Source organism: Vibrio hepatarius (assembly GCF_011806575.1).
Lineage (GTDB): Bacteria > Pseudomonadota > Gammaproteobacteria > Enterobacterales > Vibrionaceae > Vibrio > Vibrio hepatarius_A.
In genome coordinates this window covers 1-57,127 of record NZ_JAATOO010000027.1, presented here as the reverse complement: position 1 = coordinate 57,127, position 57,127 = coordinate 1, and the positions used below count along the sequence as shown (strand labels likewise).

At 47.7% G+C, this 57,127-nt stretch carries 52 protein-coding genes; 32 read left to right on the top strand and 20 right to left on the bottom strand.

All coding sequences use genetic code 11. From position 1 onward, the window contains the following. Nucleotides 1-304: 304 nt before the first annotated feature. Nucleotides 305-1,312 carry a class II fructose-bisphosphatase gene (gene glpX, locus HCZ42_RS18170; protein ID WP_167422171.1) on the bottom strand — a complete coding sequence of 336 codons (1,008 nt, stop codon included), beginning with the start codon at nt 1,310-1,312 and terminating at the stop codon, nt 305-307. A 292-nt stretch (nt 1,313-1,604) separates the two neighbouring features. Between glpX and zapB the strand changes: the two genes are divergently transcribed. After that, nucleotides 1,605-1,847: a cell division protein ZapB gene (gene zapB / locus HCZ42_RS18165; RefSeq protein WP_053410195.1), complete on the top strand. Its 243-nt coding sequence runs from the start codon at nt 1,605-1,607 to the stop codon at nt 1,845-1,847. A 77-nt stretch (nt 1,848-1,924) separates the two neighbouring features. Here the strand turns inward: zapB and metF are convergent, their stop codons facing one another. From metF to HCZ42_RS18150, 3 genes are all read right to left on the bottom strand, one after another. After that, nucleotides 1,925-2,818 carry a methylenetetrahydrofolate reductase gene (gene metF, locus HCZ42_RS18160; protein WP_053410194.1) on the bottom strand — a complete coding sequence of 298 codons (894 nt, stop codon included), beginning with the start codon at nt 2,816-2,818 and terminating at the stop codon, nt 1,925-1,927. 237 nt (nt 2,819-3,055) lie between these two features. Then, the gene (locus tag HCZ42_RS18155) at nt 3,056-5,467 is read right to left on the bottom strand and encodes a bifunctional aspartate kinase/homoserine dehydrogenase II (protein WP_167422170.1); all 2,412 of its coding nucleotides are present in this window, start codon (nt 5,465-5,467) and stop codon (nt 3,056-3,058) included. Then, nucleotides 5,467-6,633, bottom strand: a complete 1,167-nt coding sequence (locus HCZ42_RS18150) for an O-succinylhomoserine (thiol)-lyase (protein ID WP_167422169.1) — start codon at nt 6,631-6,633, stop codon at nt 5,467-5,469. The genes HCZ42_RS18155 and HCZ42_RS18150 overlap by 1 nt, the downstream gene beginning before the upstream one ends. 216 nt (nt 6,634-6,849) lie before the next feature. Here HCZ42_RS18150 and metJ point away from each other — a divergent pair, with 216 nt between their 5' ends. Further along, complete coding sequence (gene metJ, locus HCZ42_RS18145; RefSeq protein ID WP_053410191.1) at nt 6,850-7,167, top strand: met regulon transcriptional regulator MetJ; 318 nt, start codon at nt 6,850-6,852, stop codon at nt 7,165-7,167. Between the two features lie 132 nt (nt 7,168-7,299). On the opposite strand, the gene HCZ42_RS18140 is transcribed toward metJ, so the two are convergent. Both HCZ42_RS18140 and rpmE read right to left on the bottom strand, forming a co-directional pair. After that, nucleotides 7,300-8,577 (bottom strand): malic enzyme-like NAD(P)-binding protein, encoded by a 1,278-nt coding sequence (locus HCZ42_RS18140; RefSeq protein WP_167422168.1) that lies wholly within the window; start codon nt 8,575-8,577, stop codon nt 7,300-7,302. A gap of 247 nt (nt 8,578-8,824) precedes the next feature. After that, nucleotides 8,825-9,043: a 50S ribosomal protein L31 gene (gene rpmE, locus HCZ42_RS18135; RefSeq protein ID WP_053410189.1), complete on the bottom strand. Its 219-nt coding sequence runs from the start codon at nt 9,041-9,043 to the stop codon at nt 8,825-8,827. A 305-nt stretch (nt 9,044-9,348) separates the two neighbouring features. On the opposite strand from rpmE, the gene priA reads away from it, so the two are divergent. The 5 genes from priA to hslU all read left to right on the top strand — a co-directional run bounded on the left by priA (nt 9,349) and on the right by hslU (nt 15,632). Beyond that, nucleotides 9,349-11,550: a primosomal protein N' gene (gene priA / locus HCZ42_RS18130; protein WP_167422167.1), complete on the top strand. Its 2,202-nt coding sequence runs from the start codon at nt 9,349-9,351 to the stop codon at nt 11,548-11,550. A 363-nt stretch (nt 11,551-11,913) separates the two neighbouring features. Then, the gene (cytR, locus tag HCZ42_RS18125; RefSeq protein WP_167422166.1) at nt 11,914-12,921 is read left to right on the top strand and encodes a DNA-binding transcriptional regulator CytR; all 1,008 of its coding nucleotides are present in this window, start codon (nt 11,914-11,916) and stop codon (nt 12,919-12,921) included. A gap of 109 nt (nt 12,922-13,030) precedes the next feature. Continuing rightward, entirely contained in the window at nt 13,031-13,573 is a 543-nt protein-coding gene (ftsN, locus tag HCZ42_RS18120; protein ID WP_053410186.1) for a cell division protein FtsN, read from the top strand. Nucleotides 13,574-13,715: 142 nt separating this feature from the next. After that, nucleotides 13,716-14,261, top strand: coding sequence for an ATP-dependent protease subunit HslV (gene hslV, locus HCZ42_RS18115; RefSeq protein WP_053410185.1), 546 nt, complete (start codon nt 13,716-13,718; stop codon nt 14,259-14,261). Between the two features lie 39 nt (nt 14,262-14,300). Continuing rightward, a complete protein-coding gene (hslU, locus tag HCZ42_RS18110; protein WP_167422165.1) occupies nt 14,301-15,632 on the top strand; it encodes an HslU--HslV peptidase ATPase subunit in 1,332 nt (443 codons plus the stop codon). 108 nt (nt 15,633-15,740) lie between these two features. Here the strand turns inward: hslU and frdD are convergent, their stop codons facing one another. From frdD to frdA, 4 genes are read right to left on the bottom strand one after another with little or no spacing between them, the layout of a single operon-like run. Then, nucleotides 15,741-16,118 carry a fumarate reductase subunit FrdD gene (frdD, locus tag HCZ42_RS18105; protein ID WP_167422164.1) on the bottom strand — a complete coding sequence of 126 codons (378 nt, stop codon included), beginning with the start codon at nt 16,116-16,118 and terminating at the stop codon, nt 15,741-15,743. A 12-nt stretch (nt 16,119-16,130) separates the two neighbouring features. Beyond that, the gene (gene frdC, locus HCZ42_RS18100) at nt 16,131-16,514 is read right to left on the bottom strand and encodes a fumarate reductase subunit FrdC (protein WP_167422163.1); all 384 of its coding nucleotides are present in this window, start codon (nt 16,512-16,514) and stop codon (nt 16,131-16,133) included. Nucleotides 16,515-16,516: 2 nt separating this feature from the next. Beyond that, a complete protein-coding gene (locus HCZ42_RS18095) occupies nt 16,517-17,275 on the bottom strand; it encodes a succinate dehydrogenase/fumarate reductase iron-sulfur subunit (protein ID WP_167422162.1) in 759 nt (252 codons plus the stop codon). Beyond that, nucleotides 17,275-19,083 (bottom strand): fumarate reductase (quinol) flavoprotein subunit, encoded by a 1,809-nt coding sequence (gene frdA, locus HCZ42_RS18090; protein ID WP_167422161.1) that lies wholly within the window; start codon nt 19,081-19,083, stop codon nt 17,275-17,277. The genes HCZ42_RS18095 and frdA overlap by 1 nt, the downstream gene beginning before the upstream one ends. Before the next feature lie 385 nt (nt 19,084-19,468). On the opposite strand from frdA, the gene epmA reads away from it, so the two are divergent. The 5 genes from epmA (at nt 19,469) to cysE (ending at nt 23,715) form a co-directional block, all read left to right on the top strand. Further along, entirely contained in the window at nt 19,469-20,440 is a 972-nt protein-coding gene (epmA, locus tag HCZ42_RS18085) for an elongation factor P--(R)-beta-lysine ligase (RefSeq protein WP_167422160.1), read from the top strand. Nucleotides 20,441-20,585: 145 nt separating this feature from the next. Next, nucleotides 20,586-21,020, top strand: coding sequence for a rhodanese-like domain-containing protein (locus tag HCZ42_RS18080; protein WP_167422159.1), 435 nt, complete (start codon nt 20,586-20,588; stop codon nt 21,018-21,020). A 158-nt stretch (nt 21,021-21,178) separates the two neighbouring features. Continuing rightward, nucleotides 21,179-21,649 (top strand): protein-export chaperone SecB, encoded by a 471-nt coding sequence (secB, locus tag HCZ42_RS18075; protein ID WP_167422158.1) that lies wholly within the window; start codon nt 21,179-21,181, stop codon nt 21,647-21,649. Nucleotides 21,650-21,824: 175 nt separating this feature from the next. Beyond that, nucleotides 21,825-22,859: an NAD(P)H-dependent glycerol-3-phosphate dehydrogenase gene (gene gpsA / locus HCZ42_RS18070; protein ID WP_167422157.1), complete on the top strand. Its 1,035-nt coding sequence runs from the start codon at nt 21,825-21,827 to the stop codon at nt 22,857-22,859. A 34-nt stretch (nt 22,860-22,893) separates the two neighbouring features. Continuing rightward, complete coding sequence (gene cysE / locus HCZ42_RS18065; protein ID WP_053410175.1) at nt 22,894-23,715, top strand: serine O-acetyltransferase; 822 nt, start codon at nt 22,894-22,896, stop codon at nt 23,713-23,715. A 115-nt stretch (nt 23,716-23,830) separates the two neighbouring features. On the opposite strand, the gene HCZ42_RS18060 is transcribed toward cysE, so the two are convergent. From HCZ42_RS18060 to argE, 3 genes are all read right to left on the bottom strand, one after another. Further along, a complete protein-coding gene (locus HCZ42_RS18060) occupies nt 23,831-24,370 on the bottom strand; it encodes a PadR family transcriptional regulator (protein ID WP_167422156.1) in 540 nt (179 codons plus the stop codon). A gap of 425 nt (nt 24,371-24,795) precedes the next feature. After that, nucleotides 24,796-27,429 (bottom strand): phosphoenolpyruvate carboxylase, encoded by a 2,634-nt coding sequence (gene ppc, locus HCZ42_RS18055; RefSeq protein ID WP_167422155.1) that lies wholly within the window; start codon nt 27,427-27,429, stop codon nt 24,796-24,798. Nucleotides 27,430-27,671: 242 nt separating this feature from the next. Further along, the gene (gene argE / locus HCZ42_RS18050) at nt 27,672-28,808 is read right to left on the bottom strand and encodes an acetylornithine deacetylase (RefSeq protein WP_167422154.1); all 1,137 of its coding nucleotides are present in this window, start codon (nt 28,806-28,808) and stop codon (nt 27,672-27,674) included. Nucleotides 28,809-28,962: 154 nt separating this feature from the next. Between argE and argC the strand changes: the two genes are divergently transcribed. The 4 genes from argC (at nt 28,963) to argH (ending at nt 34,197) form a co-directional block, all read left to right on the top strand. Continuing rightward, the gene (gene argC / locus HCZ42_RS18045; protein WP_167422172.1) at nt 28,963-29,967 is read left to right on the top strand and encodes an N-acetyl-gamma-glutamyl-phosphate reductase; all 1,005 of its coding nucleotides are present in this window, start codon (nt 28,963-28,965) and stop codon (nt 29,965-29,967) included. Between the two features lie 22 nt (nt 29,968-29,989). Then, entirely contained in the window at nt 29,990-30,781 is a 792-nt protein-coding gene (argB, locus tag HCZ42_RS18040; RefSeq protein ID WP_167422153.1) for an acetylglutamate kinase, read from the top strand. Between the two features lie 81 nt (nt 30,782-30,862). After that, on the top strand, nt 30,863-32,074 hold the full coding sequence (locus tag HCZ42_RS18035) for an argininosuccinate synthase (RefSeq protein ID WP_167422152.1): 1,212 nt from the start codon (nt 30,863-30,865) through the stop codon (nt 32,072-32,074). 248 nt (nt 32,075-32,322) lie between these two features. Beyond that, entirely contained in the window at nt 32,323-34,197 is a 1,875-nt protein-coding gene (gene argH / locus HCZ42_RS18030; RefSeq protein ID WP_167422151.1) for an argininosuccinate lyase, read from the top strand. Nucleotides 34,198-34,357: 160 nt separating this feature from the next. Here the strand turns inward: argH and HCZ42_RS18025 are convergent, their stop codons facing one another. Next, complete coding sequence (locus HCZ42_RS18025) at nt 34,358-34,612, bottom strand: DUF3624 domain-containing protein (RefSeq protein ID WP_167422150.1); 255 nt, start codon at nt 34,610-34,612, stop codon at nt 34,358-34,360. A gap of 67 nt (nt 34,613-34,679) precedes the next feature. Between HCZ42_RS18025 and HCZ42_RS18020 the strand changes: the two genes are divergently transcribed. After that, entirely contained in the window at nt 34,680-35,027 is a 348-nt protein-coding gene (locus tag HCZ42_RS18020) for a RidA family protein (RefSeq protein WP_053396533.1), read from the top strand. Nucleotides 35,028-35,074: 47 nt separating this feature from the next. On the opposite strand, the gene HCZ42_RS18015 is transcribed toward HCZ42_RS18020, so the two are convergent. Both HCZ42_RS18015 and HCZ42_RS18010 read right to left on the bottom strand, forming a co-directional pair. Further along, a complete protein-coding gene (locus tag HCZ42_RS18015) occupies nt 35,075-36,532 on the bottom strand; it encodes a dihydrolipoyl dehydrogenase (protein ID WP_167422149.1) in 1,458 nt (485 codons plus the stop codon). A gap of 125 nt (nt 36,533-36,657) precedes the next feature. Continuing rightward, entirely contained in the window at nt 36,658-37,386 is a 729-nt protein-coding gene (locus HCZ42_RS18010; protein WP_167422148.1) for a glutathione peroxidase, read from the bottom strand. Between the two features lie 169 nt (nt 37,387-37,555). On the opposite strand from HCZ42_RS18010, the gene oxyR reads away from it, so the two are divergent. Beyond that, nucleotides 37,556-38,458 (top strand): DNA-binding transcriptional regulator OxyR, encoded by a 903-nt coding sequence (gene oxyR, locus HCZ42_RS18005; protein WP_167422147.1) that lies wholly within the window; start codon nt 37,556-37,558, stop codon nt 38,456-38,458. Nucleotides 38,459-38,510: 52 nt separating this feature from the next. Here the strand turns inward: oxyR and HCZ42_RS18000 are convergent, their stop codons facing one another. Further along, nucleotides 38,511-41,024: a penicillin-binding protein 1A gene (locus HCZ42_RS18000; RefSeq protein ID WP_167422146.1), complete on the bottom strand. Its 2,514-nt coding sequence runs from the start codon at nt 41,022-41,024 to the stop codon at nt 38,511-38,513. Between the two features lie 140 nt (nt 41,025-41,164). Here HCZ42_RS18000 and pilM point away from each other — a divergent pair, with 140 nt between their 5' ends. The 12 genes from pilM (at nt 41,165) to trpS (ending at nt 52,470) form a co-directional block, all read left to right on the top strand. Further along, entirely contained in the window at nt 41,165-42,160 is a 996-nt protein-coding gene (gene pilM / locus HCZ42_RS17995) for a type IV pilus assembly protein PilM (protein WP_167422145.1), read from the top strand. Next, nucleotides 42,150-42,737, top strand: coding sequence for a PilN domain-containing protein (locus tag HCZ42_RS17990; protein ID WP_167422144.1), 588 nt, complete (start codon nt 42,150-42,152; stop codon nt 42,735-42,737). Before pilM ends, HCZ42_RS17990 begins: the two co-directional genes overlap by 11 nt. Further along, nucleotides 42,730-43,320, top strand: coding sequence for a type 4a pilus biogenesis protein PilO (locus tag HCZ42_RS17985; RefSeq protein WP_053410161.1), 591 nt, complete (start codon nt 42,730-42,732; stop codon nt 43,318-43,320). The genes HCZ42_RS17990 and HCZ42_RS17985 overlap by 8 nt, the downstream gene beginning before the upstream one ends. After that, a complete protein-coding gene (locus HCZ42_RS17980; protein ID WP_167422143.1) occupies nt 43,310-43,825 on the top strand; it encodes a pilus assembly protein PilP in 516 nt (171 codons plus the stop codon). Before HCZ42_RS17985 ends, HCZ42_RS17980 begins: the two co-directional genes overlap by 11 nt. A 23-nt stretch (nt 43,826-43,848) precedes the next feature. After that, nucleotides 43,849-45,558, top strand: coding sequence for a type IV pilus secretin PilQ (locus HCZ42_RS17975; protein WP_167422142.1), 1,710 nt, complete (start codon nt 43,849-43,851; stop codon nt 45,556-45,558). 176 nt (nt 45,559-45,734) lie between these two features. Beyond that, nucleotides 45,735-46,253, top strand: a complete 519-nt coding sequence (gene aroK / locus HCZ42_RS17970; RefSeq protein ID WP_053410159.1) for a shikimate kinase AroK — start codon at nt 45,735-45,737, stop codon at nt 46,251-46,253. Between the two features lie 30 nt (nt 46,254-46,283). Further along, entirely contained in the window at nt 46,284-47,387 is a 1,104-nt protein-coding gene (gene aroB / locus HCZ42_RS17965) for a 3-dehydroquinate synthase (protein WP_167422141.1), read from the top strand. Nucleotides 47,388-47,483: 96 nt separating this feature from the next. Beyond that, entirely contained in the window at nt 47,484-48,959 is a 1,476-nt protein-coding gene (locus HCZ42_RS17960) for an SPOR domain-containing protein (RefSeq protein WP_167422140.1), read from the top strand. 68 nt (nt 48,960-49,027) lie between these two features. Then, complete coding sequence (locus HCZ42_RS17955; RefSeq protein ID WP_167422139.1) at nt 49,028-49,855, top strand: Dam family site-specific DNA-(adenine-N6)-methyltransferase; 828 nt, start codon at nt 49,028-49,030, stop codon at nt 49,853-49,855. Nucleotides 49,856-49,957: 102 nt separating this feature from the next. Further along, nucleotides 49,958-50,629: a ribulose-phosphate 3-epimerase gene (gene rpe / locus HCZ42_RS17950; protein WP_053410155.1), complete on the top strand. Its 672-nt coding sequence runs from the start codon at nt 49,958-49,960 to the stop codon at nt 50,627-50,629. Between the two features lie 3 nt (nt 50,630-50,632). Continuing rightward, on the top strand, nt 50,633-51,316 hold the full coding sequence (locus HCZ42_RS17945; protein ID WP_167422138.1) for a phosphoglycolate phosphatase: 684 nt from the start codon (nt 50,633-50,635) through the stop codon (nt 51,314-51,316). 116 nt (nt 51,317-51,432) lie between these two features. Further along, complete coding sequence (trpS, locus tag HCZ42_RS17940; RefSeq protein ID WP_167422137.1) at nt 51,433-52,470, top strand: tryptophan--tRNA ligase; 1,038 nt, start codon at nt 51,433-51,435, stop codon at nt 52,468-52,470. Nucleotides 52,471-52,535: 65 nt separating this feature from the next. Here trpS and trmL read toward each other — a convergent pair whose 3' ends face one another. From trmL to HCZ42_RS17925, 3 genes are all read right to left on the bottom strand, one after another. Further along, complete coding sequence (gene trmL, locus HCZ42_RS17935) at nt 52,536-53,015, bottom strand: tRNA (uridine(34)/cytosine(34)/5-carboxymethylaminomethyluridine(34)-2'-O)-methyltransferase TrmL (RefSeq protein ID WP_167422136.1); 480 nt, start codon at nt 53,013-53,015, stop codon at nt 52,536-52,538. A 111-nt stretch (nt 53,016-53,126) separates the two neighbouring features. Then, nucleotides 53,127-54,512: an envelope stress sensor histidine kinase CpxA gene (gene cpxA / locus HCZ42_RS17930; protein WP_167422135.1), complete on the bottom strand. Its 1,386-nt coding sequence runs from the start codon at nt 54,510-54,512 to the stop codon at nt 53,127-53,129. Then, on the bottom strand, nt 54,512-55,198 hold the full coding sequence (locus tag HCZ42_RS17925) for a response regulator (RefSeq protein ID WP_167422134.1): 687 nt from the start codon (nt 55,196-55,198) through the stop codon (nt 54,512-54,514). Before HCZ42_RS17925 ends, cpxA begins: the two co-directional genes overlap by 1 nt. Nucleotides 55,199-55,384: 186 nt before the next feature. Between HCZ42_RS17925 and HCZ42_RS17920 the strand changes: the two genes are divergently transcribed. Together HCZ42_RS17920 and fieF are read left to right on the top strand one after the other, a co-directional pair. Further along, on the top strand, nt 55,385-55,894 hold the full coding sequence (locus HCZ42_RS17920; RefSeq protein ID WP_167422133.1) for a CpxP family protein: 510 nt from the start codon (nt 55,385-55,387) through the stop codon (nt 55,892-55,894). A 111-nt stretch (nt 55,895-56,005) separates the two neighbouring features. Further along, nucleotides 56,006-56,914 (top strand): CDF family cation-efflux transporter FieF, encoded by a 909-nt coding sequence (gene fieF, locus HCZ42_RS17915; protein ID WP_167422132.1) that lies wholly within the window; start codon nt 56,006-56,008, stop codon nt 56,912-56,914. Nucleotides 56,915-57,127: the final 213 nt, after the last annotated feature.

The following is a 57,127-nucleotide window of genomic DNA, read 5'->3' as shown; positions in this document are numbered from 1 at the left end:
TCGTTTCTATCAGGTTATTTTGGTCTTCGACCAACGAGTCCCGGTTGTCCGCAACTCCGGCCGTCCGCCATTTATTCGAAACCCAGTCTTATGACTGGGTTTTTTCGTTAATAAATATCTGCATTTTCCTTATGTCGAGAAAGAGTTCGGCTGAACATAAGTCCGAAAGCCCAAGCCTGACGACTTGGGCTTTTGTATATCCGCTATTCTACGCAGCGCATCGCTCCATTACCTTAGTTATCACTTCAGTTTTATGTACAAAAAAGGCCAGCATATTTGCTGACCTTAAAATAGAGTACTGATACTAAAGGATGTTTTCTCTCACTTCAGGATCTTTACGGTCTAGATAATGAATAGATTTAATTCTACGGATGGTACGGCAACGACCGCGGATAAGTAGTGTTTCTGTTGTTGCGATATTACCTTGACGAGAAATACCTTCTAATAAATCACCTTTAGTGATGCCTGTGGCTGAGAAGATAACGTTGTCGCTGCGTGCCATGTCTTCCATTTTGAGTACTAGGTTGGCTTCAACACCCATTTCAGCGCAGCGTTTAAGCTCTGCAGCACCGTAGATACGATTTTCTTCAGTATCGCCCTTTACTTCGTGACGAGGAAGTAGACGACCATGCATGTCACCATCAAGTGCGCGGATAACCGCTGCTGATACTACGCCTTCAGGGGCGCCACCAATGCAGTACATCACGTCTACTTCGCTATCTGGCATACAAGTCAGAATAGAAGCTGCTACGTCACCATCAGGTACGGCAAATACACGTACACCCATTGACTGCATTTCAGCAATAACCTGGTCATGACGAGGTTTAGCGAGTGTGATTACGACCAAGCTATCCAAAGATTTGTTCAGCGCTTTGGCGATATTCTCTAGGTTTTCTTTTAATGGCTTATTGAGGTCAATACAGCCTTTTGCCCCAGGACCAACAACCAGTTTTTCCATATACATATCAGGCGCTTTTAAGAAGCTGCCTTTTTCACCTGCCGCGAGTACCGCCAGCGCGTTGGATTGTCCCATTGCCGTCATGCGAGTGCCTTCAATTGGATCGACAGCGATATCCACTGCGTCACCACCTAGACCAACACTTTCACCGATATAAAGCATAGGAGCATCATCAATTTCGCCTTCACCGATCACGATCTCGCCGCTGATGTCGGTTTTGTTGAGTAGGGTGCGCATGACTTCTACTGCAGCACCGTCGGCCGCATTTTTATCGCCTCTGCCAAGCCATTTATAGCCTGCTAACGCAGCACCTTCTGTGACTCGTGAAAATGCCATTGCTAAATCGCGTTTCATGATGACTCCAAAGTAAGGGATTAAGAAAACGGCAGGATTCTAACATAATGGAAGGGAAACGTTTGCTATTTTAGCCAATCTGACTTGAACTCGATCAAAACAGTGTTCAAATATGCTCATTTGGTACGTAGTACTGAATTACGTCAGAAGTTTGTTAATCTGTGATGTTTTTTTGACCGAATGGTGCAAAATATCGAATATAGGGCGTGTTTATCATTCCCTGGCTGAGTAGAATGAGGGTATTGAGTGGAGAGCCCTTCACATTAATCGAATAATCTAAAGGTAGGCCCAGATGTCTTTTGAAGTACTAGAACAGCTAGAAGCAAAAATCCAAACTGCAGTTGACACTATCTCTCTTCTACAAATGGAAGTGGAAGAACTAAAAGAAGAGAAAGACAAACTAGCTGCAGAAGCAAGTGAACTTCGCTCTCACCGTGAAGAGCTTGAGCAGAAAGCACAGCAAATGCAGCAAGAGCATGCTGCATGGCAAGACCGCATCCGTAACCTACTAGGTAAGATGGATGAAGTAGAGTAAGTCTTACTCTATATCGAATAGTAAAAAGGTTGGCATATGCCAACCTTTTTCGTTTTCAGGAAGAGAGAATTATAAATTTAAGCAACAGTCGGGCGAACGCCTAAGGTGTGGCACAGTGCGTATGTCATCTCTGCACGGTTTAGTGTGTAAAAATGGAAGTCTTTAACACCTTCACGGCATAGAACACGAATCATGTCGATCGCTTGGCTCGCACCAACGAGTTGGCGTGTTGTTGGGTCATCGTCTAGGCCTTCAAACTGTTTTGCCATCCAGCTAGGTACTCGTACGTTGTTTTGCGCGGCAAAGCGTGACGCTTGTTTAAAGTTAGAAACTGGAAGAATGCCCGGAACGATTTCTACATCGATTCCTGCTGCCACACAACGGTCACGAAAACGTAGGTAGCTTTCAACGTCAAAGAAGAACTGTGTGATCGCACGGTTAGCACCAGCGTCCACTTTGCGTTTTAGATTTAATAAATCCGCTTGAGCACTTTTTGCTTCAGGGTGAACTTCCGGGAAAGCTGCGACAGAGATATCAAAGTCATGGCGTGACTTCAGTAGCTCTACAAGATCAGAGGCATACATATCAGGCTTGCCACCACCCGGTGGAATATCACCACGCAGAGCGACGATGTTTTCGATGCCGTTACGCCAGTAGTCGTCAGCGATTTGAATTAATTCATCGCGGTTAGCGTCAATACAAGTTAAGTGAGGAGCAGCAATCAGACCTGTTTCCGCTTTGATCTCTTTGATAATCGAGTGAGTGCGGTCACGCTCACCAGAGTTTGCACCGTAAGTAACAGAGACAAATTTTGGCTTTAGCGTTTTAAGACGGTGTACCGAGTTCCACAGAGTTTCTTCCATCTTTTCGCTACTCGGCGGAAAGAACTCAAAAGAAACATTAATGTTGTCCGAAAAATCAGCGATATTCTGGTTTAAGGCGTCGATATGGCCTGCGTGTGTGTATCCCATCTTACTCTCTCCCTGTGGGAACTCAGCCCACAAACTTCATAATCCTTGAATTGACGTTTAGACGTCTATATGTCCACAGAATGAATTGAATATGATTTAATGTCAACACTGTGATTATGAATTTTTCTCAAGTTTAGTATGAGATAGATTGAAGATCAGGTTGAAGGGCAGAGAAAAGAAAAAGGCTTAACACGAGAACTATTGTACTAAGCCTTAATTATCAGTTGCTTGAAGAGATTACAAGAAGCTAGAAAGTAAGTTTAAGTCAGATTGGATTGCACCTGATGTGACTTCTCGTCCAGCGCCAGGTCCGCGAATCACCAACGGGTTGTCTTTATACCATTTACTCTCTATCGCAAAGATGTTGTCGCACGGTAGTAAGTTGGCCAATGCATGTTCTTTGCTAAGAGCCTCTACGCCAACGGTGGCTTTACCATCTTTTTCGAGGCGAGCCACATAACGTAGTACTTTATCTTCTCGTTGGGCTTTCGCTAAACGCTCTGCCAGCAACTCACTGAGTAATTCGCTTTTATCTAAGAAGTCATCCAGTGATAACTCAGCCAGTTCTTCTGGTACAAGACTTTCGACTTTGACTGATTCAGGTTCAAGCTCGAGTCCTGCTTCACGGGCAAGGATCACCAGCTTACGCATCACGTCTGAACCATCTAAGTCGTTGCGTGGGTCTGGCTCGGTCAAACCTTGTTGCCAAGCCAAGTCGATCAGTTCGGCAAACGGGACAGAACCGTCGTACTGCTGGAACAACCAAGAGAGCGTTCCAGAGAAGATTCCTGATAGGGCTTGGATCTCGTCACCGCTTTCACGTAAGTCTCTTACCGTGTGGTTGATTGGTAAGCCTGCGCCAACCGTCGCGTTGTACAGCCAGTAGCGATTAATTTTTGCAAACGCGTCTTGGACTTTGTGGTAGTAGCTACTTGGCGCGGCCCCCGCAACCTTGTTGGCTGAGATTAAGTGCATGCCTTGTTCAGCGATCTCAAGATATTTACCGGCTAACTCTTTGCTTGCTGTGACGTCGAGTACGACTACGTCGTCATAGCCCTGTACAGCGCCTAGCTTGCGAATCCATTCACTGGACTGGTAAGACACAGACTCTTCGTCAAAATGGGCGCTGACGCTCGCTGGGTCGATTCCTTGTGGGTTAAACCAGTAGGTTTGGCTATCGATGACAGCAATCAACTCGAAATTCATACCACGACGCTTTTCAAGTTCTGCTTTTTGCTCGGCAAACAACGTTAACCAGCTTGAGCCAATGTTACCCTTACCGCACAGTGCAATTCCCACTCGTTTCTGTGCTTGGAACAACTGGCTGTGGATCGCTTGCACCAGCGGTGTGGTATCGGTTGTACGCAGCACAGCCACTAAGCTAAGGCCTGAATTGGACTCGGAAATAAATTCAACCGGCGCGGATTTGAGTTTTTGGTAGAAACCATAACAGTGATTCGCGTTTTTCGTGACACCCGCACCAACGGCCGCGACCAGCGAATAACCTTCTTGCAGTTTAATTTCCGCTTCGATGGCCGCGTCTTGTAAGTATTCTAGAGCGCCGCCTGCGATCTCAGCAGTGTAAGCCAAACGTAAGCTGTGTTTGTCTTTTTGCACCTCGTAGGTAAGCGGCTCCAGTTGCACGCGCTTTAAGTTGGCCAGCACTTCGCTTTCTAGGCGTTGGAAATCATGTCCTGAAGCGAAGTTCAGTTTGATGATCAGCACTTCATCGAGTGAAGAGATGATCTTGGCACCTCGACCAGAAGCTAAGACGCGCTCGATTCGACTTGAACCTGATTCTGGCTCGTAGCTGCAGCGTAAGTGCAAATCCATGGCGCTTTGAGCGACAGGTTGCAATGTGCGGCTATGGAGTACTGGCGCTGCCAGACGAGCGAGTTCACTCGCTTCATCCAGTCTTAGTAGTGGCAAGAGGCAAGCATCAGTCACAAATCGTGGGTCGGCACTGAAAACGCCCGCAACGTCACTCCAAATGGTCACTCGTGATACTTCGGCTAATGCGCCGATCACGGTGGCTGAGTAATCCGAACCGTTTCGGCCAAGTAAGACGGTTTGACCTAGATAGTTTTGCGCCATAAAGCCCGTAATCACTAGTCGGTGATGAGCATGCTGCGCAAGAATTTCTTTGAGTAATGGGTAAGATGCACCGCGGTCAACTTCAGGTTGAGTTCCGCTTTCGGCGCGCAGGAAAGCTCTCGCATCTTGGGCGACGGCTGCTTGTCCTTCCTGATTGAGTAACGCTGCCAGGAGGCGAGACGACCACGTCTCACCATGACCGAGTACTGCCGCTTTTTCCGCTTCGCTGAGTGGCGCGGTTAACTCGCCCAAAGTCGAAAATTCGTCTTTTAATGTCGCGATCAGCGATGCTTGCTCTTCACCTTGAATCAACTCTTCAACTAGTGAAGTTTGGAATTGACGCAGCGAATTCAATGCGTCATGCGCCAAGCGTCCGTCTTTGTTTAATCCGTCGAGAAACTCCAGCAAGCGGTTGGTCGTTTTACCTGCCGCAGAGACAACGATCAGGTCTTCGTTCCCAGAATACTCTTTGAGAATTTTCGCCACGCGGCGATAGCACTCAGGATCGGCTAAGCTACTGCCACCAAATTTGTGCAACTGACGTGAAGCAGTCATTAAAATGCCTCCTTCGCTTTATTAAAGGCTTGTTCCAGGTCCGCAATCAGGTCTTCGCTGTCTTCTAGGCCGACAGACAATCGTAACAGCTGTTGAGTTACGCCTGCTTCTGCTAGCGCTTGCTCTCCCATCGCACGGTGCGTCATTGAGGCTGGGTGACAGATCAAGCTCTCAACACCCCCTAAAGATTCAGCAAGAGAAAACAGTTCCAGTTCACCAACAAAGAATTTTAGTTGCTCAAAGCTACCTGCAAACTCGAAGCTCAACATCGAGCCAAAGCCCGACTGCTGCTTTTTGGCGATCTCGTGGCCTGGGTGGCTCGGTAAACTAGGGTGATAGATGGTGCCCACCAGCTCTTGCTCGTTCAGGTATGTGAGGATGTGTTGCGAGCTTTCCTCGTGCACTTTCATGCGTGCGCCTAGAGTGCGAATGCCTCTCAACGTCATGTAACTATCAAATGGCGTGCCCGTCGCACCGATACAGTTACCCCACCAAGCTAACTCTTCTGCATGTTCAGCCGTTTTAGTTATAACGACTCCGCCAATTACATCCGAGTGACCATTGATATACTTAGTGGTTGAGTGGATAACGAAGTCGGCGCCCAGCTCTAAAGGCTTTTGGAACACGGGTGTCAAAAAGGTATTGTCTACCGCGACTAATGCGCCAATCTGTTTTGCCTGCGCGCACACTTTTGCGATGTCGACCACGCGAACCAGCGGATTAGATGGTGTCTCTAGCAAGATCAACTTAGGTTTCTGTGCGAGTGCATCCGCAAGCGCTTGTTCGTCGGATTGGTCAACGAATAGTACTTTGAAGTCACCTTTTTGAGCGCGAGTGTTGAATAGGCGGTATGTGCCGCCATAACAATCGTGTGGTGCAACGATCAGGTCATCCGGTCCGATGAAGGCGGAAACCCACAAGTTGAGCGCGGAAGTACCACAGTTGGTGACGACGGCACCTTTGCCAGATTCCAACTCGAACAGTGCCGTTTCCAGCAGTCCTCGGTTTGGGTTTCCTGAACGGGTGTAATCGTAAGTTGGTACTTCACCAAAAGCCGGGAAGCCATAGTTAGTCGATAGGTAAATAGGGGGTACGACAGCGTGGTGCTGTGTGTCAGATTCGATACCAGTTCGTACCGCGATAGTGGCTGGCTTGCGGGCGCTCATAAGTGTTTCCTTTCGAACGTTGGTGACATCTTGTAGGGAATACGCTATACCTGAGGGTGTTAGATATATGTAACTCCGGTTCCATAGCGACCACTTTACTTCTCATTTTTTAAGACGTCAACACTTCTAGACGTCCATATGTCTTTGCTTATAGCCATGAATCCCGCTAAAATTGCACTCCTAACTTTTAAACACAAAGAATTTCAAAGGTGCGCAATGGCAGATTGGAACGGCGAATACATTAGTCCATACGCTGAACACGGAAAGAAAAGCGAACAAGTAAAAAAGATTACGGTTTCTATTCCTCTTAAAGTATTGAAGGTGTTAACCGACGAGCGTACACGCCGCCAGATTAACAACTTGCGCCATGCAACAAACAGTGAATTGTTGTGTGAAGCGTTCTTGCATGCATATACCGGTCAGCCACTGCCAACCGATGAAGATCTACGTAAAGACCGTCCTGATGACATCCCAACAGAAGCAAAACAGCTGATGACTGAGATGGGGATTGAGTTTGAGGCGTTTGACGACTAATAACGAAGTGTTGTGTTGACGCACACACGATAAAGTCAAAGTGCACCTTTTTCGCTTATGCTGGTCATTGTCTAAAAAACAAAAAAGCCGCTGATTGCAATCAGCGGCTTTTTCTTATTTGAAACTGAGCTTTTAAGCTTCCATGTAGTTTGCTGGCATTTCGATACGAGCAACACCTGATTCTACCGCTGCCTGAGCAACTGCTTTTGCTACACGAGGAAGTAGGCGTGGGTCCATTGGTTTTGGAATAATGTAACCAGAACCAAACTCAAGGCTATCTACACCCGCCGCTTTTAGTACTTCAGCTGGTACCTCTTCTTTCGCTAGTTCACGGATAGCTTCAACCGCTGCCAGCTTCATTTCATCGTTAATTTCGCTAGCACGAACATCCAGTGCGCCACGGAAGATGAATGGGAAACAAAGTACGTTGTTTACCTGGTTAGGGTAGTCACTACGGCCAGTACCCATGATTAGGTCATCACGAACTTGATGAGCCAGCTCTGGCTTGATCTCTGGATCAGGGTTTGAACAGGCGAAAACAACTGGCTTGTCAGCCATGAGCTTAAGTGCTTCTGGAGACAGTAGGTTTGGACCAGATACACCTAGGAATAGATCTGCACCGTCGATAACGTCTTCAAGTGTACGTTTGTCGGTGTTGTTCGCAAATAGTTGTTTGTACTCGTTCAGGTCATCGCGGCGAGTGTGGATCACACCTTTACGGTCAAGCATGTAGATTTTCTCACGCATCGCGCCACACTTGATCAGTAGCTCCATACACGCGACTGCTGCTGCGCCCGCACCTAAACAAACGATAGTGGCTTCTTCTAGCTTCTTACCTTGCAGTTCGATCGCATTCAGCATGCCCGCAGCCGTTACGATTGCAGTACCGTGTTGGTCATCGTGGAAAACTGGCACATCACAACGCTCAATCAGTTGCTTTTCAATCTCGAAACAGTCTGGTGCTTTGATGTCTTCTAGGTTGATACCACCAAATGTGTCAGCGATGTTCGCTACTGTGTCGACAAACTCTTCGATAGTGCGGTGTTTTACTTCAATATCAATTGAGTCTAAGCCAGCAAAGCGTTTGAACAGTAGCGCTTTACCTTCCATTACTGGTTTAGAAGCCATAGGACCTAAGTTACCTAGGCCAAGAATCGCCGTACCGTTTGAGATAACTGCGACCATGTTACCTTTTGACGTGTACTTATAAATGTTGTCAGGGTTTTGCGCGATTTCACGAACTGGCTCAGCAACACCTGGGCTGTAGGCTAGCGCTAGGTCGTTAGCCGTCTCTGCTGGTGTAGTGAGTTCAACCGAAATTTTACCAGCCGTTGGGAAAGCATGGTAATCAAGCGCTTGCTGACGAAATTGTTCTTCAGGAGATAGTTCTTGGCGATTGTCTTCTGACATAGGTGTGGGTACTCGTTAATAATTATAAGGAAAGGGGGAACCCATTTTAGAGTAACTAAGTCAAGCTGCATAGGTAGTAATGCGACCAATCACTACAAAATGTGGGAATTCACTGGAGATAAGACCAGATACGCAAACAACACGCTGAGAAATGTCGTTTATGGAATGGCAAAGCTCTGTTTACAGAGAGAAGAAAAACAAAAAGGACGCCGTAGCGTCCTTTTTAAATTCGGTTACAAGGAAGAAATTACTTCTTGCTTGATAGCGCACCGAAACGTTTGTTGAAGCGATCAACACGGCCGCCTGTATCAACGATACGTTGCTTACCAGTGTAGAATGGGTGACATTTGTCACAAACGTCTAGGTGGATAGAATCTTTAGCTAGAGTTGAGTTGAACTCGAAAGAGTTACCACAAGAACAAGTCGCTTTGATTGCTTTGTATTCTGGGTGGATACCAGTTTTCATGGGAGAACCTCTAAATATAGGCCGTGTCGCTATCCGAATCTTAGCCGGACACCACACGTAGTTAATAAAAATTAGCTTGGATACCGCTGCTCAAAAAGCAAGCCATATCTCTAAGGCGCGATATAGTAATGAATACGCAGGCTGGGATCAACCAATTTACCGCAGAAAGTGGTACTTTTTTGTTCATTTCTAACTCACAGTCGTGAAAGCGGAGTGGGCACCCCAGTGCGTTGGATGAGGCTTTTACGTCTCCGGCTTTTCCCTTAGACTAACCGAGTTGATTTTCTTCATTCCTAATGGCCTATATGCGACCGACGATTGCCCGAGTGGCTTTGCCTGTTCCACTTGATAAACAGTTCGACTATTTGATTCCGCCTCACCTGTTTCCGATCATTGGTGGGCGCGTTTCTGTGCCATTCGGACGCCAAACACTCGTTGGGGTCGTTACCGCACTGGTCAATCATTCCGAGTTTAGTGAACAGCAACTCAAGTCAATAAAGCAAGTACTCGACAGCCAACCGGTGTGGCCAGAAAAACTCTACCAATTGCTGTATTGGTGCAGCCAGTTCTACCAATATCCGCTCGGAGATACATTGCTCAACGCGATGCCAAGTGCATTGCGAAAAGGCAAAGAAGCTGACTTCGCTGCTTTGGTCGAGTGGCAATTGACCGCAGCAGGAAGAGATCAGTTAATGGTTGGCTTTGGTCGCGCTGTTAAGCAAGCTAAAGTGATGCACATGCTTGAGTCTGGGCCTGTCGCTCATCAGACATTTATCGATGAAGAAGTCGGCTCTGCGGTGTTAAAAACGCTGGTGGAGAAAGGCTGGATTGAATCGATAGAAAACAAGCCTGTGGTGCGTGACTGGAGCAAAGACGTTGAGGCGGATGTCGATAAGCCCAAGCTCAATACCGAGCAGGCGGTCGCGATTGCAACGGTCAACAGCTCACAAGGCTTTGGTTGCTTCCTACTTGAAGGGGTGACCGGCTCGGGTAAAACAGAAGTGTACCTGAACCTAATCAAGCCAGTATTGGAAAAGGGTAAGCAAGCGCTCGTTCTGGTGCCTGAAATTGGCTTGACGCCACAGACCATCAACCGATTTAAGAAACGTTTTAACGTGCCGGTTGAAGTGATTCACTCTGGTCTGAATGAGACCGAACGTCTTAATTCGTGGCTCTGCGCGCGTGACAAAGCGGCGGGGATCGTGATTGGTACTCGTTCTGCATTGCTTACGCCGTTTGCCGATCTGGGCATCATTATCGTGGATGAAGAACACGATACCTCTTACAAGCAACAAGACAGCTTGCGCTATCACGCTCGTGATGTCGCTGTAATGCGTGCCAACAAAGAACAGATTCCGATCGTTCTTGGCTCTGCCACTCCTGCACTAGAAACCTTGCATAACGCTTTGGTCGGCAAGTATCACCATCTTGTGTTGTCGAATCGTGCGGGCAGTGCGGTACCGACCACCAACAAAGTATTGGATATTAAAGGTGCGTACCTAGAAAGTGGTTTATCTGCCGCGCTGATTGCTGAGATGCGCAAACATCTGCAAGCGGGCAACCAGGTGATGCTATTTCTCAACCGTCGCGGTTTTTCTCCGGCGCTGATGTGTCATGAGTGTGGTTGGATTGCCGAGTGCAAACGTTGTGATGCCTATTACACCTACCACCAAAACAACAATGAAATCCGCTGTCACCATTGTGGTTCGCAGCAACCGATCATTCATCAGTGTCAGGGGTGTGGTTCCACGCACTTAGTGACAGTAGGGGTGGGGACAGAACAGCTTGAAAAGCAGCTGGCCGATTTGTTTCCTGAGTTCAAAACCATTCGTATTGATCGTGATAGCACTCGACGTAAAGGCAGCCTTGAGAGTGCACTGACGTCGATCCGCAACGGCGAATACCAAATCTTGATTGGGACGCAGATGCTGGCAAAAGGGCACCATTTCCCAGACGTCACGCTGGTGGCATTATTAGATGTGGATGGTTCACTTTACAGTAGCGATTTCCGCGCTTCTGAACGACTGGCGCAGTTGTTTATTCAGGTCGCCGGTCGTGCTGGACGCGCCAGTAAACCTGGAGAGGTGGTACTGCAGACTCACCATCCTGAACACAGTTTATTGCAGGCCTTGTTAACCAAGAGCTACCGTCACTTTGCCGATACGGCGTTACAAGAACGTAAACTTGCAATGCTACCGCCGTTTTCTTTTCTCACTATGTTCCGAGCGGAGTCAAACCACAGCGAGCTAGTCGAAAGCTTCCTTAGACAAGTGCGTCATACACTCGAAGCGCACCCATTGTTTGACGAGTTCTGTATGGTACTGGGGCCGACCCCTGCGCCATTGGCGAAACGAGCAGGGAAATACCGTTGGCAATTGTTGTTGCAAGCGCAGAACCGTTCGACAATGCAAAAGTTATTGGTGAGCGCCAAACCCGCGATACAAATCTTACCAGATGCCAAAAAAGTGCGCTGGACACTCGATATCGAGCCGCAAGATCTAAGCTAAAAATTTGTTATCAGACATCGCTTTTACCGTCATGCATTTTCATTGAGTTTGCTGTTAACGAAGATGCATATCGCGCTTATGTGTCTCGCGCTTGCACTTTTTTCATTTATTTGTGATTCAGATCTTGCTGTGACTCCTATTTTTGTTAAATCTCCCGTAACTTTGTGCGACGAAATGAATAAACTAGGTGTTGCTTGTTTTATAGCACCATAAATTACAACAAGTTAATCGTTTGCTTTTTGTGGGTTAGATAAGAATGAGCTTTAGCTCATCATGGCGCATTCTGCTCGGTTAATGTGCGAGAATTTCAAATTTCGACAGCCCAGACTGTCAATTTCGGAAAGTTAAGAGGGTAAAAAACTTATGGCGACAATGAAGGATGTTGCCCAGCTAGCGGGAGTTTCGACAGCGACAGTTTCTAGAGCGTTGATGAATCCGGAGAAAGTATCTTCAGCGACGCGAAAACGCGTAGAAGATGCCGTGCTAGAAGCTGGATATTCACCAAACTCTTTAGCGCGAAATCTGCGTCGTAACGAATCAAAAACCATTATTGCCATTGTTCCAGATATCTGTGATCCGTATTACACAGAGATTATTCGCGGCATCGAAGACGCGGCGATGGAGCACGGTTATATTGTTCTACTAGGCGACAGTGGCCAGCAGAAAAAACGCGAAAGTTCGTTCGTAAACCTCGTTTTTACTAAACAAGCTGACGGTATGCTACTTTTGGGCACCGACCTCCCTTTTGATGTCAGCAAGCCAGAACAAAAGAATTTGCCGCCGATGGTGATGGCGTGTGAATTTGCTCCTGAGTTAGAGTTGCCAACCGTTCATATCGATAACTTGACGTCGGCTTTCGAAGCGGTGAACTACCTAACCCAGATGGGGCATAAGCGTGTCGCGCAGATCTCCGGTCCTGACGATGCGGCATTATGTCAGTTCCGTCATCAAGGGTATCAACAAGCCCTACGTCGTGCGGGCATTACCATGAATCCGAACTACTGCGTGTATGGTGATTTCTCATTTGCGGCGGGTGCGAAAGCGGTTCGACAATTATTGGCACTGCCAGAACCACCAACGGCCATTTTCTGTCATAACGATGCAATGGCGATTGGTGCGATTCAGCAAGCGAAAAAACAGGGCTTGCGCGTCCCACAAGACCTATCTGTGGTCGGCTTTGATGATATTCAATTTGCCCAGTTCTGCGATCCACCGTTGACAACCATTTCTCAGCCAAGATATGAAATCGGCCGTCAGGCAATGCTGATGATGCTTGAGCTGCTGCGTGGTCACGATGTACGTGCGGGGTCTCGACTACTGGAAACTGAACTGGTTGTCAGGGAAAGTGCCGCGCCACCGCGCGTGTTCTAAATCCATTTCGGCGGCGCAAATTATGGCGCCGCTTTTATTTCAACTCTGTCATCATATGCCGTTCTGAATTAACATAGCGGTAGTGGTAACAAACGATTGATGTACAACAGTGGCAAACAGAGATTATGTAAAACGTGGTCGTGGCAACGGTGGGCGTAAACCAGCGCCGAAGAAAACCGCCCCACGCAGAAAACCTTGGCGCAGTGGGCTTATCGCTGTCTTATTGGTTGGTGGATTTGGCTATGGCCTATACACGCTGAGTAACGATCCTGCTCCGCCGGAACCTGTTGTGCAAACCAAACCTAAGCCAAAACCGAAACCACAGAAGACATTGCCACCACCTCCTGAAGAAAAATGGGACTACGTGGAGTCGCTGCCAAACAGTGAAATCTCGGTAAAAGCGAAGGAATTGGAAGTTTCCGAAATTCCTTACATCATGCAGTGCGGTGCGTATAAAACAGCGCAGCAAGCAGAAGCGCGTAAGTTGGATATCGCCTTCCAAGGCATCAATAGCAAGATTCGTAAGAAAGAAGACAGCAGCTGGTATCGAGTGGTTTTAGGTCCATATAAATTCAAGCGAGATGCAGAACGCGATAAGCACAAACTGCAACGCGCTAAGATTGAGCCGTGCGCGATCTGGAAAGATACCTAATCCCTCATCCCTTCTGAAAGCCCACAATGAAGAAAATCTTATTGTGGGTTTTTTGTTGCCTGTGTTCTCCCCTTGAATTCCTTTACTCAGATCCTCATATATCCTTTAACACAGAAATTAAAGCAACTATGAGGCCCTACTCGTGACTACCATTGTATCTGTACGCCGTAATAATAAAGTCGTCATCGCAGGTGACGGACAAGTATCACTAGGTAACACAGTAATGAAGGGCAATGCGCGCAAAGTGCGTCGCCTCTACAACAACAAAGTACTGGCAGGTTTTGCTGGTGGTACTGCCGACGCGTTCACCCTGTTTGAGCGCTTTGAAAGCAAGCTACAGATGCACCAAGGGCATTTAACCAAAGCGGCGGTAGAGCTAGCGAAAGACTGGCGTAGCGACCGTGCTCTGCGTAAGCTTGAAGCGCTACTGGCTGTTGCCGACGAAACTGCGTCTCTGATCATTACCGGTAACGGCGATGTGGTTCAGCCAGAGAATGACCTGATTGCGATTGGCTCAGGTGGCAACTTCGCCCAAGCTGCTGCGACTGCACTACTAGAAAACACTGACTTGGATGCGCGTGAAATCGCAGAGAAATCACTGAAAATTGCCGGTGATATCTGCGTGTTCACTAACCATCACCACACTATCGAAGAACTAGAAATCCCAGCAGATAAAATCGCTGAATAAAAGCAAAGATAGTGGCCCAAAGATTTAAGGAAACTGATTATGTCTGAAATGACTCCTCGCGAAATTGTTCATGAACTTAACCGCCATATCATTGGTCAGGAAAAAGCGAAACGCTCGGTAGCGATTGCGCTGCGTAACCGCTGGCGTCGAATGCAGCTTGAAGAAAGCCTGCGTGTTGAAGTAACGCCAAAGAACATTCTGATGATTGGCCCGACGGGTGTGGGTAAAACAGAAATTGCCCGCCGTCTGGCGAAACTGGCAAATGCGCCGTTTATCAAAGTGGAAGCGACCAAGTTCACCGAGGTGGGGTATGTCGGTAAAGAAGTGGAAACGATCATCCGCGATCTCACTGACGTTGCGATTAAAATGACCCACCAACAAGCGATGGAAAAAGTAAAATTCCGAGCACAAGAGCAAGCAGAAGAGCGCATTCTTGATGCCTTGCTACCGCCAGCGCGTGACGCTTGGGGACAAAATGAGCAGTCAGAAGATAACTCGACTACTCGCCAAGTGTTCCGCAAAAAACTGCGTGAAGGCAAACTCGATGATAAAGAGATCGAAGTCGATGTAGCCGCACCACAAATGGGTGTGGAAATCATGGCGCCTCCTGGTATGGAAGAGATGACCAACCAGCTACAAGGTATGTTCCAAAACCTAGCGGGCGACACCAAGAAAAAACGCAAGCTGAAAATCAAAGACGCGTTTAAAGCGATCACTGAAGAAGAAGCAGCGAAGCTAGTTAACCAAGAAGAGCTAAAAGAGCAAGCGATCTACAACGTTGAAAACAACGGTATCGTGTTTATCGATGAGATCGATAAGATCTGTAAACGTGGTGAAAGCTCGGGTCCAGACGTCTCGCGTGAAGGTGTACAGCGTGACTTACTACCGCTGATCGAAGGTAGCACGGTTTCTACCAAGCATGGCATGGTGAAAACTGACCATATTCTGTTCGTTGCGTCAGGTGCGTTCCAAGTGGCGAAACCATCAGATTTGATCCCTGAGCTACAAGGTCGTCTACCTATCCGTGTTGAGCTTGAAGCGCTATCAAGTCACGACTTTAAACGTATCCTGACGGAGCCGAAAGCGTCGCTGACCGAGCAGTACATCGCACTGATGAAGACCGAAAACGTCGATATTGAATTTACTGAAGACGGTATTACGCAAATTGCTGAAGCTGCGTGGACAGTCAACGAAACCACAGAAAACATCGGTGCGCGTCGCCTGCATACTGTGATGGAGCGTCTGATGGATGAAATCTCCTTTGACGCGACGGACAAAGCGGGGACTAAGCTGACGATTGACGCGCAGTACGTATCGCAGCGCTTGGGTGAATTTGTCGAAGACGAAGACCTAAGCCGCTTTATTCTGTAAAGCAGCAGAGAAACCAATCAAAGAGCCGCCCTTGGGGCGGCTCTTTTTTATCGGCAAAAAAATAGGCTGATAGCGAACCATCAGCCTATTTTTATTTTTGGGTGTCGCTTATAGCATCAGGATGAAAACCACAGATAATGCTGAGATAAGGCCTGCGAAAGCATAACAGCCAATTTTACCCGCGATACCAGCGTGGATTTTTAGATCGTGCATACCGTGGTGCACACGGTGCATTGCGTGCCACATTGGCAGGGCAAGCGTACCGATGATAAATAGTGCACCGATGATGCTGGTAGCAAAGTCGACCACACGATCATAACTGAGTGCTTCTGCATCAATGATGCCCAATGGTGCAAGCACACCTAGCACCAGAATCGTCACTGGCGTGATCATCGCGAACCATGTACCGCCTGCGCCAAACAGTCCCCACCAAACGGGCTCATCTGAACGTTTTGGTGCTCTGTCTACTTTGTAATTCGTATTCATTTCAAAGGCTCCTTACACCACAACAAGAACAATCAGTGAGATAAACGCCACTGCAGCCCATTGAGTCAGTACGATAACTTTCTTATCTACTGGCTTGCCTTTTAGGCGGATAGGCATAACTTGCGGCATCATGCTGAAGAATGTCTGTGCGTGCATTAAGCTACCAGCAAGAGCAACGATATTGATCGCAACCACAACTGGATTCGCCATAAAACCTAGCCACGCTTGCCATGCTTCAGGTCCCTTAACCAACGAACCCAGACCGAAAGTCAGGAAGATCGTGAATAGGATCAGAGGAAGAACCGTTGCTTCACGTAGCATGTAGAAGCGATAGAACGGATGATCTTTCCACCAAGTGCGTTTTACTTCACGAACGTAAGGTTTACGATTACTCATCCTTATGCCTCCTCTTTTACTGGTTTGCCATCAGGCTTCAGCATCGCAATCACGAAGTCCATTGAAGACTCAACTTTACCTTGGTTTACCGCTGCCGCTGGGTCTACGTTCTTCGGACAAACTTCAGAACAGTACCCGACGAAAGTACAACCCCAAGCGCCGTTGTCGCCGTTAATCAGCTTCATACGTTCTGCTTTACCGTTGTCACGGCTGTCTAAGTTGTAGCGGTGTGCCAGTGTTAGCGCCGCAGGACCAATAAACTCAGGGTTCAGACCAAACTGTGGACACGCTGCGTAACAAAGACCACAGTTGATACAACCCGCAAATTGCTTGTACTTCGCCATTTGCTCAGGGGTTTGTAGGTTGGTGCCGTCTTCTGGTTTGCGGTCGTTACCGATGATGTAAGGTTTGATCGCTTCAAGACGCTCGATAAACGGCGTCATATCAACGATCAAGTCTTTCTCGATCGGGAAGTTCGCTAACGGTTCGATTTTCACACCATTTGGGTAGTCACGTAAGAAGCTCTTACACGCGAGCTTAGGTACGCCATTGACCATGATGCCGCACGAACCACAGATCGCCATACGACAAGACCAGCGGTAAGAGAGGTCTTTGTCTAGGTTGTCTTTGATGTAACCAATCGCGTCTAATACAGACATGGTTTCATCGAATGGCACTTCGAAGGTTTGTAAATGCGGTTCTGCGTCTTTCTCTGGGTCATAACGCAGAATGTCGACTTTCTGGATGCGGTTTGCTGACATTATGCTTGCTCCTCTGCGTTCTTCGCTGCTGCTTCTTCTGCTGCGGCTTTTTCTGCAGCTTCACCGTATAGACGCGCTTTAGGCTGAGACTTAGTGATAGTCACTTTACTGTAGTCAATGCTAGGCGCTGTATCTGGTTGGTAGAAAGCAAGCGAGTGTTTCAGGAAGTTCACGTCGTCACGCTCAGTGCAACCGTCGTCTAGACGTTGGTGCGCACCGCGAGATTCTTTACGTAGGATCGCAGAGTGAACCATCGCTTCTGCTACTTCTAGGCCGTAACCCACTTCGATTGCGTATAGAAGGTCCGTGTTGAACACTTTGCCTTTATCTTTGATGCTGATGCGTTTGTAACGTTCTTTAAGTTCAGTGATCTTATCGATGGTTGCTTGCATCAGATCTTCTTGGCGGTAGATACCACAGCCTGCTTCCATGGTGTGACCCATTTCAGTGCGGATATCGGCCCAGTTCTCATCACCTTCTTGGTTCATTAGCGCTTTGATGCGTGCTTCAACCGCTTTCACTTGAGCGTCAATCGCTGCTTCGTTCCAGCCTTTGAATTCCGCTGCGCGCTGAACTGCTTGTTCACCTGCAACGCGACCAAATACGACAAACTCTGCGAGTGAGTTAGAGCCAAGACGGTTTGCACCGTGTAGACCAACAGACGCACATTCGCCGACTGCGAACAGACCTTTAATGCGAGTTTCACATTGTTGGTCGGTTTCGATACCACCCATGGTGTAGTGAACGGTAGGACGGATTGGAATTGGCTCTTTAGCTGGGTCAACGTTGACGTACGCTTTTGCCAGTTCACAGATGAACGGTAGGCGTTCTTGTAGGTATTCTTCACCCAAGTGACGAAGGTCAAGGTGCACCACGTCACCAAGAGGGTGTTTGATGGTGTTGCCTTTTTGTTGCTCGTGCCAGAAAGCTTGTGAAACTTTGTCACGTGGACCCAGTTCCATGTATTTGTTCTTTGGCTGACCCACTGGAGTTTCAGGACCCATGCCGTAATCTTGTAGGTAACGGTAGCCGTTCTTGTTAACGATGATACCGCCTTCACCACGACAACCTTCCGTCATCAGGATACCTGTACCTGGTAGACCTGTTGGGTGGTATTGAACGAACTCCATATCACGTAGAGGAACGCCGTGACGGTAAGCCATCGCCATGCCGTCACCTGTAACGATACCGCCGTTGGTGTTGCAGTGGTAAACACGACCTGCGCCACCCGTCGCCAGTACGACAGACTTCGCTTTGATAGTCACCAGCTCACCTTCTGACATGTGAATCGCAATCAGACCTTGCACTTCACCGTCATCGACGATTAGGTCAACAACGAAGTACTCGTCAAAACGTTTGATGTTTTGGTACTTCATTGATGTTTGGAATAGGGTGTGAAGCATATGGAAGCCGGTTTTATCCGCAGCAAACCAAGTACGCTCAACTTTCATACCACCAAAACGACGAACGTTAACTTCACCGTTTTCTTTACGACTCCATGGGCAGCCCCATTGCTCCATCTGGATCATTTCGCGAGTCGCGTTTTCTACGAAATATTCAACAACATCCTGTTCACACAGCCAGTCACCACCGCCAACAGTATCGTTGAAGTGGTTATCTAAGCTGTCTTCATCCTTGATAACTGCCGCCGAGCCACCTTCTGCTGCCACTGTGTGTGAACGCATTGGGTAAACTTTAGAAATTAGTGCAACTTCTAAGTCAGGGTTTGCTTCAGCCGCTGCAATAGCAGTTCGAAGACCAGCGCCGCCAGCGCCGATTACTGCGATATCTGTGGTGATAATTTGCACAGTTATCCTCCAGTGTGAAATTGCGGAAGAATCCGCTTGTTATTGTTAATTCGGGGAACACCCCAAAAGTGGTAGAGTCAGTGTAGAAGAGCACCATGATAGAAAAATTGACGTATTTAGGTTTTTGCTTCGGAAATGCATATAAAGGCATAAAAAATATAGGATATGTGATAGCTATCACGGCACATGTCTTTGGCGCGTTTTTGTCTTAAACTACCGCTGTTACAAAGATGTTGCGCTTGTTGGCCCAGGAGTTTAATAATCGATAACGTTAACTAATAATTATTGACTGTAATACGTAAAGTTTGCGCTTGTTGGCAGCAAAAACTCTGCTTGCAAAGCCTTCCAATAATGGTACTTTTGCCGAAATTTGTGTGTTTGAGGTATGAGTATGAACTGGCAACCGACGGCAAGTATCGAGCAGTTGAGATCAAGGGCGAAGGTTATCCAAACCATTCGTCAGTTTTTTGCCAATAAAAATGTGCTAGAGGTGGACACGCCAGCGATGAGTCACGCCACGGTGACTGATATTCATCTGCATACTTTCCAAACTGAATTCGTCGGTCCAGATTATGCTGATGGGCGTAAACTGTATATTATGACCAGTCCTGAGTTCCATATGAAAAGACTACTGGCCGCAGGCAGTGGCTGTATTTATCAGATCTGTAAGTCTTTTCGCAATGAAGAAAACGGTCGTTATCATAACCCAGAGTTTACGATGCTAGAGTGGTACCGTGTTGGCTTTGACCACCACCAGTTGATGGATGAGATGGACGAACTTTTGCAGCTTGTGCTTGGTTGTGGTGATGCGCAGCGCATGAGTTATCAGCAGGCGTTTCTCTCGGTGCTTGGCGTTTGTCCGCTTGAGGCGAGTATGGCTGAGCTTAAACGCGTGGCTTCCGAACTGGGTTTAAGTGATATCGCTGAGCCAGAGCAAGACCGTGACACCTTATTGCAACTGCTGTTTAGTATCGGCGTCGAAGGAAAAATCGGTCAGGACACCCCGGCATTTGTTTTTGATTTCCCTGCATCGCAAGCCGCCTTAGCGAAGATTAACCCTCAAGACCCAAGAGTCGCGGATCGCTTTGAGGTTTACTTTAAGGGCATCGAATTGGCGAATGGGTTCCACGAACTCGACAATCCGGCTGAGCAACTCAAACGTTTTGAAGAGGATAATCTCAAGCGTGCAGAAATGGGGCTCGTAGCTCAGCCTATTGACCATCATCTGATTGAGGCGCTTAAGTCGGGTTTGCCGGATTGCGCGGGTGTGGCGTTGGGGATTGATCGCCTGATTATGCTGTCATTGGGTTGCGACCATATTGATCAAGTCACCGCATTTCCTTTCCCTCGTGCGTAAGGAAATGTGCAACAGATTCTTATTCTGAGTGCTTTTGACTCGCGTAGGCACTCCATCCTCGTTATACTCCCAATCTGAATTTTAGCCTAGCGCTGCTTATTTCCTGTAAGTTGGATGGCAGCGCTATCATCGAAGAGCACAGGACATGCAAGAGTACATCGCATTTTTTCAAGAGAACATGATTCTATCTCTGGTATGGGTAGGTCTATTGATTGCCCTTATCGCGAACATCGTGAAATCAGCCACCGCAGCGTATAAAGAAATCACCGTTTCAGAAGTAACGACCCTGCTAAACCGCGAAAACGGTGTAGTCGTCGATATCCGTACGAAAGATGAATTTCGCAAAGGCCATATTACCGATGCACTTCACATTTTACCTTCTGACATTAAAGCAGGTAGCTTTGGTAACCTTGAAAACCACAAATCTGACCCAATCATCGTGGTATGTAAGTCAGGTCAGACAGCTCAAGAGAGCGCTAACCTGTTAGTTAAAGCGGGCTTTGAAAAAGTCAGCGTGCTTAAGAATGGTCTGATTGCTTGGAACGAAGCGAACCTACCGCTCGTCAAAGGCAAGAAGTAACTCACTCACCGAATACCTGAAACGCTGATTGAAAAATCAGCGTTTGACTGAGAGAGATGTGAACACTCCCACGATTTTTAGTGGAAACCTAGTCTTCAAAACGTCTCTCGGTTAGTCTCGAAGCAGACACGTAATTCAAGGATTAAAGGATTTTAAAAATGGCTGAAGCAGCACCACAACAAGAATCGCAAAACTTCGCAATTCAACGTATCTTCCTAAAAGATGTATCTTTCGAAGCGCCTAACTCACCAACTATGTTCCAAAAAGAATGGAACCCAGATGTGAAGCTAGACCTAGACACACAAAGCCGTGAACTAGGCGAAGGTGTTTATGAAGTAGTGCTGCGTCTGACAGTGACAGTGAAAAACGCTGAAGAAACAGCATTCCTATGTGAAGTTCAGCAAGGTGGTATCTTCACCGCTGAGAAAATGGAAGCGGGTCAACTAGCACACTGCCTAGGTGCGTTCTGCCCGAACATCCTATTCCCATACGCTCGCGAAACTATCTCTAGCCTAGTGGTTAAAGGTACGTTCCCTCAACTAAACCTAGCACCAGTTAACTTTGATGCTCTGTTTATGAACTACCTACAGCAGCAAGCTGCACAAGGCGAAGGCGAAGCTGAAGCGTAATTAGCTCGCTCTGAATCAACAGCGAGTGAAAAAATGCACAGAGCATCTATGATAACGATGCGATGTGCATTTTTTGTTTCAAACTAGCCCTCAGAGTTCAACTCTTAATGCCCCTAATAGCTTGCTGGGTGCTAAGAACTGGATTCTAGTCAATTAACGACAATCAGGCGGAACAATGACAGATAAAAATAGCAAGAATGCTTACGGCAAAGAGATTTCGATGACAGTCCTAGGTGCTGGTTCATACGGAACTTCGTTAGCGATTTCGTTGGCTCGTAATGGTGCGAATGTGGTGATTTGGGGACACGAACCTGAACATATGGCTCGTCTTGAAGCCGACCGCGCAAACCATGAGTTTTTACCTGGTATCGATTTTCCAGAATCGTTAATTGTCGAATCTGACCTTGAGAAAGCGGTGCAAGCAAGCCGTGATTTATTGGTGGTAGTACCGAGCCATGTGTTTGGTATCGTGCTCAATAACGTCAAACCTTTCTTGCGCGAAGACTCACGTATCTGCTGGGCAACTAAGGGTCTAGAGCCAGAAACCGGCCGACTGCTGAAAGACGTTGCACACGATGTGATCGGTGAAGGTTACTCGTTGGCAGTATTATCCGGGCCTACATTTGCCAAAGAATTGGCGATGGGAATGCCGACAGCAATTTCGGTGGCATCACCTGATGCCGAGTTTGTCGCTGACCTACAAGAGAAAATTCACTGTAGCAAAACGTTCCGAGTTTACGCTAATAGTGACTTTACCGGCATGCAGCTTGGCGGCGCGGTGAAGAACGTGATTGCGATTGGTGCAGGTATGTCTGACGGAATCGGCTTTGGCGCAAACGCGCGTACCGCATTGATTACCCGAGGCTTAGCTGAAATGACGCGTCTGGGCGCAGCTCTAGGCGCACAAACCGAGACCTTTATGGGTATGGCAGGATTGGGGGACTTGGTACTAACATGTACAGATAACCAATCACGCAACCGCCGTTTCGGTCTGGCTTTAGGACAGGGTAAAGACGTTGATACCGCACAGACTGAAATCGGTCAGGTAGTGGAAGGTTATCGCAACACAAAAGAGGTGTGGTTGTTGGCGCAACGCATGGGCGTAGAGATGCCGATTGTTGACCAAATTTATCAAGTATTGTATCAAGGAAAGGATGCAAGACTGGCAGCAAAAGATTTGCTGGCACGAGATAAGAAAGCAGAAGCATAACCGCGAACGCAACATCTAGGGATTAGGGATTTTGATGAAACATTGCGAAAAACAGAAAGTCTGGCAAGCGATCGTTCGAGAAGCAAGAGAGCTCTCCGAACAAGAGCCAATGCTGGCGAGCTTTTACCATGCGACGATTATTAAGCATGATAGCTTAGCTTCAGCTTTGAGTTACATTCTTGCCAATAAGCTAAACACTGCGTCGATGCCAGCAATGGCAGTACGTGAAGTGGTTGAAGAAGCATTCAATGCTGACCCAACAATCACGGAAGCAGCGGCTTGTGATATCTGTGCAACGGTGAATCGAGATCCGGCGGTTTCCATGTATTCAATGCCGCTGCTTTACCTCAAAGGCTACCACGCGTTGCAAGGCTACCGAGTGGCAAACTGGTTATGGCGTCAAGGGCGTATTGCATTGGCGACATATCTGCAAAACCAGATTTCTGTTGCCTGTCAGGTGGATATTCACCCGGCGGCGCGTATTGGTCGCGGTATCATGCTCGACCACGCCACTGGGATTGTGATCGGTGAGACTGCGGTGGTCGAAAATGATGTATCGATTCTGCAGGACGTAACCTTAGGCGGTACCGGTAAAGAGTGCGGAGACCGTCACCCGAAAATCCGCGAAGGCGTGATGATCGGTGCTGGGGCTAAGATCCTGGGCAATATCGAAGTGGGAGAGGGAGCGAAGATTGGTTCGTGCTCTGTGGTATTACAACCTGTACCTGCGCACACTACGGTTGCGGGGGTTCCAGCGAAGATTGTTGGTCGTCCTAAGACCGATAAACCGTCTCTGGACATGGACCAGCAGTTTAACGGCAAGTCGCAAAGCTTTATCGGCGGCGATGGAATCTAGCTTCACTTAAAGATTTTGATAAAAAAAGAGCTAACCCTTGGGTTAGCTCTTTTTGTTTGGCACCAGCAATAGAAAGCAAAGTGATGCTCTCTATTAAGGCGTTGATGTTCTGTGATTAAGCCATAGAATTCAGTTCAACAAGAACTTCTTCTGCCCACTCGATCCAAGCTTGACGGGTAAGCAGGTTACGACGCAGTGTTAGGCGCTCTAAACGTTGCTGTTTGTCTAGCGTTGAAGCTGAAGAGTAGTAAGCGTTTTCAATTTCTTGGTAGTGAGCTACCAATTTACGTGATTCTTCTACCAGCTCCGCCAATTGCACGCGGAAAGGTTCAGAAGGTTGTACAGCGCAAGCCATGAGTTTTGCTGAAAACTCATCACGCACTGTTGGGTGTGCTGTTGGTTGATCGAACCATTCGCCAAGCGCAATACGGCCAGCGTCAGTGATGGAATAAACTTTACGGTCTGGTTTGCCTTCTTGAGGCTCTAATACACAAGTAACCAACTCATTTTGAGCCATTTTGTTGAGCTCGCGGTAAACTTGCTGGTGGCTCGCTTTCCAAAAGTAGCCGATGGTAGCGGAAAACTCTTTAGTGATATCGTAACCAGTTGCATCGCGTGTGCTAAGAACTGTGAGAATAACGTGTGGTAATGACATGTCTTCAATCCAAATTTGGTTAATAAACAAAATTAACTGCTTAGGTACTGTTGTGCTTCTATGGCACTTGTCATCAGTGGTTGTTTAAGCAGCGCCAACAAAGTTGGCCATGTCACCTTAAAAAAGCCGTTTATCACCTAGATCGATATACATAGTATCGAAGTGCTGCACTGTGGGTATTTTTATAAGTAGTGCAGAGGGCGAGTAGTATATCTAAATAATAAGCATAAAGTGGAATAGAAGGACAAAATATACCAAAAAACTTATGATTTTCTAAATAAACTAAAGTATCAGATATAGATTCTGGTAAGTGGTATTAATTGTTCTTATATTAGATTGATTGACTGTAAAATAATCAAGTGCAAGTCATAGCTATAAAAAAGGTTGGCGATGATGCCAACCTTAGTTTTTGGATAACTAGTCCGTTAACCGGTATTTCGCATGCCCGCGGCGATGCCGGCAATGGTGACCATCAACGCTTCTTCCAATTCAGAAGAGGTATCTTCTGTCTGGCGTGTACGATAGAGCAGCTCAGCTTGTAGCATATTGAGTGGCTCGACATAAATGTTACGTAGACGGATCGATTCCTGCCCCCATGGGTCGCTTTGCATTAGGTTCTCGTTGTTCTCTACGTTCAGAACTGACTTGATGTCTTTCTGTAGTTGTTCACGTAGGCGGTCACCCAGCGGTAGCAACTTAGGATTCGCAAGACGTTCGTCGTAGTAGCGCGAGATTTCGAGGTTACACTTGGTGTACACCATCTCTAGCATACCTAAGCGAGTCGAGAAGAATGGCCATTCACGACACATTTCTTCCAGTAGTGCTTGGTGGCCTTTATCTACTGAGTATTGAATTGCTTCACCTGCCCCTAGCCATGCTGGCAGTACCAAACGGTTTTGGCTCCACGAGAAAATCCAAGGAATCGCACGTAAGCTTTCTACGCCGCCGTTTGGATTTCGCTTCGCAGGGCGTGAACCTAACGGTAGTTTTCCTAGCTCCAGTTCAGGCGTTGCCTGACGGAAGTAAGGAACAAAGTCAGGCTCACCACGTACCACTTTACGGTAGGCTTCGCAGCTTACTTCTGACAGCACGTTCATTAGGTCGCGCCACTCTTGCTTTGGCTCTGGTGGTGGCAACAGGTTTGCTTCAAGGATTGCACTTGCGTACAGGTTAAAGCTGTTGACCGCGACTTCTGGCAAGCCAAGCTTAAAGCGGATCATTTCACCTTGCTCTGTGACACGTAGGCCGCCTTTTAAGCTCTTCGGTGGCTGAGACAACAGAGCTGCGTGTGCAGGCGCACCGCCGCGACCAATCGTACCACCACGGCCGTGGAATAGTGTCAGTTCAACACCTTCTTCTTCGGCGACTTTAACCAATGATTCCATCGCATGGTATTGCGCCCAACCTGCAGACATAACGCCAGCGTCTTTAGCTGAATCGGAATAACCGATCATCACCATTTGGTGGTTTTGGATAAAGCCACGGTAAAGGTCGATGCTCATCAGTTGTTTGATAACCGACTCCGCATTGTTCAGGTCGTCGAGGGTCTCGAACAGTGGACACACATCCATACGGTATGGGCAACCTGATTCTTGCAACAATAGGTGAACCGCCAGAACGTCAGAGGCAGTACGCGCCATCGAAATCACATAAGCGCCAAACGCTTCACGTGGCTGTTGAGCAATAATCTTACAGGTGTCCAAAACCTCTTTAACCGGCTCGGATGGTTGCCAGTCACGAGGTAGCAGTGGGCGTTTCGATGCCAGTTCGTTGGTTAGGAAGGCAATCTTATCTTGCTCGCTCCACTGGTCGTAATCGCCGATACCGAGGTAGCGAGTCAGCTCAGACAGTACGTCTGAGTGGCGAGTACTTTCTTGGCGAATATCCAGACGCACCAGATGTACACCAAACGCTTTGATTCGACGTAGCGTATCAAGCAGCGAACCGTCTGCGATGATGCCCATGCCACACTCGTGCAGCGATTGGTAACAGGCGTACAGTGGTTCCCAAAGCTGTTCTATACGTTGTAGTGGTGCTTTCACCGCCAGTTTCTGACCGTTAATCTTAGCGTCCAGAATCTCTTTGGTTTCGGTGAGCAGTGAGCGTAGGCCTTTGAGTACCGCGCGGTAAGGTTCGTGTTCGTCTTCACCAACTAGAGCGCGTACTGCGTCATTACAACGCGTCATCGACAGTTCGCTAACGAGTTCGTTGACGTCACTGAGGTAAAGGTCGGCAGCTTTCCAGCGAGACAGCAACATCACTTCACGAGTGACTGTGTGTGTCACGAATGGGTTACCGTCTCGGTCACCACCCATCCAAGAGGAAAAGTGTACTGGGCGCGCATCAATCGGCAGACCTTCACCGAGGTAGTCTTTAAGGCGAACATCCATTTCACGAAGGAAATCTGGCACCGCTTCCCAAAGTGAGTTTTCTACCACAGCAAAGCCCCATTTCGCTTCATCTAGCGGGGTTGGTCGTTGCTTACGAATGGTATCTGAATGCCAGCTTTGCGCGATTAACTGTTCTAGGCGGCGCTCTGTTTTTTGGCGCTCTTTTGGCGATAGGTCGCTAAGCTCTAGTTTTGATAGACATTTGTTAATCTTAACCAACTTGTGGATCATCGTGCGGCGGGTGATTTCTGTCGGGTGCGCGGTCAGTACCAGTTCAATGTTGAGATCGCGAACCGCCTGCGCCGTATCCAGTTTACTGATTTTGCTTTGGCTCAGTTTGGAGAATAGAGAGTTGATCGCATCCGGTTCACAGACGTGTGCGTCACAATGGCGAGATATCGTATGGTACTGCTCGGCCATGTTGGTCAGATTCAAAAACTGGTTGAATGCGTGTGCAACCGGGGTGAGCTGATCATTAGGCAGGCTCTTAATTTCCTCAATCAAGCTTTCTCGGTCTGATTGATTGCCTGCGAGAGCGGACTTGGAAAGTTTACGGATCGTTTCTACTTTCTCTAGAAGCTCTTCACCATGTGCATCCTTGATGGTGTTACCGAGCAAATGTCCCAGCATGCTCACATTGCTTCTGAGTGCAGAGTATTTCTCATTCATTGTCGTCCTGCCTTGTAAAAAAATTACATCCAATGTTCTTTTGTTCGGTAACCAATCTAGCGAAAAATGTTGCTTCGAGTCAATTATCGCATGCAAAGTTTGCAAATATTGTTCAACTAGACACAAATTTAGTAAGCAACGATTTTTAGTCAAAGTTGCTGAAATTTTATTACAAAATCAGCATGGGGATGGGTCGAGTATTAAGGCAAAGGTCATCGTACTTACGATGACCTTTAGTGGGGCTAGAAGCAGTATTTGTACATCGCTTTTGACAGCACATTGATGGTCGGGTCGATAAATTCGAATGCTAAAAACTCGTCTGGCTGATGGGCTTGGTCAATCGAACCAGGACCCAATACTAGAGTCGGGCACAGTTGCTGGAGGAATGGCGCTTCGGTACAGTAGTTAACGGTTTGAGAATCCAGACCACAGATCTCTTCAACCCCCCCAATAAACGGATGGTCGTGCTGACATTCATATCCTGGAATGGGCTCGTGTAGCGGAGTGATTTCAACGCGTCCCGGCCATTTGGCTTCGACTTCTTTCAGTGCGCCCCTCAGCATGTTGTCTAATCCATCCAAGCTGATGCCCGGTAATGGGCGCACATCGTAGTGCAATTCACAGCAGCCGCAGATCCGGTTGGCACTATCGCCGCCATGAATATGCCCCAAGTTCAAAGTAGGGCTTGGAATCGCAAAACCAGGGTGGTGGTATTCTTTGATCAGCTTATCTCTGAGTTTCATGAGCGCAAACAGCACTTCGTGCATGATCTCGATGGCATTGACGCCCAAAGCCGGATCCGAAGAATGCCCCGATTTGCCTGTGACACGAATAGCGTTCGCTACATGACCTTTGTGTCCGCGAATCGGAATTAGGCTGGTTGGCTCACCAATAATGCAGTAATCCGGTTGAAATGGTGCATTTTCGGTGAAATGACGTGCGCCCAACATGGTGGTTTCTTCGTCACAAGTTGCCAAAATATAGAGTGGCTTAGTTTGTTTACTCCAATCGACCTTTTTTACCGCTTCTATAATAAAGGCGAAATAACCTTTCATATCCGCAGTACCTAGTCCATAAAAACGATTGTCCGTTTCAGTCAACTGATGAGGGTTGAAATTCCAACGCCCTTCATCAAACGGTACAGTATCACTGTGCCCTGCCAGAAGTAGGCCTCCCTCGCCGCTGCCTTTTTTCGCGATCAGGTTGAGTTTGCCGGTTTCAACCTCGGTGACTTCGACGCTAAAGCCGACGTCTTTTAACCATGTCGCTAGTTTTTCAATTACTTGCGCGTTTCCTTCATCCCAACTTGGGTCAGTAGAGCTAATTGAAGAGGTAGAAATCAGGCCGCTGTAGACCTCTTTAAAACTAGGTAATTGCATATTTAGTTTACTTTCCCTGTTGACATAAATTCGCTAAGAAGGTAAAACACATAATAAATCACTTTTGATGAATAAAAAACCGTTAAAAGCTGTGTTTTAGTAAATTTGTAGTCACTATTTGAGTGGCTTTTTTCAACGAAAATGGATGTCTGAAATGCTGAAAACCACGATCATTGGCGCAACTGGTTATACCGGAGCAGAACTTGCGCTTATGGTGCACAAACACCCTGAACTCACGCTATCAGGTTTATATGTTTCCGCCAATAGTGTTGACGCAGGAAAAAGCATTTCACAGCTTCACCGTAAGCTGGCTGGGCTGGTGGACGTAGCAGTAGCGCCATTAGTAGACGTTGAGAAAGTAGCAAGAGAATGTGATGTGGCATTTTTCGCGACCGCGCATGAAGTAAGCCATGACCTCGCTCAGGCGTTCTTAGAACAGGGCTGCCAAGTGTTTGACCTATCGGGAGCGTTCCGCGTTAAGCAAGAAGGCTTCTACCCGAAATATTACGGCTTTGAGCATAAATATGACGTTTTACTCGATAATTCTGCATATGGCTTGGTTGAATGGAACGCAGAGCAGGTGAAGCAGAGCCAACTAGTGGCAGTACCGGGGTGTTACCCAACCGCGTCGCAACTAGCAGTCAAACCACTACTAGAAAGTGGCTTAATTGATACGGCGCAATGGCCAGTGATCAACGCGACTAGTGGGGTTTCAGGCGCAGGCAGAAAAGCGACGCTGAATAACAGCTTTTGTGAAGTGAGCTTAAAACCCTACGGTGTGTTTAGCCACCGTCATCAACCAGAAATTGCCACGCATTTAGGCTGTGATGTCATCTTTACACCACACTTAGGTAATTTCAAAAGAGGCATCTTAGCGACGATCACGATGAAGTTAGCTCAAGGTGTCACAGAACAACAAGTAAAAGACGCATTTGAATCGGCTTACCAAGGTAAACCAGCAGTACGTTTATTGACGGACGAACTGCCAAGTATTCAAAACGTTGAGAATACGCCTTTCTGCGATATCGGCTGGAAGGTGCAAGGCGAGCATATCATTGTGGTCTCTGCGATCGATAACTTGCTAAAAGGTGCATCGAGTCAAGCGATGCAATGTTTAAACATCCACTTCGGATTTCCAGAATTAACTGCCCTTGTATAAGCGAGTAGGCAAAGGAAAAGTGATGACAGATAACAATCAAACTCCATTAGTGATCAAATTAGGCGGCGCAGCGCTGTCGTGTTCTGAGACTCTAAGTAAGGTATTTGGCGCGATTGCTGAGTATCAAGCTCAAGCTCAGCGACGAATTGTGATCGTCCACGGGGGAGGTTATCTGGTGGACGATCTAATGACCCAACTTCAACTGCCAACAGTGAAGAAAGATGGTCTACGTGTAACGCCTTACGATCAAATTGGCGTCATCGCTGGTGCGCTTGCAGGTACAGCGAACAAGATGCTGCAAGGTCAAGCTATCAAAGATGGTTTGAATGCAGTGGGATTAAGTCTAGCGGACGGTGGTTTGTGCCAAGTGACAGAACTTGACCCAGAGCTAGGTGCGGTGGGCAAAGCAACGCCAGGCAAGTCAGACGTGCTACAAGCAATTTTGTCAGCGGGTGCGTTGCCAATCATCAGCTCAATCGGCCTAACGGCTGATGGCCAGATGATGAACGTCAATGCCGACCAAGCGGCGGTTGCCGTGGCTGGAGCGTTAGACGCTGAATTGGTGCTGCTTTCAGACGTGAGCGGTGTACTGGATGGCAAAGGTCACTTGATCAAGAGTCTCAGCCAGTCGCAAGCGGAAGCCTTAATTAAGGGCCACGTGATTACCGACGGCATGATCGTCAAAGTGAATGCAGCGCTAGAAGCGGCTAACGACTTAGGTCGCCCAATTGAAGTGGCGACATGGCGTTACCCAGAAAAACTCGCTGAGCTATTCGCTGGACAAAGCATTGGAACACAGTTTTTACCGCAATAAGCGTTAAAAAATACAGAATTAATAGGAAGTACCCGTAGCACTGACCGCCAAGCGCAGCGCCGGGATTTTGGAGAAAAGAAGATGAGCAAAGTAGAAGTAAATAAAGTAGTTGTCGCATACTCTGGCGGTCTGGATACCTCAGTAATCATTCCATGGTTGAAAGAGAACTATGATTGTGAAGTGGTCGCATTCGTTGCTGATGTCGGCCAAGGTGATGAAGAACTGATCGGTATCGAAGAAAAAGCAAAAGCGTCAGGTGCATCAGAATGTTACGTCGTTGACCTAAAAGAAGAGATGGTCGCAGACTACATCTACCCAACGTTGAAGACAGGTGCGTACTACGAAGGTAAATACCTGCTGGGTACTTCAATGGCACGTCCTATCATCGCCAAAGCACAGGTTGAAGTTGCACGTAAAGTTGGTGCTGATGCACTGTGTCATGGTTGTACTGGTAAAGGTAACGACCAAGTTCGTTTTGAAGGTGCGTTTGCCGCACTTGCCCCAGATCTACACGTGATAGCGCCTTGGCGTGAGTGGGATCTAGTGAGCCGTGAAGAATGTCTGGATTTCCTAGCAGAGCGCAATATCCCATGTAGCGCATCGCTAACTAAAATTTACTCGCGTGACGCAAACGCATGGCACATCTCAACAGAAGGTGGTGTGCTGGAAGATACATGGAATGCGCCAAACGAAGACTGCTGGGTATGGACAGTTGACCCAGAGCAAGCGCCAAACGAAGCTGAATATGTCACTCTACAAGTAGAGAAAGGCGAAGTGGTCGCGGTTGATGGTGAGAAAATGACACCATACAACGCGCTGGTCTACCTTAATGACAAAGGTTCAAAACACGGTGTTGGTCGTATCGATATCGTAGAAAACCGTCTTGTGGGTATGAAGTCTCGTGGTTGTTACGAAACCCCAGGGGGCACCATCATGATGGAAGCTCTGCGCGCAGTTGAGCAACTTGTGTTGGATAAATCGTCATTTGAGTTCCGTGAAGAATTAGGCCTAAAAGCGTCACACTTGGTTTACGATGGCCGTTGGTTTACACCACTGTGTAAGTCTATCCTTGCTGCTTCTGAAGAGTTAGCGCAAGACGTTAACGGTGAAGTCGTCGTGAAACTCTACAAAGGTCAAGCGACTGTGACACAAAAACGTTCTGATAACAGCTTGTATTGTGAACAGTTTGCGACCTTTGGTGAAGATGAAGTGTATGACCAATCTCATGCGGAAGGCTTTATCCGTCTTTACTCTCTGTCGAGCCGTATCCGTGCACTAAATAGTCAGAAATAGTAGTTAAAGATCTCTTGCTACTTGGTAAAGCCCGCCTTTTTGAAGGCGGGTTTTTCATTTTTAGCGTACAGAAAACTGAACAAAATTAGTTTGAATAAATATGTAAAAATAATGAATTAATACTTTATTTTTGTCTGGAATTGCCGTAACTTTGAACCATCAAAAGAATACTGAATTTCATTCAGAGATTGTATAGGTAAAGTCACTGCCAGTAGCAGCAGTGAGCACTGGTAATCAGGAGATACGCAATGGCATTATGGGGCGGAAGATTTACCCAAGCAGCAGATACTAGATTCAAAGAATTCAACGATTCATTGCGCTTCGATTACCGATTGGCTGAGCAAGATATTGTTGGTTCAATAGCTTGGTCAAAAGCACTGTTGTCTGTGAATGTGCTGAGTGAAGAAGAACAGCAAAAGCTCGAGTTAGCACTGAATGAGCTCAAACTCGAAGTGATGGAAGATCCACATCAGATTTTGCGCTCTGATGCTGAAGATATCCACTCGTGGGTGGAACAGCAATTGATCAGCAAAGTGGGTGATTTAGGCAAAAAGCTTCACACAGGTCGTTCACGTAACGACCAAGTCGCGACAGACCTTAAACTGTGGTGTCGCCAGCAGGGTCAACAACTACTCATGGCGCTCGACCGTCTGCAGTCACAAATGGTTTCAGTCGCGAGACAGCATCAAGGCACCGTACTGCCGGGTTATACCCACTTGCAACGTGCTCAGCCAGTAACGTTTGCTCACTGGTGTTTGGCTTATGTTGAAATGTTTGAACGTGACTATTCACGCCTACACGATGCGATTGAACGTTTGGATACATGCCCATTGGGTTCTGGTGCATTGGCAGGTACAGCGTACCCAATCGATCGTGAGAAACTGGCGCACAACTTGGGTTTCCGTCGTGCAACTCGTAACTCGCTTGACTCAGTTTCTGACCGCGATCATGTAATGGAGTTGATGTCAGTCGCATCGATCTCAATGCTGCATTTGTCACGCCTCGCTGAAGATATGATTTTCTACAACTCGGGTGAGTCAAACTTCATTGAGTTAGCCGATACAGTTACATCAGGTTCGTCGCTGATGCCACAAAAGAAGAACCCAGACGCGCTAGAACTTATCCGTGGTAAGACGGGGCGTGTTTACGGCTCTCTAGCAGCGATGATGATGACGGTAAAAGCGTTACCGCTGGCATACAACAAGGACATGCAGGAAGACAAAGAAGGCCTGTTTGACGCGCTGGATACGTGGAACGACTGTATGGAAATGGCAGCGCTGTGTTTTGACGGGATCAAAGTCAACGGCGAACGTACATTGGAAGCGGCGAAACAAGGTTATGCGAATGCAACTGAGCTGGCTGACTACTTAGTGGCGAAAGGTATTCCTTTCCGTGAAGCGCACCATATTGTCGGTGTTGCGGTCGTTGGCGCGATTGCGAAAGGCTGTGCACTAGAAGAGCTATCGATTGCTGAGCTGAAAGAGTTTTCTCCAGTGATTGAAGCGGACGTCTACGAGATTCTCACCATCGACTCGTGTTTAGAGAAACGTAGTGCATTAGGTGGCGTGTCTCCAAAACAAGTCGCGTACGCGGTTGAGCAGGCAGAATCCCGTTTGATTAAACGAGATACATCCACTGTGAAAGTGCGTCCAGCGCGTCTGACCGATATTGAAGCGCTCGAGGGAATGGTGACGTACTGGGCGAACATGGGCGAAAACCTTCCTCGCTCAAGAAGTGAACTGGTGAGAGACATCGGCTCGTTTGCGGTGGCGGAACATCATGGCGAAGTGACAGGTTGTGCATCGCTTTACGTGTACGATTCAGGCCTTGCGGAGATTCGTTCTCTCGGGGTTGAAGCTGGGTGGCAACACCAAGGACAGGGCACTGCGATCGTACAATACTTGGTTGAAAAAGCGCGCCAAATGGCGATCAAGAAAGTGTTCGTTCTGACTCGCACGCCAGAGTTCTTTATGAAGCAAAGCTTCTTACCGACGTCTAAGTCTTTGTTACCAGAAAAAGTGCTAAAAGACTGCGAACAGTGCCCACGCCAACATGCTTGTGACGAGGTTGCACTAGAAGTCAATCTGGTTGAGAAAGTCATCGCTCGTTCAAACGTCGCATAACGTACTGAATAAAAAGGTTTTCAAAAAAAGATCCAAAAGATCATCGATTTTTAGGAACCTTTAAGAAAAGGCGGGGTCTATTAAAGTACCACTGCTTTTTCTTAGACAAATCTAAGAGAGCCCCAAGACCGATATTGGTTTTGGGGCTTTTTTCTATCTACTACTTTTTACTATTCCGTTTGCGCCATGGCAGGATGACAAAACGCATCCAAAGGTGCAGGGCGAGTAGCGTATTAAACGCAAATCCAGCAAAAATCAACGCAATAGACTCAATACTTTTAGGGTTATCGTGGCAGAGAAACCACCAAACGATCCAACAAAGTACCGAAAGTACCGTCAGTTGATCCATGCAGCGTTGGCAACGGCCAATCTTTTTCCAGAACCAATGAGATTGTTCACAGTTATGACATGTCATGGTGTTTGATATTTCTGTAACATACCGACTCTTAGAATACCGCAACCAAAATGTGAAAGTGAGAAAAATGATAGAACGCCAACAAACTAAACAACGTATGAGTCGTATCGTTAAACACAACGGTGTCATTTACCTATGTGGTCAGGTATGTGCTGACGCGACACAAGGTATTACCGAACAGACACAAACGATGTTGGATAAAGTGGAAGAATTACTCCTAGAAGCTGGCAGTGACAAAGAACACATGCTTTCAGCGACGATTTACCTAAAAGACATGCAGTATTTCCAAGAAATGAACGCGGTTTGGGACGCTTGGGTTCCTGAAGGCCACGCTCCGGCTCGTGCGTGTGTCACTGCTGATATGGCACGCGACGCGCTGCTGGTTGAAATCTCGGTCATTGCCGCTGAAAAGTAAACAGAAAAACGAGCCTTGTGGCTCGTTTTTACTTTTGAACTTTAGGGTTAACAACCAGGACCGCAATCCAAACAGTGCTTCACCATTTCTGGGCCTAGGTGCAGTTTCGCGTTAAGGTCACGTAAGGCGGTGCGAACGCCTTCTTCAATCACTGGATGATAAAACGGCATGTCCAGCATTTCTGAAATCGTCATCTTGTTCTGATGTGCCCAAGCCAGAAGGTGCGCTAAGTGCTCAGCATTCGGGCCTATCATCTCCGCGCCAAGAAAACGCCCTGTACCGTGCTCTCCGTAGACGTGCAATATTCCTTGGTTACGCAGCATCACTCTTGAACGGCCTTGATTCTCAAATGACACTTCGCCGGTTTCAAAACAGCTGCAATTGCCCAAACGCGTCTCAAGTTGTCGGTAAGTTTCACCCACCATCGCTATCTGTGGGTCAGAGAAGACCGCAGAAATCGGTGAGCGTCGTAAGCCTGATCGAATGTCTGGGTAGCGCCCAGCGTTGTCTCCGGCAATTTTTCCCTGATCAGCGGCTTCGTGCAGCAGTGGGATTTGATTGCTTGCGTCACCGGCGATAAAGATATTCTCGACCGAGGTTTGCAGCGTGTAATGGTCTGCAGTCGGCACACCACGTTCATCCACAACAATCTCGGTGTTTTCGAGCGCCAGTTTGTCAACATTTGGACGACGCCCTGTCGCCGCGAGTACATAGTCAACAACAAAGGTTTCGAGTTCACCATCGTGGTTGATGAATTGAATCTCAACTTTATCGCTGTCATTGAGACGTTTCATGCTTTCGACTTTGACATCAGCGTCCAGATAAAACTCTTGTTTAAACGCTTTGTCTGCGTAAGCCATCACTTGTGGGTCTGTGAGTGGCCCCACCTGACCACCGAGGCCAAACAGCTTAACCTTAACCCCGAGTCGATGAAGCGCTTGTCCCAATTCGAGACCAATCACTCCGGGACCAAATACTGCAACCGCTTCAGGCAAGTCATCCCAGTCAAAAACATCATCATTGACGACAAGGCGGTCGCCCAGTTCATTCCAGACAGCAGGGTAGGCCGGGCGTGAGCCCGTAGCGATAACGATTCGCTCTGCGTGGATTTCAGTATGCTCGTCGACACGCAGCGTGTGACCATCAACAAACTTTGCGTAGCCTGAAATTTTGTCTGATGTGGGGATCTCGTCCACGCTTTCTAGGACAAATCCAACAAAGCGGTCACGCTCATGTTTGATGCGGTCCATAACCTCACGACCATCGATCCTGATCTCGCCTTGTGGATGAACACCAAACCCCGGCGCTTTTTCAATTTGGTGGACACTTTCCGCCGCTGCAATCAGTAGTTTTGATGGCATACAACCAACGCGTGCACACGTTGTGCCGTAAGGACCTCCTTCAATGAGTACGACATTGTTTGTGTGTGCTTTGGCGGCGCGATACGCCCCTAAGCCTGCGGTACCGCCACCAATAATGGCGACATCAACGTTTAGCTGCTTCATAATGAACTCTCGTGTTGTGCCCTCCAATGATGCGCGTGTTTGGAGGAATGAATTTGAAATCAGAAGTCTAAAAAGAAGAGATCCTCCGACCCATTGCTAGGTCGGAAGACCGAGGGCTCTGAGTATTAGCCTAGGTAAGTTTCAAGTTCTTCGCTACCGCCGATATGTTTACCGCCGATGAATACTTGAGGAACAGTTGCGCGGCCAGTGATAGCGCGTAGGCTCACGGTTGTTGCGTCTTTTCCTAGGATCACTTCTTCGTATTGAAGACCTTTATCAATCAAATTTTGTTTCGCTTTCACACAAAACGGACAACCCGGTTTAGTAAATACGGTGATCGATTCCTGTGTTTTAAAGCCCGGTGCGATGTAGTTGAGCATGGTATCGGCATCTGACACTTTGAACGGGTCACCCGGTTCATTTGGTTCGATGAACATCTTTTCAATCACGCCGTCTTTTACCAACATGCTGTAGCGCCATGAACGTTTGCCAAAGCCCAGCTCGTTTTTATCGATCAACATACCCATACCGTCGGTGAACTCTCCGTTACCATCTGGAATAAAGGTAATGTGTTCTGCTTCTTGCTCTTGCTTCCACGCATTCATCACAAACGTGTCGTTAACGGAAACACACAAGATTGCGTCTACGCCGTGCTCTTTAAACACCGGGAACAGCTCGTTGTAACGTGGTAAGTGGCTAGAAGAACAAGTTGGCGTGAATGCGCCCGGTAGACTAAAGACAATCACCGTTTTGTTTTTAAATAGTTCGTCACTTGTGACGTTTACCCATTGGTCACCTTGGCGAGTTGGGAAAGTTACTTGAGGGATGTTTTGGCCTTCTTTCGTTGCAAACATGAATCGTTTCCTTTTAATTTTTTATAAATCGTTTCTAGAGCGTTTTGTTATACGCTGCTCTGTATCTTTTCGTTGAGTTGATTATTAAAAAAACTCTTTGATAGATCTAATCGTTTGATGTTATGGTTTTGATAGGTGGTTTCTATCTAATTGAATATGGAAAACAACAATGAATATTCGTGACTTTGAATACTTGGTGGCACTTGCTGAGCATAAGCATTTTCGCAAAGCGGCAGAGGCGTGCTTTGTCAGCCAGCCAACGTTAAGTGGTCAGATTCGTAAGCTGGAAGATGAGCTCGGGACGACTTTATTAGAGCGAAGCAGTCGCCGAGTGTTGTTTACCGACTCGGGTTTACAGTTGGTGGATCAGGCCAAGCGTATTCTCAGCGAAGTCAAAACATTTAAAGATATGGCCAGCGGGCAAAACGGGGTGATGACCGGCCCGTTGCATATTGGCTTTATCCCGACGGTCGGGCCTTATATCTTGCCGCGGATCATTCCCGCGTTGAAAGAACAGTTCCCAGAACTAGAGCTGTTTCTACATGAAGCACAAACCAACCAGTTGGTCGATCAGTTAGAAGACGGTAAGCTCGATTGCTTGGTTTTGGCGTCGGTGGCGGAAACCGAGCAGTTTAAAGAGATTGACGTTTACGATGAACCACTCAGCGTCGCTGTGCCTTATGGTCACGAGTGGGCAGATTTAGATGAAGTCGACATGCACGACCTCAAAGGACGCACCGTGCTTTCTTTAGGTGACGGTCATTGTTTGCGTGATCAAGCATTGGGCTTTTGTTTTGCGGCCGGGGCAAAAGACGACGAACGTTTTAAAGCGACGAGTTTAGAAACGTTAAGAAATATGGTGGCTGCGGGCGCGGGCATTACGTTGCTACCGGAACTTTCGTTGCCAAAAGAGAAACAGAAAGACGGCGTTTGCTACATCAAAGCGTCTAATCCAGTTCCTTCGCGTCGGATTGTCTTAGTGTACCGTCCTGGCTCTCCGCTAAGAGCGCGTTTTGAGCAACTGGCGAAAGCGATAAAAGAACAGCTCGCTAAGTACCAAGCGGCGGCGTAGAAAATAAAAAAGGGCTGATGCGTAAACATCAGCCCTTTTTGTTTCAGTCGATTTAGAACAGCTCTTCAGTGCCGTCTTCCGAAGTATAGATACTGTCGCTCGATTGGCTCGACGCGTACTCTGTTGGTTCGGTGCCCTCGACGAAGTATTCAAACATTGCCGTCTCATCATTCTTGTTGGTCAGCAAACCCGTGTCGCGGTCAATACGAACACGAATGACATTATTCGGGATCTGTTTTTCTTGTTCCGGCACACCATCAAGTGCAATGCGCATAAAGTCCACCCAAGCTGGTTGGGCTGTCTTGGCACCCGCTTCAGCGCCAGATACTTGCTTACCATCTAGATTACGGTTTGGCGTTGTTCGACCAAGAGCACGATTGTGATCGTCAAAACCGACCCAAGAGATCGCGACAACATCTGGTCCGTAGCCGGTATACCACGCGTCTTTTGAGTCGTTAGTGGTCCCCGTTTTACCACCGATATCGCGACGTTCAAGTGCTTGAGCACGCCAGCCAGTACCGTTCCAACCAGTGCCTTCACGCCAGTTGCCTCCGCCCCAAATATTGCTGTACATCATCTCACGAACCATAAATGCGGTTTGCTCAGAGAGTACTTTTGGCGCGTATCGTGGTGTGTCTTCACTGCCGTCGACATCTTGCTCTTGGAAATCATCCAAAGAAGTCACGCCTTTCGGACAATTTTTACGGCAAACGACTTGTGGTGTTGCTTCAAACTCTAGGTCACCGAATGGGCCTTCGACTTTCTCGATGTAGTACGGCTCGACGTAGTAACCGCCATTGGCGAAGACAGAGTAACCTTGAGCCATTTTCATTGGCGTCAAACTGCCTGCACCCAACGCAATGGTTTCAGAGCGAGGGATCTGGTCGATGTTGAAACCAAAACGAGTGAGGTATTCACGCGTTTCGTCTAAGCCCACTTCACGCAGCACACGTACCGCCATGACGTTTTTCGATTGAGCAAGGCCAATACGCAGACGTGTTGGACCAACGTAAGTCGGTGGTGAGTTCTTTGGACGCCATGCTGTACCTTGGCTTTGGTCCCATTGGTTAATCGGTGCGTCGTTGATCAATGTCGCCAACGTTAAGCCTTTATCGATCGCCGCCGAATAAATAAATGGTTTGATACTTGAGCCCACCTGACGAACAGACTGAGTGGCGCGGTTAAACTTGTTGTGTACAAAGTTAAAACCGCCTACCAGAGACAATACCGCGCCATTTTCAGGATTCATTGCGACAAATGCGGTGTTGGCGTTTGGTACTTGGCTTAAGTGCCACTGAGTGCTCTCTTTCCCTTCTGTCGTATCGCTGACCTGGCGAACCCAAATTTGCTCACCGGTTTTCATCACATCGCTGGCACGGTTTGGCGCTGAGCCTTGACGCTCATCAGTTAAGAACTTACGTGCCCATTTGATGCCATCCCATTCGATGGTCTGTTCACCTTGGTTTTTAACCCAAACGGTCGCACTTTTGCTGTCAACTTTAGTCACTACCGCTGGCGTTAAAGGACCGTAAGTCGGTACTTTCGCCAGTGTCGATTCGATTTTCTCTTGGTCGAACGCCGCTTGACCATTTTTCCACAGTACCGTCTCAGGGCCGCGGTAACCGTGGCGTTCGTCGTACGCCAATAAGTTGTTGACGGCAGACTCATTCGCTGCCGCTTGGAGTTTAGAGTCAACCGTTGTGTAGATGTTCATACCTGAGGTGTACGCATCTTCACCGTAACGAGCCACCATCCAAGCACGAGCAAGCTCTGCAACGTAAGGCGCGTTGAGTTCAATTTCTGCACCGTGGTAGCGAGAAATCAACGCTTCTGAACGCGCTTGGTCATACTCTTCTCGAGTAATGTATTTCTCATCCAGCATACGCGCTAACACCACATTTCGACGGTTTGTCGCGCGCTCTAGTGAGTAAATTGGGTTCATCGTTGACGGAGCTTTTGGCATACCCGCTAGCGTAGCGAGTTGGCTCAGCGTCAAGTCTTGCAGGTCTTTACCAAAGTAGACACGCGCAGCTGCGCCGAAGCCGTATGAACGATAACCAAGGAAGATTTTGTTAACGTACAGCTCCATGATTTCTTGTTTGGTCAGTAGCTGCTCAATGTGGATCGCGATGAAGATCTCTTTAATCTTACGCATGATCTTCTTCTCGTTAGATAAGAAGAAGTTACGCGCAAGCTGTTGAGTAATGGTACTCGCACCTTGTTTCGCCGAGCCAGACAACGCGACAACCACCGCCGCACGGGTAATACCGATTGGATCGATACCTGGGTGATCATAGAAACGACTGTCTTCGGTCGCAATCAACGCTTCGATAAGGTGTTGAGGAATTTCGTCGTACGTCACCGGGATGCGACGCTTCTCACCAAACTGAGATATTAGTTTACCGTCACGGCTAAATACCTGCATTGGCGTCTGTAGTTCCACGTCTTTCAGAGTGGCTACATCGGGTAATTCTGGTTTGACATAAAAATAGAAGCCGAAAATTGTACCGACTCCAAGAATCATGCAAACCAGTGTAAATATAAACAATCGCTTTATGAACTTCACCGGAGAATCCCTGATTAATTAGGTTCACTTTATGCAAACCCTTGTACTTTAAGCTAAAACCTTAGCTCTTTTGGTTAATGTGCGTGTGAAAACTTTCAATTTAAGCACATAGAGCTAAGCAAAGCATGGAGCGAAGCTGTATGGGTAAATCTCTAGTTATAGGCGTTGATATTGGTCACCACAGTATCAAGGCGGTTGCTCTCAAGCCCTCAAAAGGCACATTTACACTTGTTAGTTATCAAGAGCTACCAATCGAAGCAGACATTTTCTCTGATAACCACCTGCTAAATTATCAGAAAATTGTAAAGAAACTCAAAGAACTAAGGAAGTCCTTACCACTATTTAGTCGTAAAGTCGCACTTGCGATCCCTGATAACGCTGTAATTAGTAAAGTATTACAGATAGATAGCGAACTTGATACACAAGAACGCGAGTTCGCGATAGTTCAGGCTTTTTCACATCAGTCCCCATTTCCCGTTGAGGAACTGAACTTGGACTTTATCGAGTTACCCAAATCTGGCAGTGGCCAGACGATGAGTAGCTACCAAGTGTATGCGACGAAAAAAGAGGTTGTAGACAGTCGAATTCAAGCCGTCACTAAAGCTGGGTACCAACCTTTGCTGGTTGAGATTCAAGCGCACAGTCTGACCCATATTTGGCAAGTTGCCTCTCGTGTACAGCAAAAGCCAAACTGGTTGTTGCTCGACGTTGGGTTGAGCCAGTCCTCAGTTTGCATGGATCTGCAAGACAAAGCCCCTTTCTGTAAAGATATTCCGCTCGGTACACAGTTGATAAAAGGTGATGAGCAGTTAGAACACGTGATGCATGGGCAAAGCGAGCGTTTTTTTCATGGATTGGTTGAGAAGCTGCAACGCAACATTCAACTGCTGACTTCGGTTCATGGCGTCGAAATTGAAGGAATTTGGTTATCGGGTGGTGGTGCGAGTGTGCCGATGTTGAGTGAAGAGATCGCTCAGCGCTTACATATCGAATGTGAAGTACTGAATCCACTCAACCTGTTTGACGCCAGTAGTGCAAAAGCGAGCGGTCAACTTAGCTCTGGCCATGTTTACGCCACTGCGGCGGGCTTGGCGTTAAGAGGATTGAACTGGATGGAGCAAACTCATGCTGCATAGCGTTAACTTACTTCCTTGGCGTGACGAGCTGCGTGCGCGTCATAAGAATCGTTTCTTTGGCATCGTTGCACTCGGTCTTTTGGCTGCATTTATCTTGCAGTGGGGCATGGGGGCGTATATCGAGGGACAGGCGAACGAACAACGAGCTCGTCTGCAGTATCTCAACTCCTATATCGCTGAACTGGATAGAAAGATCGACGCGTTGAAGAAGGTCGAGCAGGAACACAAAGCGCTGCTGACCCGTCTGGCGGTGGTGGAAAAACTGCAGATGAAGCGCAATAAGCCGACTGATTTCATGAACTTATTACCACCTCTGATCCCTGAAGGCGTTTATGTCGACAAAATCAAAATGAATGGCACCCATATTCGTCTTTCTGGCATCAGTGATACCACATCACGTTTAGCGACCATGCTCGACAACCTAGAGAGCTCGCCGCTGGTCGGCAATGTGGAAATGCACTCCATCGTGCACGGTAAGCGCAGATTTGGCAAAAAATTCCAAACTTTTAACGTCTCGTTCTCTTTTATCCCTGCGAAACCGACACCGATTCCTGCCCAGGAGGTGAACAATGGCTAACTACACCGAGTTAGATTTCGAAGAAATCCCAGAATGGCCGCTGATACCGCAAGTTGTCATGGTGGTATTGATGGTGCTGATTTTACAGGGCGCGGGCTATTGGTTTTTCCTTAAGCCGCAACTGGAAGCGTTAGAAGGGTTAGCGCAAAAAGAGCAAACGCTGAAAACCACCGTCGCGATCAAAGCCAATAAAGCGGCGACACTGCCAAAACTCAAAGAACAATTGGATGAGTTGTCAGAACGTTACGATTACTTGTCGCGTCAGCTTCCGGTGCAAAAGGAATTGGCAAACATGTTGGCGTCGGTGAACGAGGTGGGGCTGAAAAACTCCCTCACATTTACCCGAATCGACTGGGGTGAAAAGCAAAACCAAGAGTTTCTCTATCGTTTGCCGCTCAATATCGAGCTGACTGGTGACTACCACAATATCGGTGATTTTACACAAGCGATTGCTGAATTACCTCGAATCATCAACTTTGATGACATCGATTGGCAACGGGTCAGTCAGGAAAGTAGCACGCTGCACTTTCGTGTTCGCGCTTATACCTACCAGTTTAAGCCGGAGGTAGAAGATGAAAAGTAAAAGCCTAGCAGTGATATCGCTGCTAATGGTGTTGGTCGGTTGTAAGGCAAACCAAGAGCCTCTCGATGAGTACATCGCACAAGTGGAGCGCAAAGCGCGCAAGGATGTGGTAGCGCTGAAACCGGTCATCGACTTTAAAACGTCGACTTATTTCGCCCACAAACAGCGCGAACCTTTTGTGTTGCCTCAAGCGGCGTTGGTATTGAATCAACCGGTGGCGAAGAAAGATTGTTGGCAGCCAGCGAAACGTGCCAAGAGCGGTAAGTTGGAGAAATACCCGCTGAGCAAACTGCGTTTGACCGGGGTGATGAGTGGCAACGGTCAAGTATCCGCATTGGTGCAAACGCCAAAAGGTAACGTGGTACGCGTCAATGCTGGCCACTATATCGGTTTGAACAACGGAAAGGTCACGCGAGTGACAGATAAGTTTTTACAGATTAATGAAACACTTCCCGACGGGTTAGGTTGTTGGAATAAACGTAACGTCAAGTTAGCGCTTAAATAGATGTCGTAGGTTGAGATGAAATCATGAATAAAGGAATGAAGCAATTGTATAGGTACATGCTCCAAGTCATGTTGCTAGTGATAGGAATAGGGCTTTCTGCCGCCCATGCAGCGCAAGAAGGAGAGAGTAATAAGCTAGAGAACATTGATTTTAGAGTGGACAGCAAACAGAACGCTCAAATCATTGTGCAACTGGCGAACCCTCGTGTTGCGGTCGATGTGCAAAAAGCACAAGAAGGGCTGAGTATCGAGTTACTTAACACCGATGTGCCGGATGAAAAAATCTACTTGCTCGACGTGAAAGATTTTGCAACTAACGTCGAGTCTATCGAAGTGTTCCGTAAACAACCGAGTACCTTGTTAGTCGCCAGTATTAACGGTGAATATGATTACGACTACTCGCTAAACGGCAACTACCTAGAAGTAGTGATCAATAAACCGAAAGACCAAGACAAACCTAAGCAAAAGAGCGTACTGGAAAAAGAAGGGAAAAAGATCTCGATTAACTTCCAAGACATCCCGGTTAGAAACGTTTTGCAGTTGATTGCTGACTACAACGACTTCAACTTGGTGGTGTCAGATTCGGTGCAGGGCAACCTGACCTTACGTTTGGACGGCGTACCTTGGCAGCAAGTGCTGGATATTATCCTTCAGGTAAAAGGCTTAGATAAACGTGTCGACGGCAACGTGGTGTTGGTCGCGCCAACCGAAGAATTGGACCTGCGCGAGAAACAGTCGATGGAAAAAGCGCGCTTAGAGGAAGAATTGGGCGACTTGACCTCTGAAATCATCAAAGTGAAGTTCGCGAAAGCGTCAGAAATCGCTGAAATGATCGGTGGTGATGGCGCGTTGAGCATGCTTTCAGAGCGTGGTTCACTGAGTGTCGATGAGCGCACCAACGCGTTGTTGATTCGTGATCTTAAAGAGAACATCGATATTATCCGTGAAATCGTCGATACCTTGGACATTCCAGTCAAACAGGTTCAAATCGAGGCGCGCATTGTCAGCGTCAGTGAAGGTAACTTGGATGAATTAGGTGTTCGCTGGGGCTTTAGCTCGACAAACGGCAGCACCACGGCTGGTGGTTCGATTGAGAGTAACCTTGACCAAGTAGGGTTGCTTAAGGGCGACAGTACGGTCGATGATTTCCTTAACGTCAACTTAGCCGCTTCAGCGAGCAATGCGTCGTCAATCGCATTTCAAGTAGCCAAGTTAGGCTCGGACTTACTATTAGACCTTGAGCTTTCAGCTTTGCAACGTGAATCAAAAGCGGAAGTGATCTCGAGTCCTCGATTGATTACCACCAACAAGAAGCCGGCTTACATTGAGCAGGGTACCGAAATCCCATACTTGGAATCATCGTCGAGCGGTGCGACGAGCATCGCATTTAAAAAGGCGGTGCTGAGTTTGAAAGTAACCCCGCAAATCACGCCAGACAACCGTTTAGTGCTCGATTTAAGCGTGACTCAGGATAGACCGGGGGAAGTGGTGAAAACGGGTACAGGTGAAGCTGTATCCATCAATACGCAGCGTATTGGCACCCAGGTTTTGGTTGATAACGGTGAGACGGTGGTACTCGGCGGTATCTTCCAGCACAACGTGACCGATACAGTCGATAAAGTGCCGCTGTTGGGTGATTTACCATTGCTGGGTGGCTTGTTCCGTCGTAGCTATCAATCGATGGGTAAAAGCGAACTGCTTATTTTTGTAACACCTAAGGTTGTTATTCAATAAGTAAAACTGTTCAGCTAAAAAATAAATTTGCATTAGTGGCACCATATCTAGATAATTTCGGGTCTTATCACGAATTATCTGTGAGGAATAGGTGCCACAAGCATTTCTAATCCCAGCGAGACGCTGGTGTTCTTGTGGCGATGTCATTGAATTAACGTTGTAAATTACTGCTAAACATGGCTGAGAAACGCAATATTTTTCTTGTTGGCCCGATGGGCGCCGGCAAAAGCACAATAGGTAGACATTTAGCCCAACAGCTTCATATGGAGTTTGTTGATTCTGATACTGTGATCGAAGAGCGTACTGGTGCAGATATCGCTTGGGTATTCGATGTGGAAGGTGAAGAAGGTTTCCGCGCTCGCGAAGAGAAGGTAATCAACGACCTGACAGAAGAGCAGGGTATCGTACTTGCTACTGGCGGCGGCTCTATCAAGAGCAAAGAAAACCGCAATCGTCTATCTGCTCGCGGTATTGTTGTTTACCTTGAAACAACTATCGAGAAGCAACTTGCACGTACTAACCGTGACAAGAAGCGTCCTCTGCTACAAACTGACAATCCACGTGATGTACTGGAAAATTTAGCTGAAGAGCGTAATCCACTGTACGAAGAAATTGCGGATTACACAGTACGTACGGACGATCAAAGTGCAAAAGTGGTAGCCAACCAGATTGTAAAAATGCTAGAAGAACGTTAATACGTTTATTTTAGTAACTGGAGAAGCACCATGGAACGGATTACGGTCAGCTTAGGCGAACGTAGCTATCCCATTTCAATTGGCGCCGGATTATTTAATGATCCGGCCCACCTTTCATTTTTAAACAGCTCTAATTCATCAGCAAAACAGAAAGTAGTTGTGATCAGTAATGTCACGGTCGCACCGCTTTACGCTGATAAAATCATCTCGCTGCTCGAACAACAAGGTTGTGAAGCGTCATTGCTTGAGCTGCCAGACGGTGAACAATACAAGTCTCTCGATACCTTTAACACTGTCATGAGCTTCCTGTTGGAAGGTAACTACGCTCGTGATGTTATGATTGTCGCTCTGGGTGGCGGTGTCATCGGTGATTTGGTTGGCTTTTCTGCTGCGTGTTACCAGCGTGGTGTCGACTTTGTCCAAATTCCAACCACACTGTTATCGCAGGTTGACTCTTCAGTCGGCGGGAAAACGGCGGTCAACCACAAGCTGGGTAAAAACATGATTGGCGCTTTCTATCAGCCAAAATCTGTGATTATCGATACTGATTGCCTAGCTTCATTACCAAAACGAGAATTTGCCGCTGGTATCGCTGAAGTGATTAAGTACGGCATCATCTATGACCAAGAGTTCTTCGTGTGGTTAGAAGATAACCTCGACAAGCTCTATGCTTTAGATGAACAAGCACTGACTTACGCGATTGCACGCTGCTGTCAGATTAAAGCCGACGTGGTGGCGCAAGACGAGAAAGAATCGGGTATCCGTGCTTTACTGAACTTAGGGCATACATTTGGTCACGCCATCGAAGCGGAGCTTGGTTATGGAAATTGGCTGCACGGTGAAGCGGTGGCTGCTGGTACCGTGATGGCGGCGAAAACCGCTCAGTTGCAAGGTTTGATCTCTGTTGAGCAACTTGAACGTATTATTGCGCTTCTAAAGCAAGCTCAGTTGCCGATTCATACCCCGCAACAGATGACGTTTGCTGATTTCATGAAACACATGATGCGCGATAAGAAAGTGCTCGCGGGCGAACTTAGACTGGTGCTACCAACAAGCATCGGTACTGCGGAAGTGATCAAAGGTGTTTCTGAATCGATCATTGAGCAAGCAATTGATTTTGGGCGCGATCTCTAATCTTTGTCTCTATTGATACCCGCTTAGCTCACGACGCGGTAAAGTGTCTTTTGGCGCAGTTAAGTTGGTATTGATAGGTCTCTATAAGGTGGCGAAATGAGCATGATGCGAGATTCACATGTGTTGGAGTTGGACTCCCAGCGAGAGTTGCTGGAGCGTTTGCAACTGTTAACACGTTTTGGATCGAACTTGATCACCGTAACTGGAGCTCAAGGCGCAGGAAAAACCTGGCTGGCTCAACGTTACTTAGAGGTTTGGGCTCCCGACAAGAATCAATCCTTGTTGATGTGTTTCGCTAACCAAGACGATGCCCAACGTCGTTTGACCATTCTTTCCCAACTGGTTTCTGAGCCACTCTTCAATCCAGCCGATTCGCTTATCGACTCCTTTGTACACTTGATGGATGACGAAACCTGTGACGTGGTTATTGCGATAGATGACGCGCATTTGTTGTCTGAGACTTTGCTTTCTGAGCTGTGGATGTTGGTATTAGAGTCTCAGCAGAACGCTCTGTGGACGGTGAATGTGGTGCTGTTTACCCGTACTGGCGCCGCTGAAGGGTTAGCGAACCAGTTGGCGCGCTTGAGTTATGGACAAGAGCAAAAGCCGATAGAGTTGGAAATCGAATCGTTTTCACAACAAGAAGCCGACCGTTTCTTTGAACAGTTGGTGATTCGTTTTGTTGAGGATGATTTAGAGAAACGAGTTCGTAACGCGTATCGCACAGTTGCTCGGCGTCCGGGTGACATCATGGCTTTGGGGGATTACAAGGTGGAAAAGAGGATCATAATTCGCTCGATTGTTGGCTCTCCGCTTAACATTGCGCTCATCGTGCTTGCTTTGCTACTGCTGATCGGCGGTGGTTATTGGTGGATGATGTCACAGCCATCGCCAGATGATAAAGCGCAGCAAATTACCCAATCAAGTGAACAGACAGTCATTCCAACCTTGCCGGAAGATAATGCCGGTGGTGACGCTTTGGAGGTGATTGTGCCAGAAGAAATCGTCGACCCATCGTTGGCTAACGCAGATGATGATACCCAGGCTCTGCCGCCAGCCGTGACTGAAGATGTAACCAGCGTCGGTGACTCAAACAAAGAACATCAACGCGTGGTGATCACCTCAGAAGTCGTCGATGCGCTATTGGAAGATAAACCGGAAAACGCCGACACTAGCGAGATTGAAAAAGTGGTCGAAGAATCGCTATCGCCGCAGCCACAAGCAACAACAACGGCAGTGGACGAGCAACCCGTCAAACCAGTGATTCAGTTCTCGTTTGCCAAGGAACAACTCTTAAGCTTTTCTGCTCGCAGCTACACCTTACAACTGGCGGCCGTAAACGAGCTCGAAGATGTGCAGGCGTTTCTTGACCGCTACCAGTTGAGCGAAAAAGTTTACGTCTACCCAACGGTGCGCAATGATGTGGATTGGTACATTGTGACCTATGATAATTTCCCAACCATTCAGGCGGCGCGAGACGCAGTCAGCAGCTTGTCTGCCGATTTGCAGAAGCTCGAACCATGGGCAAAATCCTTAAGCCAAGTACACCGTGAACTTGAGCGTGGAAAATAGCCTGAGATTAGTCGCAAAATATGTTACATTCCGCAGCCTTAATTTTCGGTTGATAAATAGAGCAGTAGATGAAGAAGCAGCGTGCCTTCCTGAAATGGGCGGGTGGAAAATACGGACTTGTCGAAGATATCCAGCGTTATTTGCCTGAAGGGCGAAAGCTGGTGGAGCCGTTCGTTGGTGCTGGTTCTGTATTTCTCAATACTGACTATGAGCAGTATTTGCTGGCTGACATCAACCCAGATCTTATCAATCTGTATAACCTACTGAAAGATAAGCCAGAAAACTATATCTCTGAAGCGAAGCGTTGGTTTATTCCTGAGAACAATCGAAAAGAAGCTTATCTGGATGTTCGCGCTGAGTTTAACGCGACCGATGACATCATGTATCGCTCGCTGGCTTTTCTCTACATGAACCGCTTTGGCTTTAACGGCCTATGTCGCTACAACAAAAAAGGCGGGTTCAACGTACCGTTTGGTTCGTACAAAAAACCTTACTTCCCAGAAGCCGAGCTGGAGTTCTTTGCTGAAAAAGCGAAGAAAGCGACGTTTGTTTGTGAAGGTTACCCAGAAACCTTCTCTCGTGCTCGCAAAGGCAGTGTCGTGTACTGCGATCCGCCGTATGCGCCATTATCGACAACGGCAAACTTTACGTCCTACTCAGGCAACGGTTTTACGCTGGACGACCAAGCCGCGTTGGCCGATGTCGCCGAGAAAGCCGCAACAGAGCGTGGTATTCCGGTGCTTATCTCAAACCACGATACAACGCTGACACGCCGCTTGTATCACGGTGCGGAGCTCAACGTGGTGAAAGTAAAACGCACCATCAGCCGCAACGGTGCGGGCCGAAATAAAGTGGATGAACTGCTGGCCCTGTTTAAACCAGCCGAACACGTATAATCACATTTCTCTTTGTTTACCTACCATCTGACCTCTAGCTTAGGTAGAATTGCGCGCAACAATTACTCAGTGCAATGATGCCATTTACTCTAGAGGTCAGGTATGAAAGATTTCCTTATCGCTCCATCCATTTTGTCTGCAGACTTTGCTCGCCTTGGCGAAGATGTTGAAAAAGTACTCGCAGCGGGTGCGGACGTGGTTCACTTCGATGTTATGGATAACCACTATGTACCGAACCTGACTTTTGGTGCGCCAATCTGTAAAGCGCTGCGTGATTACGGCATCACAGCACCAATCGATGTGCACTTGATGGTGAAGCCAGTTGACAACATCGTTCCTGACTTTGCCAAAGCAGGTGCATCAATGATCACTTTCCATATCGAAGCGTCTGAACACGTTGACCGTACGCTGCAGTTGATCAAAGAACACGGCTGTAAAGCGGGTGTGGTGCTTAATCCAGCAACACCGCTTAGCCACCTTGAGTACATTATGGACAAAGTGGACATGATTCTGCTGATGTCAGTCAACCCAGGCTTCGGTGGTCAGTCTTTTATTCCAAATACATTAGACAAGCTTCGTGCAGTGCGTAAGATGATTGATGAATCTGGCCGTGATATTCGTCTTGAGATTGACGGCGGCGTTAAGGTCGACAACATCAAAGAAATCGCGGAAGCGGGCGCAGACATGTTTGTTGCGGGCTCTGCGATCTTTAATCAGCCAGATTACAAACAGGTCATTGACCAAATGCGCGCACAATTAGCAGAGGTAAAATAATTGATGTCTAACAACATTAAACTGATCGCATTCGATTTAGACGGTACGCTACTCGACAGTGTTCCTGATTTGGCCGTTGCCGCGGACCAAGCTGTTCAAGCTCTTGGATACCCAGCGGTGTCAGAAGAACAGGTTCGAGATTATGTCGGTAATGGTGCGGATGTGTTGGTTGGTCGAGCACTGAGTCAAAGCATGACCATTGACCCAGCGTTAGACGAAGCGCTCCTTGCGAAAGCGCGTGAGTTGTTTGACGATTTCTACGACAAGAGCGGGCATAAGCTCAGTCATCTTTACCCAGCGGTAACCGAGACACTAGCCGAGCTAAAGCAGGCGGGCTTCACGCTGGCGTTGGTGACCAATAAACCTTCTAAGTTTGTCCCTGAGATTTTGGTGAAGCACGGCATCGACAAATACTTTGTGGATGTGTTGGGTGGCGATGCTTTCCCCGAGAAGAAACCAAATCCAGTGGCTTTGAACTGGTTGATGGAAAAGCATAACTGTCAGCCTGAAGAGATGTTGATGGTGGGTGATTCTAAGAACGATATTCTCGCGGCGAAAAACGCGGGTTGTGCGGCGTTTGGTTTAACCTACGGCTACAACCACGGCGAGCCAATCGCTGCGTCAAACCCAGAGTTTGTCGCCGACACCATCGCAGATTTGATCGACGTGGTCGCTGTTTCCGCTTAGTTGCAGTAAAAAATCTTCCAAAATACTCGTTAATGAGTACACTGAGTGAACCGTGTGGATAGAAACCACACGGTTTTTTTCATTATTTAGCATAAGAAGTCAAAGGAACTATTCCCATGAGCAAACCCATTGTATTGAGTGGTGTTCAACCGTCAGGTGAACTAAGTATCGGTAACTACTTGGGTGCTCTACGTCAATGGCAACAGATGCAAGATGATTACGATTGCCAATACTGTGTGGTAGACCTTCATGCGATTACGGTTCGTCAAGACCCGAAAGCACTACATGAAGCGACGCTAGACGCACTTGCAATCTGTCTTGCTGTTGGTGTTGATCCGCAAAAGAGCACGCTATTTGTTCAGTCACACGTACCAGAGCATGCTCAACTTGGCTGGCTTCTTAACTGTTACACCCAGATGGGCGAATTGGGTCGTATGACTCAATTTAAAGATAAGTCTGCACGTTACTCGAAAGACACCTCTAGCCAGTTTGGTGATGTCAACGTGGGTCTATTTGATTACCCAGTGCTGATGGCGGCAGATATTTTGCTTTACGGCGCTCACCAAGTGCCTGTAGGCAGCGACCAGAAGCAACACCTCGAGCTAGCGCGTGATATCGCCAACCGTTTCAACAACATCTACTCGCCAGAGCAACCAATCTTCCAAGTGCCAGAGCCGTACATTCCGACAGTGAACGCGCGTGTAATGAGTCTTCAAGATGCAACGAAGAAGATGTCTAAGTCTGACGATAACCGTAAGAATGTGATTACGCTGCTTGAAGAGCCTAAGTCGATCATCAAGAAGATTAACAAAGCTCAGACAGACACTGAGACACCGCCACGTATCGCTCATGATTGGGATAGAAAAGCGGGTATCTCAAACCTAATGGGTCTGTACTCGGCAGCGACAGGTATGAGTTTTGAAGAGATCGAAGCGAAATACCAAGGCGTAGAGATGTACGGTCCGTTCAAGAAAGATGTCGGTGAAGCAGTGGTTGCGATGTTGGAACCAATCCAAGCGGAATACCACCGCATTCGTGAAGACCGTGCTTACATGGATCAAGTGATGAAGCAAGGTGCGGAAAAAGCGTCAGCGCGTGCGGCTGAAACCTTGAAAAAAGCCTACGAAGCTGTCGGTTTTGTTGCTCGCCCATAAGGCGTGCTACTAACAGGATACAAAAAGCGGACTCCTTGGAGTCCGCTTTTTTACGTCTGACGATATTATTGAGCGCCTTCAAAGCCCATTTGGCGCCACGCTTCAAATGCGATGATCGCGACGGCGTTAGATAAGTTTAAGCTACGCGCATCAGGCATCATTGGAATGCGGATACGTTGCGCCATCGGCATGCTTTCGATCAGCTCAGGTGGTAGGCCGCGAGTTTCTGGGCCAAACAAAAGTACATCGCCTTGCTGGAAGCTAGCATCCACGTGATGGCCTGTGGTTTTCGTCGTACAGGCAAAAATGCGGTAGCCATCTTTACGCTCGGCTTCGAGGTATTCAATAAATGCCTGATAATTTTTATGGCGAGTGACTCGAGCTAGATCATGGTAGTCCAAACCTGCGCGGCGAACTTTCTTCTCTTCCAAATCAAACCCTAGCGGCTCAATCAAATGCAAGTTGGCTCCGCAGTTGGCACATAGGCGAATAATGTTACCAGTGTTGGGAGCGATCTCTGGCTCGTATAGGGCGATATCAAACATATTGCGATTCTTCATGGCTGGTGGGATTGAGGCCTGAAAGTATAAGGCGGCTTGTCACAGCCGCCAAGCCTGACGTCGTAAGTTTTCGTTATCAACGGTGGGTTTGTAGGGTTATTTCTTTGCGAGTAACGGCAAGGTAATTTCCACACACAGTCCACCGAGTCGGCTGCGCTTGGCGATGATGGTGCCGCTGTGCTGACGAATCGCGCTTTCGGTGATCGTCATGCCAAGGCCGGTGCCGCCACTGTGTCGATCACGTGCGGTGGAAACGCGATAGAACGGGCGGAAAATGGCTTCCAGCTCTTCTTCGGGTACGCCCTCGCCGTTATCGTCAACCGTGATCACTAACTGGTCACCTTGCTCAACCATGGTGACTTCGATGATATCTTCACCGTAGTAGATTGCATTGCGCACGATATTGTCCACGGCGCTCATCAGTAGATTGGGATTGCCAGAAATAACCCGGTCGGGAATGGCAGTGAAGCTGAGATTTTTGTGCATTTGCTCTGCTTCAAATTGAGCATCAGAGAGAATTGCTTCCCATAAGCTGGAGAGCGGCTGCTCTTCTCGCATTACATGGCTATTGGCTTGCATGCGTGAAAGCTCAAGTAACTCACCAATCATCACTTCTAAGCGTTGAGCCTCGGTATCAATGCGAGTTAATTCTGGGCTCTCTCCCTGTTTACGCGTGGCGAGGGCGGTCGCCATTCTTAAGCGGGTTAATGGCGAACGTAGCTCATGGGAGATATCCGATAGTAAACGTTGCTGTCCAGAGATCATCTGGTTCACCGCGCCGACCATTTGGTTGAAGCTCGCTCCGGCTTGTCTAAATTCAGAGGTGCCTTTTTCCAACTCTGGATCGGTAACAAACTCACCTTTTGCGACACGTTGTGCGGCGCGCTCAAGTTTGCGGGCGGGTTGGCTCAACGCCCACGCCAACCATAAAAGTAGTGGCGTGCTTACGAGCATCACGGCTAATAATAACCGGAATGGACGGTCGAAAAGTTGTAGTAAAAACGGCGGTGGTTGGTTCCATTTGATGCCGACATACATCAGCAAATCTCGCTGGGCGAGCTTAATCGGTAGCGGACCCGCAACCATGTAGCGTCCATAGAGCTTTTGCTGTGGTTGGTCTGGACTATCAATCGAGGTGACAAAATTCTTCAAGGCTTTCAGCTTGAAGTCTTTATGGCTGCGCGTGGTGAGAATATTGCCATCAAGGTCGGTCAAGAAGAAGCGCGGACGGTTATCACGGTGAGAGCGGTCACTGCCTTCGAGCTGAAAAATGATCCTGCCTAAATCGCTGTCGTTGGCGTAGCGCTTTTCGATACTCTGTTTTGCTTCCATCAAGCGTTGCAACTGGTCGCTTGGTATATCGCGCGCGATGCGTGGGTCAAGGTGTGGCAGCGCCAACACAGCCAAAAGTACCAAAAACATGGTGAACCAGAAGATCGCGAAGATACGCCCATAGAGGCTGCTGATTTTAGGGATGCGCATTAGTCTTCCTCAACCAGAAGGTAACCTCTTCCTCTGAGGGTTTTGATTCGCGGTTTACCATCGCTGCGTTCCGGCAGCTTTTTCCTTAAATTAGACACGTGCATGTCGATGGCGCGGTCAAAGGCAGCCAGTCGTTTACCCAACACATCCATGCTCAACTCTTCTTTGGTCAAGGTTTCACCCGGGTGTTGAACAAAGTGGTTTAACAGCGCAAATTCAGTGGTCGTCAGATCGAGCAATTGTTCATTGCAGTAGGCTTCAAGTTTACCAGGGTAAACTTTGAGATCTTGATATTGCACGTAGTCGCATACTTTCGCAGGTGCGATTGGCTGGGTACGACGTAAAATGGCCCGTATGCGCGCCAATAGTTCTCGGTCACTGAAAGGTTTTGGTAGGTAGTCGTCTGCGCCGAGCTCAAGCCCGATCACGCGGTCTATTTCCTCGCCTTTTGCGGTGAGCATTAGGACTGGCGTGTCCCAATCTTCGCGTAGCCGTTTGAGTGTTTCCATACCGTTGAGTTTTGGCATCATCACATCGAGCAAAATCAGGTCGACCTCTTTGCTTAACGCCGCGAGTCCTGCCTCACCGTCATTTGCCTCTGAAACGGTGAATCCCTCAAAGGAGAGGACTTCACTCAACAGGCTGGTAAGCTCGGTGTCATCATCGATCAAAAGTATGTGTGGCATGGCTACATCTCGGTTTGCTTCTTTCTCTTTATATTACTGGCAAATACCGCTGATCTTTAGCTTAATTTTTGCTCTTTACGATTATTTACGCTTCCTAGACGTCACTTTACATAGCAGGTCGTAATCTATACTCAAGCGCTGTGAAGACAGCTGCATTAAATCCAAAAACTTGAGAAGGTACAGATTATGAAAATGACTAAGAAACTGGTATTGGCTGCTGTCGTTCTTCCTTTGACACTTGGCACCGCAAGTGCGTTTGCATTCGGTGGCAAACACCATAAAGGCGGCCCTGACTCTGAATGCGGAATGGGCTTCGACCGTGGCATTATGCGCCAACTAAACCTGACTGATGAACAACAAGATCAACTAAAAGAGATGCGTGGTGAAAAACGCGCTGAGATGAAGCAAAAGTTCAAAGGTGGCTTTGAAGCAAGACAAGCGCAAATGCAGGCTCACCATGCCAAAGTCCAGGCTCTGGTACTTGCCGATACGTTTGATGAAGCGGCCGCCAACAAACTGGCAAAAGAAATGGTAGAACAGCAAACAGAGCGTAAAGTGCAGATGATGGCTAAGCAGCACCAAATGTTGAGTGTGCTAACACCGGAGCAAAAAGCTCAGTTCGTCGAACTTCAAAACGAGCGAATGGGCGAGTGTTCAGACAAGATGCAAAAGCGTATGAACAACAAAAACAGCTAAGAAAATAACGCGAATTGAAAGGCGGCCAATGAGGTCGCCTTTTTTGTTTTATTTTTATTCAACTTTTGGCAGGTTATACTTACAGCATTTGTTTAGACACTGAATTACTTTATGAAACAAGAATATGCACGCTTAGTTACCATGGCCGCTTGGACCGCAACCATAGTGGCCACCCTTTTGTTGATCGTCAAAGTAGGGGCTTGGTGGGTGACGGGCTCGGTGAGTTTATTGGCCTCACTGATTGACTCGATGCTTGATATTGCGGCGTCTTTGGTTAACTTGGTCGTGGTGCGTTACTCATTACAACCGGCCGACCGTGAGCATACTTTTGGTCACGGTAAGGCAGAGTCTCTTGCCGCATTGGCGCAGGCGATGTTTATCTCTGGTTCTGCCGTCTTTCTTATCCTCAACGGTATCGACCGTTTCTTCCGCCCGCACGCTCTTCAGTCGCCAGAGTACGGTGTTTACGTCAGCCTGTTCGCCATTGTCGTGACGTTTGGTCTCGTTCGATTCCAGAAATACGTGGTGAAGAAAACCGGCAGTCAGGCGATTGCGGCGGATTCTTTGCACTACGAGTCGGACCTTTATATGAACGCGGCAATTATGCTGGCACTCGCGCTAAGCTGGTTTGGTATCGGTCAAGCAGACGCGGTGTTCGCGATTGGTATTGGTGGCTACATTCTTTACAGCGCCTTTAAGATGGTTAGGGAAGCAACGCAAACCTTGCTAGACCGAAAACTTCCGGACGAAGAGTTAAAAGAGATCCGCGAATGCTGTTTAACCATTGAGGGAGTGTTGGGTGTTCACCAGTTGCGTACGCGTATGTCTGGGCCGACTCGTTTTATCCAGCTGCACTTAGAGTTAGAAGATCAGATGCCACTTCTTGAAGCGCATCGCATATCTGATCTGGTCGAAGACAGTTTACTCGAACGTTTTCCGGGAGCGGATGTTCTTATTCATCAGGACCCGTTTTCTGTCGTCGTTGGGCCAGAGCGGGCTCAGAAGTCGCAGGGCTGGTAATAAGGATGCAGAAAATTGCGGAAGGAAAAAGCACAACTTATCGACTATCTTTTCATCGTTATGACTTTTTACTGCGATCCTGACGTGTATCAAATTAGTTAAATAGTAAAACTGTAATACTCTTACATAAGTAGAAAAGTTACATAAATTTGTGCAAATAAAAGTAGTATTCCTAGTCGGGAAAGGTAACATATTGCGCAGTTATAAGAATTT

Bases quoted from the DNA above. Each gene is read 5' to 3' on its own strand.
- frdC (WP_167422163.1), bottom strand. From the start codon at position 16,514: ATGAGTAATCGTAAACCTTACGTTCGTGAAGTAAAACGCACTTGGTGG.
- fieF (WP_167422132.1), top strand. From the start codon at position 56,006: ATGAAACAAGAATATGCACGCTTAGTTACCATGGCCGCTTGGACCGCA.
- secB (WP_167422158.1), top strand. From the start codon at position 21,179: ATGGCTGAAGCAGCACCACAACAAGAATCGCAAAACTTCGCAATTCAA.
- zapB (WP_053410195.1), top strand. From the start codon at position 1,605: ATGTCTTTTGAAGTACTAGAACAGCTAGAAGCAAAAATCCAAACTGCA.
- hslU (WP_167422165.1), top strand. From the start codon at position 14,301: ATGTCTGAAATGACTCCTCGCGAAATTGTTCATGAACTTAACCGCCAT.
- frdD (WP_167422164.1), bottom strand. From the start codon at position 16,118: ATGAATACGAATTACAAAGTAGACAGAGCACCAAAACGTTCAGATGAG.
- argE (WP_167422154.1), bottom strand. From the start codon at position 28,808: ATGCAATTACCTAGTTTTAAAGAGGTCTACAGCGGCCTGATTTCTACC.
- glpX (WP_167422171.1), bottom strand. From the start codon at position 1,312: ATGAAACGCGATTTAGCAATGGCATTTTCACGAGTCACAGAAGGTGCT.
- gpsA (WP_167422157.1), top strand. From the start codon at position 21,825: ATGACAGATAAAAATAGCAAGAATGCTTACGGCAAAGAGATTTCGATG.
- metJ (WP_053410191.1), top strand. From the start codon at position 6,850: ATGGCAGATTGGAACGGCGAATACATTAGTCCATACGCTGAACACGGA.
- cysE (WP_053410175.1), top strand. From the start codon at position 22,894: ATGAAACATTGCGAAAAACAGAAAGTCTGGCAAGCGATCGTTCGAGAA.
- argB (WP_167422153.1), top strand. From the start codon at position 29,990: ATGACAGATAACAATCAAACTCCATTAGTGATCAAATTAGGCGGCGCA.
- oxyR (WP_167422147.1), top strand. From the start codon at position 37,556: ATGAATATTCGTGACTTTGAATACTTGGTGGCACTTGCTGAGCATAAG.
- pilM (WP_167422145.1), top strand. From the start codon at position 41,165: ATGGGTAAATCTCTAGTTATAGGCGTTGATATTGGTCACCACAGTATC.
- aroK (WP_053410159.1), top strand. From the start codon at position 45,735: ATGGCTGAGAAACGCAATATTTTTCTTGTTGGCCCGATGGGCGCCGGC.
- HCZ42_RS17920 (WP_167422133.1), top strand. From the start codon at position 55,385: ATGAAAATGACTAAGAAACTGGTATTGGCTGCTGTCGTTCTTCCTTTG.
- HCZ42_RS18015 (WP_167422149.1), bottom strand. From the start codon at position 36,532: ATGAAGCAGCTAAACGTTGATGTCGCCATTATTGGTGGCGGTACCGCA.
- priA (WP_167422167.1), top strand. From the start codon at position 9,349: ATGCGACCGACGATTGCCCGAGTGGCTTTGCCTGTTCCACTTGATAAA.
- aroB (WP_167422141.1), top strand. From the start codon at position 46,284: ATGGAACGGATTACGGTCAGCTTAGGCGAACGTAGCTATCCCATTTCA.
- argC (WP_167422172.1), top strand. From the start codon at position 28,963: ATGCTGAAAACCACGATCATTGGCGCAACTGGTTATACCGGAGCAGAA.
- HCZ42_RS17990 (WP_167422144.1), top strand. From the start codon at position 42,150: ATGCTGCATAGCGTTAACTTACTTCCTTGGCGTGACGAGCTGCGTGCG.
- HCZ42_RS18155 (WP_167422170.1), bottom strand. From the start codon at position 5,467: ATGACTGCTTCACGTCAGTTGCACAAATTTGGTGGCAGTAGCTTAGCC.
- HCZ42_RS18035 (WP_167422152.1), top strand. From the start codon at position 30,863: ATGAGCAAAGTAGAAGTAAATAAAGTAGTTGTCGCATACTCTGGCGGT.
- HCZ42_RS18140 (WP_167422168.1), bottom strand. From the start codon at position 8,577: ATGTCAGAAGACAATCGCCAAGAACTATCTCCTGAAGAACAATTTCGT.
- cytR (WP_167422166.1), top strand. From the start codon at position 11,914: ATGGCGACAATGAAGGATGTTGCCCAGCTAGCGGGAGTTTCGACAGCG.
- HCZ42_RS17985 (WP_053410161.1), top strand. From the start codon at position 42,730: ATGGCTAACTACACCGAGTTAGATTTCGAAGAAATCCCAGAATGGCCG.
- cpxA (WP_167422135.1), bottom strand. From the start codon at position 54,512: ATGCGCATCCCTAAAATCAGCAGCCTCTATGGGCGTATCTTCGCGATC.
- HCZ42_RS18080 (WP_167422159.1), top strand. From the start codon at position 20,586: ATGCAAGAGTACATCGCATTTTTTCAAGAGAACATGATTCTATCTCTG.
- trpS (WP_167422137.1), top strand. From the start codon at position 51,433: ATGAGCAAACCCATTGTATTGAGTGGTGTTCAACCGTCAGGTGAACTA.
- HCZ42_RS18150 (WP_167422169.1), bottom strand. From the start codon at position 6,633: ATGAGCGCCCGCAAGCCAGCCACTATCGCGGTACGAACTGGTATCGAA.
- HCZ42_RS18010 (WP_167422148.1), bottom strand. From the start codon at position 37,386: ATGTTTGCAACGAAAGAAGGCCAAAACATCCCTCAAGTAACTTTCCCA.
- HCZ42_RS18060 (WP_167422156.1), bottom strand. From the start codon at position 24,370: ATGTCATTACCACACGTTATTCTCACAGTTCTTAGCACACGCGATGCA.
- HCZ42_RS17960 (WP_167422140.1), top strand. From the start codon at position 47,484: ATGAGCATGATGCGAGATTCACATGTGTTGGAGTTGGACTCCCAGCGA.
- HCZ42_RS18095 (WP_167422162.1), bottom strand. From the start codon at position 17,275: ATGTCAGCAAACCGCATCCAGAAAGTCGACATTCTGCGTTATGACCCA.
- HCZ42_RS17980 (WP_167422143.1), top strand. From the start codon at position 43,310: ATGAAAAGTAAAAGCCTAGCAGTGATATCGCTGCTAATGGTGTTGGTC.
- HCZ42_RS17945 (WP_167422138.1), top strand. From the start codon at position 50,633: ATGTCTAACAACATTAAACTGATCGCATTCGATTTAGACGGTACGCTA.
- metF (WP_053410194.1), bottom strand. From the start codon at position 2,818: ATGGGATACACACACGCAGGCCATATCGACGCCTTAAACCAGAATATC.
- HCZ42_RS17925 (WP_167422134.1), bottom strand. From the start codon at position 55,198: ATGCCACACATACTTTTGATCGATGATGACACCGAGCTTACCAGCCTG.
- HCZ42_RS18020 (WP_053396533.1), top strand. From the start codon at position 34,680: ATGATAGAACGCCAACAAACTAAACAACGTATGAGTCGTATCGTTAAA.
- HCZ42_RS18025 (WP_167422150.1), bottom strand. From the start codon at position 34,612: ATGACATGTCATAACTGTGAACAATCTCATTGGTTCTGGAAAAAGATT.
- rpe (WP_053410155.1), top strand. From the start codon at position 49,958: ATGAAAGATTTCCTTATCGCTCCATCCATTTTGTCTGCAGACTTTGCT.
- trmL (WP_167422136.1), bottom strand. From the start codon at position 53,015: ATGTTTGATATCGCCCTATACGAGCCAGAGATCGCTCCCAACACTGGT.
- HCZ42_RS17955 (WP_167422139.1), top strand. From the start codon at position 49,028: ATGAAGAAGCAGCGTGCCTTCCTGAAATGGGCGGGTGGAAAATACGGA.
- HCZ42_RS17975 (WP_167422142.1), top strand. From the start codon at position 43,849: ATGAATAAAGGAATGAAGCAATTGTATAGGTACATGCTCCAAGTCATG.
- argH (WP_167422151.1), top strand. From the start codon at position 32,323: ATGGCATTATGGGGCGGAAGATTTACCCAAGCAGCAGATACTAGATTC.
- ppc (WP_167422155.1), bottom strand. From the start codon at position 27,429: ATGAATGAGAAATACTCTGCACTCAGAAGCAATGTGAGCATGCTGGGA.
- epmA (WP_167422160.1), top strand. From the start codon at position 19,469: ATGAGTATGAACTGGCAACCGACGGCAAGTATCGAGCAGTTGAGATCA.
- rpmE (WP_053410189.1), bottom strand. From the start codon at position 9,043: ATGAAAACTGGTATCCACCCAGAATACAAAGCAATCAAAGCGACTTGT.